This window comes from Pararhizobium polonicum, from assembly GCF_001687365.1.
GTDB classification, from domain to species: Bacteria; Pseudomonadota; Alphaproteobacteria; order Rhizobiales; family Rhizobiaceae; genus Pararhizobium; species Pararhizobium polonicum.
This window is the reverse complement of sequence record NZ_LGLV01000009.1, coordinates 56,581-114,251: the sequence shown is the minus strand read 5'-3', so window position 1 is coordinate 114,251 and position 57,671 is coordinate 56,581. Positions and strand designations below refer to the sequence as shown.

Genomic DNA, 57,671 nt, shown 5'->3' with positions numbered 1-57,671 from the left:
CGGGGTGAAATCCTGGAAACGCGGCGCATGACGACCGACCGCTTCTGAAAAGGGACCGATGAGACGCCGGCGCCCGTGCGCCGTCAGCCTCCACCATAACAAACCAGTTCTGAACTCCAGGGCGCGCAGGTTTTCATTCAAGCGCGCGATAGGATCGTCAGTTGCTCCTCAATGCCCTTCATAACCGCTCCCGCATCGAGCCGCTGCTTCAGTCTGAAGCGGCCGAGTGCGGACTGGCGTGCCTGGCCATGGTGGCAAGCCACCATGGCCACCGGGTGACGCTGTCGGAACTCCGGCGCCGCCATGTCGTGTCGTTGAAGGGCGCGACGCTGAAGACCCTTATCTCCGTCGCCGATGGCCTGGGTTTTGCCAGCCGGCCGGTCAGGCTGGAGATGGAGGACATCGGACGGCTGCGAATGCCGTGCGTCCTGCACTGGGACATGTCGCATTATGTCGTGCTGAGCAGGGTCACGCCGACCCGCATCGAGGTGCACGATCCGGCCAGCGGACTGAGGCGGCTGTCCCATGCGGAGGCCTCCAGGCATTTTACCGGTGTGGCACTCGAACTGATGCCCGCCGCCAGCTTTCAAAAGCGCAAGCTTGTCGAGCGGGTGCGGCTGGGGGATCTGTGGTCGAAGACCGCCGGCTTCATTCCCAGCCTGCTGCAGATTCTGGCCCTCTCGTCCCTGCTGCAGCTGTTCAGCCTGCTGTCTCCCCTCGTCAATCAGATGATCGTCGACGAGGCAATCTCCAAGGGCGATCTCGACCTCCTGAACGTCATTGTCATCGGCGCCGGTTTGCTGCTGTTGATACAGACCGGCACGACCCTGCTGCGCGGTTACGTGCAGATGCATTTCAGCACGCTTCTGACGTTTCAGATGCGCGGCAATCTGTTGCGCCACGCACTGCGCCTGCCTGTGCCGTGGTTCGAGAAAAGACGCCTCGGCGATATCCTCTCCCGTTTCAACTCGCTGCAGCCGGTGCAGGACCTGCTCACCGGCGGCCTCGTCTCCGCTGTCATGGACGGAGCCATGGCGATCATCACCCTGGTGGTGATGCTGATCTACGCGCCGTCTCTGACGGCCATGGTGCTGGCCTCGCTGGCGCTTGTCGTCGCTGTCCGGCTCGGCACCTTCCCCTGGCTGAAGAGCCTCACCAATGAGGGTATCCAGTATCAGGCCAAGGTGGACAGCGTCTTTCTGGAAACCATCCGCGGCGCCCGCGCCTTCAAGCTGTTCGGCCGGGAACTGGAGCGCCACGGCGTCTGGCAGAACGCCTATGCCGACAGCATGAACAACAATGTCCGCGTTCAGAAAGTCAATCTCAACGGCACGGCCGGCCTGTCCTTGCTGATGGGAGCGGCGGCTGTTTTCATCCTGTATCTCGGTGCTGCGGCGATCATCCGGGGCGAGATGACGCTGGGCATGCTGCTGGCTTTCCTGTCCTACCAGAGCCAGTTCAGCACGGCGGCCCTGTCGCTTGTCGAACAATATTTCAAATTCCGCATGACCGGCCTGCATCTGGAACGGCTGGCGGACGCGGTGCATCAGGATCTCGAGCCGGGGCTGGAAGCCGAGGCGCGGATCAACCGCCCGTTCGCGGGCGCGCTGGAAGCGCGCAACCTCTGCTTCCGCTATGCCGAACGCGAACCCTGGGTGTTCAAGGATGTCTCGCTGGGCATCGAGCCGGGGCAGTCCGTGGTGTTTGTCGGGCCGTCCGGCGGCGGCAAGTCGACGCTTTTGAAGCTGCTCATCGGACTTTATCCTGCCGGAGAAGGCGAAGTGCTCGCCGACGGCCTGCCTCTGAACGCATGGGGTACACGAGCCTACCGCGAACGCATCGGCGTGGTGATGCAGGACGACCAGCTGTTTGCCGGCACGATCGCCGACAACATCGCCTTCTTCGATCCCGACATGGACATGGAGCGCGTCGAGGAAGTGGCCGGGCTGGTCGGCATCCGTGACGAGATCCTGCGCATGCCGATGGGCTACATGACCCTGGTCGGCGACCTCGGATCCACCCTGTCGGGCGGCCAGCAACAGCGCGTTCTGCTCGCCCGCGCCCTTTACCGCCGCCCGTCCATCCTGTTCCTCGACGAGGGGACGGCCAATCTGGACGTGCTTGCCGAGCGCCGGGTCATGCAGGCGCTGCGCACCATCGGCATTACCCAGGTCATGGTCGCCCATCGCCCCGGCGCCATCGAGGGTGCTCACCGGGTTTTTGCCGTCGAAAACAGCAAGGTCCGTGAACTGGTGCGCGACGTGCAGGCCCAGCCATTGCAGGTGGTGCCATGAGCACCGGATTGTTCCGCCCGCAGGCCATTGAGCACCGCCGCCGGCTTCGCGGCGAGGTGATGATCGTGCAGCCGGTGCGCCACAAGGTGATGACGGCGGTTCTGGGCCTCTTCGTGCTGGCCGGCGGCACCTATCTGGTGACCGGCACCTATGCCCGCAAGGAGACCGTGCAAGGCTATATCGCGCCGATCGGAGGCCTCGCCCAGATATATGCCACCAAGGGCGGCACTGTCTCGAAGGTGCTGGTGCACGAAGGCGATATCGTCGCTCAGGGCCAGCCCCTGGTGGAGCTGTCACTTGAAACGGCCGGCATCGACGGCCCGGTGGGCGAAAAGCTGCGGCTGGAGACGGAAGCCCGCATCCAGGCGATCGACACCCAGATGGCGGCGGCAACGGCCCGTTTTGAAGAAGAGAGCCGGCGCCTGTCCGCCCGGGTAGCAGGTCTCGGCGAAGAATTGTCGAGCCAGGAAAGCCGTCTGTCGTCGGAGCGCAAGCTGCAAGCCCTGCAGGCGGAGGATGCGAGCCGCTACGGTCAACTTCAGGCCAAGGGAAGCGGCACGCGGTTTGAGCTGTCGCGCCTGCAGCAGCAGGCCCTGACCCAGGACGGCGTCATTCACGAACTGGAGCGGCAGAAAGAATCGCGTGGCGGCGACCTCAGCGATGCCCGCTCGCAGCTGGCAAGCCTGCCGGCGGAGCGCGAGGACAAACTGGCGCAATTGCGCGGCCTGCGCAGCGAACTCGAGCAATCCCTGGCGCAGCTGCAGGTCAACCGCTCCTACGTCATGGTTGCGCCCGTGGCCGGCCGGGTTGCCGTGCTGCAGGCTCAGCTGGGACAGACGGCGGCGGCGCAATCGCCCCTCTTGGCTCTGGTGCCAACCGCCAGCAGCCTGGAAGCCAACCTGCTGGTGCCACCGCGCGCCGCCGGACTGATCCAGCCGGGACAGGACGTGCGGCTGAGAATCGACGCCTTCCCCTACCAGCGTTTCGGCGCGATTTCGGGCCATGTCGTGCAGGTTTCGCGCGCCACCTACCGCGAGGGCGAGCTGCTTGCCCCGATCGCATTCAAAGACACCGTTTACCGCGTCACCGTCAGTCTGGAGCGTACCAGCGTCACCGCCTATGGCGAAGACCGGCCGCTGGCTCCCGGCATGACCCTTCTCGGCGATGTCATCACCGACCGCCGCCACTTCACCGACTGGGTATTGGATCCCTTGAGGGCAATAGGCAGCCGGCGACAATAAGAAGGGGAGGCCATTCCGGTACATCCTCCGAAACCAGACTTGAAATCCAAGATCAACAGGAGACTAAAATGAACACGATCACTGAAATCAACACCGACATGCTTGATCTCGTCAGCGGCGGCGCTTCGTCCTTCGCCTCCACGATCGACATCGCTGCCGATGGCACCGTCAGCGGCACCTACACGCTTGGCGACCGTTCCGGCAGCTTCTCCTCCAAGCTGTCGATCCCGGTCTACAAGGCCGGTACGGTCTCCATCACCGCATCGGCGGGCTCGGTGAGCCTCGACAGCTCGTTCGCCGCTTAATCCGGTCTGACGATATTATCCCGGCAGCTGGAAACAGCTGCCGGTTCCATCAAACACGCATGAACATTCAATGGCGCCTTCAAGCCTCGCCGATCGTGTAGGGCAGCACCGTTCTCCTGTCGTGGTCGACCTGGATTTTCCGCATGAGCGGCGGCACCGCTCTTTGCGGGCAGGCTACCCGCTCGCAGATCCGGCATGAGATCCCGATCGGCGCAAAGTTTGCCTTGGCCGACAGATCGAGATCGTCGGCATAGACGAAGGCATGGGCGTATGAGATCTCGCAGCCGAAAGCGATGGCGTAGCGGGGTTGCGGGCTATGATAGCCGGCGCCGGACTTGGTGATCTGCGTGGCAAGACAGAGGTAGCGCGCGCCGTCGGGCGTCTCCGCCAGTTGCCGGATGATGCGCCCCTGCGCCTCGAATGCCTCGTGCACGTTCCACAACGGACAGGCCGCGCCAAACCGGGCGAATTGAAGCTTCGTCGAGCTGTGCCTCTTCGTGATATTGCCGGCGCGGTCGATCCGCGCGAAGAACACCGGCACGCCCTTGTTGCCCGGACGCTGCAATGTACTCAGCCTGTGGCAGACCTGCTCGAGGCTGGCGCCGAAACGGGCAGCCAGCAGATCGAGATCGTGCCGCAGGCTGTTGGTCGCCACGAGGAAGTCGCCATAGGGCAACAGCAGCGCCCCGGCGAAGTAATTCTGCAGGCCGATCTTGCAGATTTCCACGGCTTCGACAGTGCGGAAATTGGCCTCGCGCGCAATCGACTGGATGAGGTCCGGCACGTGCAGCTGGGCGACCTGCAGGGCGAGCTGGAAATCCCGCGTCGCCGCCGGCGCGTAACGGTTGATCAGCAGCGTCCCGGAGGGGCGGTCGAATTGCCTGAGCGCATCATTGTCCAGTTCCGAGCGCTTCACGTCGATCTGATGCCGCGACTTCAGAAAACCGGAGAGGGCCGCGTAGCTGTCTGCGTCTCCCAGACCGAGCTCGCCCGCCAGCGCCTCGGCTTCGACATCCAGCGCATGGATATAGTTGTCGACGAAATGGAAGAAGTCGCGCACTTCCTCGTAAGGGGTCGTTTCCGCCAGCGAGGCCGAACGGCCAAGACTGTCGCTCAGGCTGACGAGCTGCTCGCCGTTGCGCTTATATCCCTGATGCGCCCGGATGAATGCCCGCGCCAGATTGGGCGCGCTCTGGGTGACGAGCTTCAGCTCCTGAAAATTGGGGGCGAGGTTCTCGAACAACGGGTCTGTCAGCGCTTCCGTCAGGGCGGATAAAAGCCGGTCGCCTTCGCCGGACGACAGCTCGCTCATGTTGATCTGGAATTTTTCGGCGAGAGCCACCAGAACCGCGGCGGAAACCGGCCGCTGATTGTTTTCGATCTGGTTCAGATAGCTCGTGGAAATGCCGATGCGCTCGGCAAACTGCGCCTGGGTCGCCCTGTTGGCGTCCCGCAATTCCCTGACTTTTCTGCCGATGAACAGCTTGCCGATCGCCATGTTCGCAACTTTGCAATAATTGATTTGCATTTTTATAGTTTACTCATGCGCGCACGATCAAGTGTTTTGTCAACCGCCCGGCTCGGCTACAAACCGCTCATCGTCACAGCCGTCGAAGTGGAAATGACATGCGATCCGTCCTTGAGCAGCTTGAGCAGCGACGCGCCGAAGCCCGGCTTGGCGGCGGGCAGAAGCGCATCGATGCCCAACATGCCAAGGGCAAGCTGACGGCCCGCGAACGGATCGAGGTGCTGCTCGACGAGGGCTCGTTCGAAGAATACGATATGTACGTCACCCACCGTGCCGTTGATTTCGGCATGGCTGAACAGAAGGTCGCCGGCGACGGCGTCGTCACCGGCTGGGGCACGATCAACGGTCGCCAGGTCTATGTTTTCTCCCAGGATTTCACCGTGCTCGGCGGTTCTCTATCGGAAACACACGCGCAGAAAATCTGCAAGATCATGGACATGGCGCTGAGAAACGGAGCGCCCATCATCGGCCTCAACGATTCGGGCGGCGCCCGCATACAGGAAGGCGTGGCCTCGCTCGCCGGCTATGCCGAGGTTTTCCGCCGCAATGCCGAGGCCTCCGGCGTCATCCCGCAGATTTCGGTGATCATGGGCCCTTGCGCCGGCGGCGCTGTCTATTCGCCGGCGATGACCGATTTCATCTTCATGGTCCGCGACACCTCCTACATGTTCGTGACTGGTCCGGACGTGGTCAAGACCGTCACCAACGAGATCGTCACGGCGGAAGAGCTGGGCGGTGCGCGCACGCACACCACCAGGTCGTCGGTGGCGGACGGCGCCTTCGAAAACGATGTCGAAGCGCTCGAGCAGATCCGCCTGCTGTTTGATTTCCTACCCGCCAACAACCGCGAACAGGCACCCGTGCGCCCGTTCTTCGACGATCCTGCCCGCATCGAGCACCGTCTCGATACCCTGATTCCGGATTCCTCGAACAAACCCTATGACATGAAGGAGCTGATCCTCGCGATCGCCGACGAGGGCGATTTCTTCGAGATCCAGCAAGCCTTCGCCAGAAACATCCTCACCGGCTTCATCCGCATCGAAGGCCAGTCCGTCGGCGTCGTCGCCAACCAGCCGATGGTGCTGGCCGGTTGCCTCGATATCGACTCATCGCGCAAGGCCGCCCGCTTCGTCCGGTTTTGCGACGCCTTCAACATCCCGCTTCTCACGCTCGTCGACGTCCCGGGCTTCCTGCCCGGCACGTCCCAGGAGTATGACGGCGTCATCAAGCACGGCGCCAAGCTGCTGTTCGCCTATAGCCAGGCAACCGTGCCGATGGTGACGCTGATCACGCGAAAAGCCTATGGCGGCGCCTATGACGTCATGGCGTCGAAGCATATCGGCGCCGACGTCAACTATGCCTGGCCGACCGCCGAGATCGCCGTCATGGGTGCAAAAGGCGCCACCGAAATCCTCTACCGTTCCGAACTGGGCGACCCGGAGAAGATCGCGGCGCGCACCAAGGAATATGAGGAACGTTTCGCCAACCCCTTCGTCGCGGCCGAACGCGGCTTCATCGACGAGGTGATCATGCCCCATTCGTCGCGCCGCCGCATCGCGCGGGCATTCGCCTCGCTGCGAAACAAGCGCAGCGACGTGCGCTGGCGCAAGCATGACACGATACCGTTATGAGCGGCATGCCCAACGCCCTGGAATTGAGAGAAGCCGTTGCCGGGGATGAGCATCCGGTTTCTTTACAGCGGCCGGTTTTCACGTCTCGTGCGAAAACGCGAAGTCCATTACGATGGAATGGCCGGCCCGTCATCCAGAACCCATCACTTACGGAATAACACATGTTTAAAAAGCTTCTGATTGCCAATCGCGGCGAGATTGCCTGCCGGGTCATCAAGACCGCGCGGAAGATGGGGATTGCGACGGTTGCGGTCTATTCGGATGCGGACGCCGACGCGCTGCATGTGAAACTAGCGGATGAGGCGGTGCATATCGGGCCGGCACCATCGAACCAGTCCTATATCGTCATCGACAGGATCTTGGAGGCGATCCGCAAGACCGGCGCCGATGCCGTACATCCGGGGTATGGCTTCCTGTCGGAGAATGCGGCCTTTGCTGAGGCGCTGGAGAAGGAAGGCGTCGCCTTCGTCGGCCCGCCGGTGGGCGCAATTTCAGCGATGGGCGACAAGATCACCTCGAAGAAGCTGGCGGCGGAAGCCGGCGTGTCCACCGTGCCCGGCCATATGGGGCTGATTGCCGATGCGGACGAGGCGGTGAAAATCTCCGCTTCGATCGGCTATCCGGTGATGATCAAGGCATCGGCCGGCGGTGGCGGCAAGGGCATGCGCATCGCCTGGAACGACGCGGAAGCACGCGAAGGCTTCCAGGCCTCGAAGAACGAGGCGAAGGCATCGTTCGGCGACGACCGCATCTTCATCGAGAAATTCGTCACCCAGCCGCGCCATATCGAGATCCAGGTGCTGGGCGACAAACACGGCACGGTGCTCTATCTCGGCGAGCGCGAATGCTCGATCCAGCGGCGCAACCAGAAGGTCATCGAGGAGGCCCCCTCGCCCTTTCTCGATGAGAAGACCCGCCGCGCCATGGGCGAACAGGCCGTCGCCCTGTCGAAGGTGGTCGGCTATCATTCGGCAGGCACCGTCGAATTCATCGTCGATGGCAACAGAAACTTCTACTTCCTCGAGATGAACACCCGCCTGCAGGTCGAGCATCCCGTCACCGAGCTGATCACCGGCATCGATCTGGTCGAACAGATGATCCGGGTGGCATCGGGCGAAAAGCTGTCGTTTGCTCAGGACGACGTCAAACTCAATGGCTGGGCGATCGAAAGCCGGCTCTATGCCGAGGACCCCTATCGCAACTTCCTGCCCTCGATCGGCCGTCTCTCCCGCTACCGGCCGCCGGTCGAAGGCACGAAGCCCGACGGCACCATCGTGCGCAACGATACCGGCGTCTTTGAGGGCGGCGAGATCTCGATGTATTACGATCCGATGGTGGCCAAACTCTGCACCTGGGCTCCCGATCGGCTAACCGCGATCGACGCGATGTCGGCGGCCCTCGACGATTTCGAGGTCGAAGGCATCGGCCATAACCTGCCGTTCCTGTCGGCTGTCATGCAGCATGAGCGGTTTCGCTCGGGAAGGATCACCACGGCCTTCATCGCCGAGGAGTTTGCCGATGGTTTCCACGGGGTCGAGCCGGATCCGGCATCTGCGCAGACACTGGCGGCGGTCGCCACGCTCGTCCATCAGGCGCTGCAGAACCGCGCCGTGCAGATCTCCGGCACTATCGGCAATCACCGCCGGGTGATCGGCAAGGATTGGGTCGTCAGTTTCAACGGAACAGACCATGCCGTGACGCTCGGCACATCCGCCGATGGCGCCTTCGCCGTGTTTGCAGATGGCAGCGTGCTGACGGTGGCCGGCGACTGGACGCCCGGCCGCAGCCATGCCGCCTTCACGATCGGCGGCACGGCAATGGGCGTGAAGATCGACCTTGCGGGCACCGGCATCCGCCTGCGCTGGCGCGGCATCGATATCACCACACATGTGCGCAGCCCGCGCGTTGCCGAGCTTGCCCGGCTGATGCCGAAGAAATTGCCGCCGGACACCTCGAAAATGCTGCTCTGCCCGATGCCCGGCGTCATCACCGTGGTTGCGGTTTCCGAGGGCGAGACGGTGGAAGCCGGCCAGCCGCTGGCCACCGTCGAGGCGATGAAGATGGAAAACACTTTGCGCGCCGAACGGCGCGGCGTGGTGAAAAGGATCGCGGTCACGGCCGGCGCGAGCCTTGCCGTGGACGAGCTGATCCTGGAGTTCGAGTAGCCCTAAAAATTCCCCTCACCTGCAATTTCTAACACTTAGCTAAAGCTAAGATGTTGAAATTGCTTCCTCTCCCACAGGGGGAGAGGTACGATGCGGAGAGTGCGGCACTTTCCCTCTCCCCTTGTGGGAGCGGTTACAAAATCAAGACCTTAGCTTCAGCTAAGTCTTAGATTTTGTTGGTGAGGGGATCGGGGATGCAAATCCCGGTCTCCCTGTGAAAAAACAACGGCTTCAGAGAAACCGAATGACCTTTCATCCCCGCCCAAAGCACCCATGCCATACTCTTTCCATCCCGCCGTCGGATACGCTGCCAGGCGTGGCAGTGAGGCGGGACCGGCGCCGGGTGCAAGGGGATGACGTAAACCCTGGCATCGGGGGTCTGCGGAAAATGGTCTCCCTCCGGCGACACGGGGAGAAGCGGACGGGCAACGGATCAGCCTTGCCGCTTCGGATGCCCGAAAGAGCGCGCCGGGTTTGCCTGTGCGGCATGCAGGGTGGCAGACGGAATGGTTTCGCCGGACGTGCCAAACGTCCGTCCAATGCCTCGGATATTCCCCGGATTCAATTGGGGGATGAGGCGCTGGCAGGCACCGGCGGCGGCCGGGTGGAGTGTTGCCGATCAATCGGTTCGGCCGCGCTCCATCGGGTCAAACGAACACCATTCCGGCGAGCCACCTCAGAGGGACCCAAGTCGCAGGCAAAAACCGCTGAACGGGGTGCTGAAGGGTGCCATCTATTCTACTCTATCGAGGCAGCTTTCAGCGCCCCGTCCGAGTTTATTGAAAGCAAACCCACGGCGCGGATCGCGCGCGTGGTTGAAAGCGGTTGATTCGTGATGGAAAGACAGATGATGCCTACATCCTCTCCGTCATCCTCGCCCTTGTGGCGGGGATCCAGCCGCGCCGCGTCTGCGGCGCGAAAGACCTCTTTCACGCGATGGACATCGCGTGGCTGGATTCCTGTGACAAGCACAGGAATGACGGATTTCACATCTCCCGCACATCAATCATTTTACCCGCTGCCCGGCGAATTGGAGGAACCCCATGTCCGATAACAAAACCCTCGCCGACTGGTCAGCCCTTGCCGAACGCGAGCTCAAATCCCCGCCGGAAACGCTGACCTGGCAGACGCCGGAAGGCATCGCCGTCAAGCCGCTCTATACGCAGGCTGATCTTGAGACCGTGGACCATCTCGGCTCGCTGCCGGGGCTTGCGCCGTTCACCCGCGGTCCGCGCGCCACCATGTATGCCGGACGGCCCTGGACGATCCGCCAATATGCCGGCTTCTCCACTGCCGAGGCCTCAAACGCCTTCTACCGCAAGGCCCTGGCGGCCGGCCAGCAGGGCGTCTCCGTCGCCTTCGATCTGGCCACCCATCGCGGCTATGACTCAGACCATCCGCGCGTCGAGGGCGATGTCGGCAAGGCGGGCGTGGCGATCGATTCGGTCGAGGACATGAAGATCCTGTTCGACGGCATTCCGCTCGAAAAAATCTCGGTGTCGATGACCATGAACGGCGCCGTCATTCCGATCCTGGCCTCGTTCATCGTTGCCGGCGAGGAACAGGGCGTCCCGCGGTCGCAGCTATCCGGCACCATCCAGAACGACATCCTCAAGGAGTTCATGGTCCGCAACACCTATATCTATCCGCCCGAACCCTCGATGCGGATCGTTGCCGATATCATCGACTATACCGCCCGCGAGATGCCGAAGTTCAACTCCATCTCGATCTCCGGCTATCACATGCAGGAGGCCGGTGCGACGCTTACGCAGGAACTGGCCTTCACGCTGGCCGATGGCCGCGAATATGTCCGCGCCGCCATCGCCAAGGGATTGAGCGTCGACGAATTCGCCGGCCGCCTGTCGTTCTTCTTCGCCATCGGCATGAACTTCTTCATGGAAGCCGCCAAGCTACGCGCCGCCCGCCTGCTCTGGACCCGGATCATGCAGGGCTTCGAGCCGAAGAAACAATCCTCGCTGATGCTGCGCACCCATTGCCAGACATCCGGCGTCTCGCTGCAGGAGCAGGATCCCTACAACAACATCATCCGCACGGCGTTTGAGGCAATGTCGGCGGTGCTCGGCGGCACCCAGTCGCTGCACACCAATTCCTTCGACGAGGCGATCGCGCTGCCGACCGAGTTTTCCTCACGCATTGCCCGCAACACCCAGCTCATCCTCCAGCACGAGACCGGCGTCACCCGCGTCGTCGATCCGCTGGCCGGCTCCTACTATGTCGAAAGCCTGACGGCGGAACTGGCGGAACAGGCCTGGGCGCTGATGGAGGAGGTCGAAGCGCTCGGCGGCATGACCCAAGCGGTGGCCGAGGGCCTGCCCAAGCGGCTGATCGAGGAAGCCGCCACCCGAAGGCAGGCCGCCGTCGACAAGGGCGAGGAAGTCATCGTCGGCGTCAACAAATACCGGCTCGAAACCGAGGACGATCTCGACATTCTCGATATCGACAATGCCGCCGTGCGCACCGCCCAGATCAGACGCATCGAGGAAACCCGCCGCCGCCGCGACACGGCCGAGGTCACCTTAGCACTCGAAGCCCTGACCGAAGTCGCCCGCAGCGGCAACGGCAATATTCTCGAAGCCGCCGTCACCGCCGCCCGCGCCCGCGCTACCGTTGGCGAGATCTCCGATGCCCTGCGCGTGGTGTTCGGCGATCACACCGCCGTTCCCGAAGTGGTCAGCGATATCTACGGCGACGCCTACAGGGACGAGCCGGAACTGGCGACGCTGGCCGCCCGGCTTGCCGATGTCACCCGCTCGATCGGCCGCAAGCCGAAGATCATGGTCGCCAAGCTCGGTCAGGACGGCCACGATCGCGGCGCCAAGATCATCGCGTCGGCCTTTGGTGATATCGGCTTCGACGTGCTGGCCGGCCCGCTGTTCCAGACGCCCGGCGAGGCCGCCGATCTGGCGCTTGCCGCACACGTCCATGTCGTCGGCGTCTCGTCGCTGGCTGCCGGCCACAAGACGCTGCTGCCGCAGCTGGTCGAGGCGCTCAAGGCCAAGGGCGGCGGCGATGTCATCGTCGTCTGCGGTGGCGTCGTGCCCCGCCAGGACTACCAGTTCCTCATCGATCACGGCGTCGCCGCCGTCTTCGGACCCGGGACAAACGTCATGGAAGCCGCCCAGGCCGTCATCGACCTCATCGAAGGAAAAATCCGCAACGTATGAGGCAGGCAGCGCCATTGTATTCAAGAGACTTGATTGCGATGAAAGATGAATGGTAATCGTGATGTCCGGCACTCTCGCATTCAACAACAGAAGACAAAAATCGGATGAAAAAAGGGCTTGAATTGACGGCGGCCATTCCCGGCGAGGACGATGTCCAGACCGCCAACCCGGCCCGTCTGGGCGTGCGTCTGCGGCTTGCGCGCCAGACACGCGGCATGACGCTGAAAGCGCTGTCGGACGCGGCCAATTGCTCGGAAAGCCTGCTGTCGAAAATCGAAAACGGCAAGGCATCTCCGTCCTTGCCCATGCTGCACCGTCTGGTGGGCGCACTGGAGACGAATATCGGCTGGATGTTCGAGGAATCCGACGGGGAAGAGGGCATCATCTTCCGTGCGGGAACCCGGCCGTTGATTGCGCTCGACCCCTTGCGGCGTGGCGAAGGGATTTCGCTGGAGCGGATCATCCCCTATTCGGCCGGCCATCTGCTCCAGTGCAATATCCATCATATCGAGGAAAGCGGCGAAAGCGCCGGCCCGATCCAGCATGCCGGAGAAGAGGTCGGCTATCTGCTGGCCGGAGAGATCGAACTGATTGTCGACGGCAAGAGCTTCATGCTTGCGGCCGGCGATGCCTTCGTCTTCAATTCCGAACTGCCGCATCACTATCGCAATGTCGGCCGTGAGCGGGCGAGCATCTTCTGGGTCAACACCCCGGCCACGTTCTGATCCATCCGGCTGATCCAGCCGGAACCCCCTTGGAAAGATAAATTCAAGAGACTTGATAAAAATTCAAGTCTCTTGAATTATGCCCTGGCGCTCAAGCGCGAGATGAGCCCGGCTACGGGCCTTTCCGACAACAAGGGGAACCCGAATGCGCCTTTCCAGATTTCTGATCCGCAGCACCGCAGCCGTCGTCATGACACTGGCTTTCGGCGCCGCATCCGCCAGCGCCGATACGTTTGCGCTCGTCACCATCAACCAGCAGGCCCTGTTCTTCAACCAGATCAATGACGGCGCGCAGAAGGCTGCGGATGCCGCCGGTGCCAAGCTGGTGATCTTCAACGCCAACAACGTGCCATCAGCCCAGAACGACGCGATCGAGAACTACATTACCCAGAAGGTCGACGGCATCATTCTGGTGGCCATCGATGTCAACGGCGTGAAACCTGCGATCACGGCCGCCAAGACAGCCGGCATCCCGGTCATCGCCATCGACGCGCAGATCCCGGAAGGCGACAACATCTCCTTCATCGGCGTCGACAATGCCAAGGCCGGCGAAGACATCGGCAAGTTCTTTTCCGACCATGTGAAATCCGACATGTCCGGCACCGCCAAGACCGGTATCGTCGGCGCGCTCAATTCCTTCATTCAGAACCAGCGTCTCGACGGCTTCAAGAAGGCCGTGACCGACGGCGGCCAGGCCGTCACCTTCCTTGACACGGTCGATGGCCAGAACCAGCAGGACATCGCGCTGGGTGCTGCCGAGAACCTGATGACCGCCAACCCCGACATGACGACGATCTACGCCACCGGCGAACCGCAGCTGATCGGCGCCGTTTCGGCCGTCGAAAGCCAGGGCCGCCAGAAGGACGTCAAGATCTTCGGCTGGGACCTGACGGCACAGGCCGTCAAGGGCATCGAAGAAGGCTGGGTCACAGCCGTCGTCCAGCAGGATCCGGCCGGCGAAGGCAAGGCTGCCGTCGAAGCGCTGGTCAAGCTGAAGAAGGGCGAAACCATCGAGCCGGTCATCAACGTTCCCGTGACCATCGTCACCAAGGACAACGTTGCCCAGTTCAAGGACATGTTCAAATAAGGGTTTTTCCCGCATCATCGCGGCATGGCCGGTTTGAGGAAACCGGCCACGCCCGTTCAGGCAATAGGGGAGACCCCACCATGACCGATGGCATACCCTACCGCGTCCGGATGACCGGTATTTCGAAACGCTACAATCCCATTCAGACGCTGGACACTGTCTCGCTGACGCTGAAGCCCGGCGAAGTGCTGGGGCTGGTCGGAGACAACGGCGCCGGCAAGTCGACGCTGAGCAAGGTGCTTTCCGGCGCCGTCATTCCCGACAGCGGCACCATCGAGATCGACGGCAAGGCCGTTTCCTTTGCATCGCCGGCCGATGCGCGCGCCGCCCATGTCGAAATGGTCTACCAGGACCTGTCGCTCTGCGACACGGTGGATGTGGCCGGCAATCTTTTCCTCGGCCGCGAACCGCGCCGCCGGATCCTCGGCGTACCCTTCCTCGACAACAGGAAGATGCATGGCCTGACGCGCGACATGCTCGACCGTCTCGGCATCGTCATTGCCGATACCCGGCTGAAGGTCGAAAACCTGTCCGGCGGCCAGCGCCAGTCGATCGCTATCGGCCGCGCTGCCTCCTTCGAGCCCAAGGTCCTCATCATGGACGAGCCGACGGCAGCGCTGGCCGTGGCCGAGGTCGAAGCCGTGCTGGAACTGATCCGCACGGTCAGCGCCCGCGGCGTCAGCGTCATTCTGATCACCCACCGCCTGCAGGACCTGTTCCTCGTCTGCGACCGCATCCAGGTGATGTATGAAGGCCGCAATGTTGCCGAACGGCTGATCGGCGAAACCAGCATCGAGGAAGTCGTCAACCTGATCGTCGGGCGCAAATTTTCCGCCCGTTCCGCCCGGCACGGCAATGAAACCGGAGTTTCCGCATGAGCATGCCCTCAACCCAAACCGGGCATGCCGGTTCTCACGTCTCGCCCTCGCGTCTGCGCAAGGCGACGCTCTGGGACAAGCTGCTGGCCAACGGCAGCGTCGTGTCGATCGCCCTGTTCTTCCTCGTCGTCTGCGTCGTCTTTTCGGTCATCACCGATGCCTTCCTGACAGCACCCAACCTGCTCAACATCATCCGCCAGTCGGCGCCGCTCTTGATCGTTGCCGCCGCCATGACCTTCGTCATCACCACCGGCGGTATCGATCTGTCTGTTGGTTCGGTGCTGGCGCTGGTCGCCACGCTGTCGGCGACGGCGCTGCAGGCGGGGCTCGCCTGGCCGCTGGTCATTCTGTTGATGCTGCTGCTCGGGGTCATCATCGGGGCGATCCACGGTTTCTTCATCGCCTATGAGCGCATCCCGGCCTTCATCGTCACGCTGGCGGGCCTGTCCGTCATCCGTGGCCTGGCGCTGCTGATCACCGGTGGCTACTCGATCCCGGTCGATCCGGCGAGCTTCTTCAATGTCATCGGCAGATCCTGGTTCCTCGGCGTCCCCGTGCCGGCGCTGATCGCCTTTACCGTGCTGCTGATCGCCTATGTCGTCTTCAACAAAACCCCGTTCGGCCGCTACGTCACCGGTATCGGCGCCAATGCCGAAGCCGTGCGCCGTGCCGGTATCGACACGCGCTTCACGACGCTGTTCGTCTATATTCTCTCCAGCGCTGCGGCCGCACTCGCCGGCATCATCGTCACCGCCCGTCTCGGTTCCGGTTCGTCCAATGCCGGTCAGGGCTTCGAACTCGAAGTCATCGCCGCCGTGGTATTGGGCGGCACCAGCCTGTTCGGCGGCCGGGGAACGGTTGTCGGAACGGTGCTTGGCGCATTGACCGTCGCTGTCATCGCCAACGGCCTGATCCTCGCCCATATGTCGCCGTTTCTCACCCCCATCGTCACGGGCACGATCATCCTGATTGCCGTCTGGCTCAACTTCCGCCTGTTCCGCGGCGCGGCCAGAGGCAAGTGATATGGATCACCTATTCGAAACGCCCCCGAAAGAACGGGCGGAAATCGGTGTCGCAACGGGAGCGGTGATGACCGTTCTCGGCCCCGTGCCGGTCGCCGACATGGGCATCACCCTGATGCACGAGCACATCCTGCTCGATGGCGCCAAATCCTGGCGCTGCCCCTGCCATCCGGAGGCTCAGGCCATCGGCGAGCAGAAGGTCAGCATGGAGATCATCGGTGAATTGCGGATGAACCCCTATATGAACCGCGACAATGTTTCGCTCGATGACAGCGATCTGGCGCTGTCAGAACTGAAGCGGTTTCAGGCGCTTGGCGGCCACACGGTCGTCGACACCACCAATATCGGCATTGGCCGCGAACCGGCCAAACTCGCCCGCATTGCAAAAATGTCCGGTCTGAAAATCGTCATGGGCACCGGCTTCTATCTCGAATTCAGCCATCCCGACTGGCTGAAGGCCATGGATGTGGACGAGGTAACCAACTTCATCGTCAACGATGTCGGCGGCGGCGAGACCCAGCCCGATGTCATGGCCGGCATCATCGGTGAAATCGGCGTTAGCAAGGATTTCACATCCGAAGAGCGCAAATCCCTGCGTGCGGCTGCCCGGGCCTCGAAGATCACCGGCGTGCCGCTCTCTATCCATCTGCCCGGGTGGGAGCGGCTGGCCCATGAGGTTCTCGATATCGTCGAGGAGGAAGGGGCCGACCTGCGTCACACCGTTCTCTGCCACATGAACCCGAGCCATGACGATCTGCCCTATCAGAAGGCGCTGGCCGAGCGCGGCGCCTTTCTGGAATATGACATGATCGGCATGGATTTCTATTATGCTGATCAGGACGCCCAGTCGCCATCGGACGAGCAGAACGCCCGCGCGATCCGCTCGCTGATCGATATGGGCTATAGCAACCGCATTCTGCTCTCGCAGGACGTGTTCCTGAAAATCATGCTCACCCGCTACGGCGGCTTCGGCTATGGCTTCATTCTGAAGCATTTCCTGCCGCGCCTGAAACGTCACGGGGTCGATCAGGCCGCCATCGACCGGATGCTGATCGACAACCCGAAATCCGTTTTCTCCAGCGCGCTCTGAGCGCTGTTCATAAAGTCCAAGGAGTTTCCATGTCCAAGTCCAAAGTTCTTCTCGCAGGCGAGTCCTGGGTTTCCACTGCCACCCATATCAAGGGTTTCGACCAGTTCCCGACCGTGACCTATCACACCGGCGCCGATGAGCTTCTGGCTGCGCTGAAGGACAGCCCCTTCGATGTCCAGTTCATGCCGGCGCATGAGGCCCAGCGCGACTTCCCGCAGTCGCTGGAAGCGCTGTCTGCCTATGACGCGATCATCCTGTCGGATATCGGCGCCAATACGCTGCTGCTGCATCCCGACACCTGGATCCACTCCAAGACCACGCCGAACCGTCTTCGCCTGCTGCGCGATTATGTCCGCAACGGTGGCGCGCTCCTGATGTTCGGTGGCTATTACAGCTTCCAGGGCATCAATGGCGGCGCCCGTTATCACAAGACACCGGTCGAAGAGGTGCTGCCGGTCTCCTGCCTGTCGGTCGATGACCGGATGGAAGTGCCGGAAGGCTTTGCCCCGGTCGTCACCGGCAAGGAGAGCCACCCGATCCTCAAGGGCCTCGGCACCGACTGGCCGGTGCTGCTCGGCTACAATGAAGTGACGGTCAAGGATGGCGCTGAGGTTCTGGCAACGGTCTCGACCGATTACGGTTCGCAGCCATTGCTGGTCACCGGAACCTATGGCAAGGGCCGCACCGTCGCCTGGACCTCCGATGTCGGCCCTCATTGGCTGCCGTCGAGCTTCATTGCCTGGCCGGGCTACAAGACCCTGTTCGAACAGATGCTTGCCTGGGCAACGGCGAAGGCCTGATCCATGCGCGTCCATGTCGCCGGCAATGTCTGCATCGACACCACCTTCCGTCTCGACCGCTTTCCGCAAGCGGGCGAGACGCGAAACGCGATGAGCCATGCCGACGGCCTCGGCGGCAAGGGTGCCAATCAGGCGGTCGCCGCCGCACGCACCGGGGCACCGGTCACGCTCTGGGCGGCGACCGGCCGGGATGCCGAGGCTGCACGAATCCGGGCAGGACTGGCGGGCGAAGTCGATATGTTGCGCCTCACTAACTTCGACCTGCCGACCGACCGCTCGACCATCGCCGTCGATGCCGGGGGCGAGAACCTCATCATCAGCGGCGTTTCCTGCGCGGCGGCGTTCAAGCCGCTGTACCATTCGGATATCGGGGACGAGGTCGGCAGGGGCGATATTGTCGTCATGCAAGGCAATCTGGACGAGGAAGCAACAGCGGATTGCCTTCGCGAAGCAAACAGGAAGGGCGCCCGGACGATCCTCAATGCCAGCCCCTTGCCGAAGGACACCTATCCAGACTTCTCCTCCGTCGATTTCCTCATCGTGAATGAGGGCGAGGCGCAAGCCATCAGCAGCTTCTCAAATCTGAAGGATGCTGCCGCCGAACTGACCCATCTCGGCGCAATGAATGTCATCGTTACGCTCGGCGCACGCGGTTGCCTGCTTCTGAGACGCGGCAGCAAACCCGTCTCCATACCGGCGCCGCCTGTGACTGCGGTGGATACCAGCGGTGCGGGCGATGTGCTCTGCGGCACCTTTGCCGGATGTCTGGCAAAGGGCGCATCGGTTGCTTCCGCCCTGGAAATCGCAATGCGCACGGCTGCGATCGCCGTCACACGCAACGGCACGCTCGCGTCCTGTCCCAGCAGGCAGGAACTCATCGATCTCATGAAAAACATGGAAACGGAACACGCATGACACAATCCTCAAAACCGGTCGGTTCGGCCTCAAAACCGGTCGGTCCGGGCACCGGCGATGCGATCACCTCCCTCTTCGGCCGCAGCAAGGCCGTCATCGGCGTCGTGCATCTGGCCCCTCTGCCCGGCGCGCCGCGCTATAAGGGCGAGGCTGTGGAGGATATCTACAGCCAGGGACTGGATGATGCCCGCGCCTATCTCGAAGGCGGCTGCGATGGCGTCATCGTTGAAAACCACGGCGACATTCCGTTTTCCAAGCCGGATGATATCGGGCCGGAAACTGCCGCCTACATGTCGGTGATTTCCGATCGCATCCGCCGCGCGCTCGGCCGCCCGATCGGCATCAACGTGCTGGCCAATGCCGCCATTCCGGCACTGTCCATTGCCAGCGCCAGCGGTGCCGGCTTCGTGCGCGTCAACCAGTGGGCCAATGCCTATGTCGCCAATGAAGGGCTCATCGAGGGCGAGGCTGCCCGTGCCATGCGCTACCGCGCGAAACTGCGCGCCAACGGCATCAAGATCTTTGCCGATGCCCATGTGAAGCACGGCGCCCATGCGATCGTCGCCGACCGGCCGGTCGAGGAACAGGTCAAGGATCTGGTCTTCTTCGATGCCGACGCGGTCATCGCCACCGGCCAGCGCACGGGCCACGCCGCCGATCTCGGTTACATCCGCCTGATCAAGGAAGCCGCCGGCCTGCCGACGCTGGTCGGTAGCGGCGTCACGCCGGACAATGCCCGCGACATCCTCGACATTGTCGACGGCGTCATCGTTGCGAGCTCGCTGAAATATGACGGCGTCTGGTGGAACAAGGTGGAGAAGGCACGCGTCACGGCCTTCATTGCCGGATTGAAGAAATGACCCCCCCAGCGCAGATCAACGGCGCGCGCCTGCTCAAGAGACTTGACGACTTCGCCGCCATCGGCGCAACGCCAGCCGGCGGCGTCAACCGGCAGGCGCTTGATCCGCACGATCGGGCCGCCCGCGCGCTTCTCACTAGTCTGGCGCTGGAGCGCGGCTTCCGCGTCTTTCAGGATCCCCTGGCCAACCTGTTCATTCGCCGCGACGGCAAAAATAACCACCTTCCACCCTTTCTCATCGGCAGCCACCTCGACAGCCAGCCGACAGGCGGACGCTATGACGGCGCGCTCGGAACGCTTGCCGCCTTCGAGGTTCTGGAAACCCTGGAAGACGCGCAGATAGAAACAGACGTGCCGGTCGAAATGGTCGCCTGGACAAACGAGGAGGGCAGCCGGTTTGCGCCGGGAGCCATGGGCTCGATGGCATTTTCGCTCGGGCACATTCCGCAGGATTGGCACGACATCCGGGGAACAGACGGGGCATTGTGGCGCGATGCCCTGGCCGCAACGCTTGCGGCTCTGCCCATAGCCGAGCCCAGACCGCTCGGGTTTCCGATCTCGGGTTATCTCGAACTTCACATCGAGCAGGGCCCTTCCCTGGAAAAGGAGAATATCCCGATCGGCATCGTCACCGGCGTGCAGGGGACCCGCTGGCTTGAGGTCACCGTTACGGGCCAGGCGGCGCATGCCGGGACAACCCAGCTGGCCTTTCGCCGCGACCCCATGGCGGCCGTTACCTCAGCCCTGCACACGCTGTATGAAACCGTCATGCCTGCGGACGAAAACGCACGCCTGACGATTGGCCGGATCGCCGCCCTCCCCGGCTCCGTCAATGCCATTCCGGGGTCCGTCAGCCTCAGTGTCGACCTGCGCCATCCGCAAGCCGATCGCCTCGACAGCATCGAAACGCAAGTGCTGGCGGCCTTTCAGGATTCGGCAGCCCTGCATGGCTGCAAAGTCGATATTCGCAAGACATTCGACATGAGCCCCGCCCCATTTTCCACGGCTGTTATCGAAAGCGTGGAACAGGCAGCCCGCCATCTCGGGCTCCCGTTCAAGCACATGGTCTCCGGTGCCTTTCACGACGCGCTCTATGTGGCGCGGGTTGCGCCCGCCGCCATGATTTTCGTGCCTTGCAGGGACGGTCTGAGCCACAACGAGGCTGAATACGTCGAACCGGAGCACAGCATCGCCGGAGCCCGCATGCTGCTTCAATCGACTCTGGATGTTCCGGGGCGGTGAACGACGATAACTGGATCGATACCAATTATCTCGATGCGGCCGACAAGGACGTCGATTCCAATCAGCAACACGTTTATACTGCGTCATATGTCCGCCGGGTTTGTGGGTGACCACGACCCGGCGAATGCATGATGAATCCCAACTCCTCAAGACCTTATGACAGCCATTCCATCCGATCAGCGGCTGATGCCCGAGCCGAAGAGCCGCAACTTCATCCTGTTTTCCATCGCCCAATGCGTCAGTTTCTCAGGTGACTGGATGCAGAAGGCGGCGATTGGCTGGCTGGTCTGGGAGCTGACCCATTCGCCCGCCTGGGTCGGCGCCGTGGCCTTGTCCGATCTCATCGCGGCCTTCTGGGTTGCCCCGCTTGCCGGTACGGTGACCGATCGCAGCAATCCCTACAGGCTGATCTGGCTGACGCAGGTTCTTGCCATGGCGAACTCCTGCCTCATCTGGCTGCTGGTTGTGCTGGGTCTTGTTTCGCCCTGGCTCCTGCTGGCCTGGGCCGTGATGGATTCGACGCTGCAGGGCTTCAATCAGCCGGCCCGGATGATGGTAACCGGTGCGCTGGCGCCGCACGGGCGGGTCTCGCAGGCGATCGCGGCCAACTCGATCGCCGCCAATCTTGCCAGAAGCATCGGCCCGATGGTCGGCGGTTTCATCATGGTGCATTCCGGCGTCAGCGACGTGTTTCTCATCAACGCCGTCTCCTTCGTCGCCATCATGGCCGTTCTCGTCCATGTCCGCCCGTGGATCGACCGCCCGGGGCTGGCGGTACGCTCAGTGCACTTTACCGGCGATATCGTCTCCGGCTTCCGCTATATTCTTCGTGCTCCGCAGGTGGCGATGTTGTTTGCGCTCACGCTTTCGTTCTCCCTGCTGGCACGCCCCTTCACCGAACTCTTCCCGGCTCTGGCGGGCGGCACGTTCAAGGGCGGCCCCGATACGCTGGGCCTGCTCATGGCGGCGCAAGGCATCGGTGCCCTGTTCGGGGCCGGCTGGATGCTCCGGAAGCGAGCGGTGGGTACGCTGGTGCGGATCACCTTTGCCGCTGCCCTGGGCATCGCCGTTTCGCTCATTCTCTTTTCAACGACGGGCACGCTGGCTTTGGCGCTACCGCTCATTGCCTTTGCGGGGCTCTTCCACGTCGTCTGCAACATCGGCATGCAAACCATGGCGCAGACGATGAGCGAACCGGCCATGCGTGGCCGTGTGCTGGCACTCTATACGCTAGTTTTCCGGGCAGGTCCGGCGCTCGGCGCTTTCCTGATCGGCTTTGCCGCCCACCGGTTCGACCTGCAGATTCTGATCGGGCTTGCCGCCGGAGCTTTCCTCATCGGCATTATCCTCGCCATCCCTGCAGTTCGCAGCGTCTATTTCGCCGAACGCAGCCCCACCAGCCCGCAAGGATAAGCAATGACCGTGGTCAACACAGCAGAAAGCGGCGAGACACCGTCGTCATCCAGCAATTCGCGGCTGGTGGCCCTTGTCGTTGCCGTCTCTTTCTTCATGCAGATGCTGGATTCCACCATCGTCGTCACCTCGCTGCCGCAGATGGCCAGCTCCTTCGGTGTGCAGCCGGTGGCCATGAGCATCGGGCTGACGGTCTATATGCTGACCATGGCAGCCTTCATTCCGCTGTCCGGCTGGCTCGGTAACCGTTACGGCGCCCGCAATGTCTTCCTGGCGGCAATCGCGATCTTCGTCGTCGCGTCGCTGTTCTGCGGCCTGTCCACGACGCTTGCCGAGTTCATCGCCGCCCGCGCGGTGCAGGGCTTCGGCAGCGCGCTGATGAACCCGATCGGACGCATTATCGTCCTGCGGAATGCGCCGAAACACGAGCTGATCAATGCCGTGGCGCTGATCACCTGGCCGGCACTGATCGCCCCCGTCATCGGACCGGTGCTCGGCAGCTTCATTACCACCTATTTCAGCTGGCACTGGAACTTCTTCATCAACATCCCCATCGGCCTCATCGGTCTGGCACTCGTCTGGCATTTTGTGCCGCAGCAGAAAGAGGAGGATACGGGCAGGCTGGATATCATCGGCTTCGTGCTTTCGGCACTCGGCCTCACTCTGCTGCTGGCGGGACTGGAAAGCTTCGTTCACGGAGCCATAACGGCAGGTCCGGTCATTCTCCTGCTCGTCGCAGGCCTCGTCTTCTCCGCATGGGCCATCCGCCATTTTCGCAGATCCGCCAATCCGCTTCTGGATCTCTCGCCGTTTGCCATCCCGACATTCGCCTTTTCAACGCTGTCTGCCGGCACGGCGTCGAGGCTGGCGATCAACGCCATGCCGTTTCTGATCCCGCTTCTTTTCCAGGTCGGCTTCGGTCTCGATGCGATCGCGACGGGAACCTATATTCTGGTCTATTTCGCCGGCAACCTGGCGATGAAATCGGTGACGACGCCGCTTCTGCGCCGGTTCGGCTTTAGAACGGTTCTGGTGATCAACGGCATGATCGCCGCAGCCTCTATCGCCGCCTGCGCCATTCTGTCGCCGGCAACGCCGGACGCGGCAATCTACGCGCTCCTGTTCATTGCCGGGCTCTCCCGGTCCATGCAGTTCACGGCGTTGAACACGGTGGGCTTTGCCGACATTACACCGGCACAACGCAGTTCCGCATCGACGCTGTCGAGCATGCTGCAGCAGCTCTCCATGGTGCTTGGCGTCGCTGTCGCCGCGGCGGTTTTGAGCCTGTCTCAACATCTGCGTGGCGGAGCATCGCTGTCGCTCGCCGATTTTCGATGGTCATTCGTTGCAATCGGCGCAATCGGCATCATTGCGTCGCTCCGTTTTTTAGGGTTGCAACATAATGCCGGCGTCGAGGTCTCCGGGCATTCGCCGAAGTAAAGGCTGTACTTTCCTAGCTTCTCAAAGGTATGGGCCCATTCGTCTTGACGTTTTCCATGGACACGCAGGTGCGGAAACTCTTCACATTGCCACCCTCGAAAAACAGCTCCCGTGTCAGCTCGGTATATTCGGCCATGTCCCGGGCGTTCAGGATCAGGATGAAATCCATCTCACCGGTGACGTAGTAGCACTGCCGCACCTGCGGGCAGGCGAGGAAGCGCGCCTTCATCGCATCGATGAGATCCAGCCGTTCGTTTTCGGTGGTCACCTCGACGACGATGGTCAACGGCCGCCCGACGGCAACCTCGTCGATGATCGACACATCCCGCTGGATGACCCCTTGTTCGCGCAGCTGCTGCAACCGCCGCGTAACAGCAGGAGGTGACAGGCCGATGGTCTCGGCGATGACGCGCTGCGGCGTCTGGTTGTCGACCTGCACGAACTGAAGAATTTTCAGATCGAAATCATCGATGGTCATCGTCCGCTTCTTCTTCATTGGTATCCCCGACGTTCAAACAGGCTCGCCACGCAAGTGGCGCTTTCTGACGTTTATTCCGCCAACTGCAACAACTGCGGAATTTTGATGCAAATCATGGGGCGAATAAGATCACAAATAAAGTGTGCAACGCAATAATCTACCGGCCAGTGGAACGCTTGGGGAGAGCGATGCAGATAGAATTGAACACGATGAACGCCTTTGGAGCACAATTGACGGATGCGGAACGGACGGCCACCGGCAAGGATGCCCCGGCCGCCGTTCGCCCCTATCTGTCCTTGTGGGGAGCCTTGGAAACGACCGCCCTGGTTTCGCTTCCGGCATTGGCGACAGAAACGGGGACGGCGCATGTCTTTCTGAAGAACGAAGCCGAACGTCTCGGTCGCGGCAGCTTCAAAGCGCTTGGCGGCGCCTATGCCGTCATGGTGCTGTTCAAGACCCTCTGGGAGGAGCAGCTGGGCACGCGCGCCGAGATATCGCACCTCACCTCTGCCGAAGCGCGCGCTTTCGCCAAAACCGTCACCGTCTGCTGCGCGACGGACGGCAATCATGGAAAATCCGTCGCTGCCGGTGCCCGCCTTCTCGGCTGCACCTCCGTCATCTTCGTCCATGCCGGCGTTTCGGCCTCCAGAATCGAGGCGATCGGCGCCGACGAGATCATCCAGATCCAGGGTTCCTATGATGAATCGGTCGAGGCGGCCGAGCGGGTCGCCGGGGAGAGAGGCTGGCTGCTGGTGTCGGATACGTCGTGGCCCGGCTACGAAACCATCCCCGCCCTTGTCGCCCAAGGCTACACGATTCTTGCGGAAGAAGCGTTGCAGCAGGTCGAAGACCTTGGTTTCGGCCCTCCGACCCATGTCTTTCTGCAAGCTGGTGTCGGCGGGTTTGCAAGCAGCATCGCCGGGTATCTGAAGGACGCGCTGGGTGCCTCTGATCTTGCCGCGGTCATCGTCGAGCCGGATCTTGCCGCCTGCCTGTTCGCCAGCGCCCGTGCCCGGTGCCTGACGAGCGTTACGCCCACCGCGCCGACGGTGATGGCCATGCTGGAATGCTACACGCCGTCGCTGATCGCCTGGCGCATTCTGGAGAAAACCGCCGATGCCTTCATGACCGTCTCGGAGGAACAGGCGAAGGATGCCATGCGGCGTCTGGCCTTTCCGCAAGACGGCACACCGGCCATCATCGCCGGAGAAAGCGGCGCTGCGGGACTGGCCGGATTCCTGGCCCTCGCCAACGATCCCGTTGCCCGCGCAAAGCTCAATCTTGGAAAAGACAGCCGCGTTCTTGTCATCAACACCGAAACGGCGACCGACCCTCGCTCCTACGAGGATATCGTCGGTGTCGCCCCGGACATGATCGCGCGCGGCGGCAAGACATGACCGGCGCATCGTCAGCAGCATTCACAGTGATCAGATAATCAGGGCCTGAAAGGATTTACCCATGTCGACAGGATTAATATTGCCAAAGCGCGGCTTCACACCACAGGAATTCGAGCAGCGCGTGGCGCGGGCGCAAACCATCATGCACCGCCATGGCTTCGACGCACTGCTGCTGACCGCGCCGCCGAACATCCGGTATTTCACGGGCTTCGATTCCCAGTTCTGGGAAAGCCCCACCCGTCCCTGGTTCGTCGTCGTTCCGCTCGAGGGAGCGCCGATCGCAGTTATTCCGGAAATCGGCGCGCCGGAAATGGCGCTCACCTGGATGACGGACATCCGGACATGGCCGGCACCCGTTCCGCATGATGACGGCCTGTCGCTTCTGCGGTCCACCATCGGCGCCCTCCCCCGGCGCTTCGGCAGGATCGGCGCCGAAATGGGCCGGGAGATGTCACTGCGCATGCCGGTCTCCGAGTTCCTTTCCCTGCGCGACACGCTCGGATCATCCATCGAAGACGGATCGCCATGCATCTGGGAGATCCGCATGGTCAAGACGGCAGCCGAGATCGACCACATTCACTACATCTGCCAGATCGCCAGCGATGCCTATGAGGCTCTGCCGTCGCAGATTTCGATCGGCGAAAATGAGCGGGAAGCCGTGCGCAAGCTGCGGATCGACATTGCCCGCAGAGGCGCCGATTCCACCCCCTTCATGCCGGCGATTTCGGGACCGGGCGGTGTTCCGCAAATCGTCTGCGGCCCGCATGACCGCACGCTTGAGCAGGGCGACATTCTCTTCATCGACACGGGCTCCACCTTCGACGGCTATTTCTGCGACTTCGACCGGAACTACGCGATCGGAACGGTGGCCGACGAAGCCCGCCGGGTGCACGAGGCTCTGTGGCTGGCAACGGAAGCCGGCATCGCCGCCGCCGTGCCGGGCGCCACCACGGATGATGTCTGGCGGGCCATGTCGGCGATCATCGAGGAGGCCGGCGCCATCGGCAACAATGTCGGCCGCCTCGGTCATGGTCTCGGCCTTCAGCTGACGGAACCGCCGTCCCACCGTTTGGGCGACGGCACGGTGATCGTCGAAAACATGGTGCTGACCATCGAGCCGGGCATGGAATATGCGCCGGGCAAGATGATCGTCCACGAGGAAAACATCGCTGTCACCGCGGACGGCGCCCGCCTCCTGACCAAGCGGGCACCGCGCGAACTGCCGGTCATTCGCTGACGACCTCGACCGCTCCATATCGGTCAACTGCTTCATAACCGAGACGGCCAAGCCGCTCTTCTTAAAAAAGGGGAAATACGATGACGCATGCAAAATTCAGGACGACGAACCATAGGAACCGCCTTGCCGGGGGACTTTGCGCCCTCGCTCTGACCATTATCACAGGCAGCGCGGCGACTGCGTCCGATCTGGCCACGGTCGAAAGCGGCACCCTCCTTGTCGGATCGGATCAGGTCTATCCGCCCTATGACTATGTCGAGGATGGCGTCACCAAGGGGCTCGATGCCGACGTGATGGCGCTGATCGGTCCGAAACTCGGACTGGAGGTGAAGTTCGTCGATACGCGCTTTGCCAATCTCATTGCCGGCCTTCAGGCCAACCGTTTCGACATGATCGCTTCGGCGCTCTATGTGACCGCCGCCCGTGCGAAAGTCGTCGACTATATCCCCTACGCCAAGACCGGCGGATCGCTGACGGTGCGCAGCGCGGATACGTTTGCGCCGAAAACGCCGGAAGACCTGTGCGGCAAACGTGTCGGCAACCTGAAGGGCGCTGCCTGGGTTCCGGAGCTGATGAAAGTATCCGAGGCAAGCTGCACATCGGCGCCGATCACGGTTCAGGAATATGCGACCTCGGCCGAGGCCGCCCAGGCGCTGCTATCGCAAGGCGTCGATGTCGTGTTCGATGACGCAGGCGTCTCGCAGGCTGCCGTCGCTGCCTCCGGCAACCGCCTGAAAATAACCTCCGATACGATCCTGTTTCCGGTCGTCATGGGCATCGCGGTAAAGAAGGGCAACACGGCGCTCGGTGAAAAAGTCGAAAAAGAGCTGCAGGCGCTGATCGCGTCCGGCGAGTACGCCAAGCTTCTTGAGAAATACAATCTGGCGATGCCCTCCCCGGGCGAAATCGAACAGTCCCTTCAAGGAACGAACTGATCGAACAGCCGGATCCGGCCGCGGGAAAGCGGCAGGATCCGGACATTTGCCACGGAGTGTGCGCTTTTCATGGATTTTGACTGGACCTATACCTTCAAGCTGTTCTGGAGCCGCGACTTCTGGACCGCGACGCTGCTCGTCGTCGAGTTGAGCCTTGCCAGCTGGACGATCAGCGTCGTGCTGGGCTTCCTTCTCGCGCTGGCGCGGCAATCGCCCGTGCTGGTCATCCGGAAAGCCGCATCCGCCTATATCTGGTTCTTCCGCAGCCTGCCGCTGCTCGTGCTGCTCATCTTCGTCTACAACCTGCCGCAGGCCTTCCCCTCGACGAGTGCATTCCTGTCGATCCCCTTCGTCTCGGGGCTGATCGCCCTGGTTCTCAGCGAGACCGCCTATATCGCCGAGATACACCGGGGTGCCTTGCTCGCGATCAACCGGGGTCAGTATGAGGCCGGACATGTGCTCGGCCTGCGCAAGTTCGGCATCCAGCGGCTGATCGTCATCCCCCAGGCGCTGCGCGTTGCCTTGCCTGCGCTGGGCAATGAATACATTTCCATCGTCAAACTCACCTCGCTGGTCTCGGTCATCTCGCTGGCCGAAATCCTGCTGGTGGGACAGCGCTATTACACACAGAACTTCAAGGTCATGGAGACCATGCTGGCGGTGGCGTTCTACTACGTTCTGATCGTCACCGTGTTCGATACACTACTGAAAATGCTGGAAAAGCATCTCGACTTTTCCAGAAAGGCAACGGCACTGTCCGGTTCCGTGCCAATGGCCACTACGGCCGAAACCCCGATCACGGCAACATCCCTCGAAAAGCCCTCCCATCCCGCCATCCATCTCGATGCCGGCGGAAAACGCTTCGGCGACAGCGTCGTCTTCGCCAATCTCGACCTCACCGTCGCGCAAGGCGAGGTTGTCTCCATCATCGGCCCCTCGGGCTCCGGCAAAACCACGCTGATCCGGTCCCTCAACGGGCTGGAGACGCTCGAACAGGGTGTGGTCTACCTCAATGGCCGTGCGTTCCTTGCCGGCAGTGAAGAGCGCCTGAGTGCGACCCTGCCCCGGCACGGGTGCGAGATGCTGGAAATCGGCATGGTGTTCCAGAGTTTCAATCTCTTCCCCCACCGCACCGTGCTCGAAAACATCACGCTTGCCCCGCGCTATCATCACAGGGGTAGCAAGGCCGAGATCCAGGCGGCGGCGCGCGCCACGCTGCATCAGGTCGGCATGCTCGCCCACGAGCTGAAATATCCGCATCAGCTGTCCGGCGGCCAACAGCAGCGCGTGGCGATCGCCCGGGCACTGGCCATGGAGCCCTCGGTCCTGCTCTTTGACGAGCCGACATCGGCGCTTGATCCCGAAACCGTCGGCGAGGTCCTGCGCATTATCGCCGATCTGGCCAGATCCGGACGGACCATGGTGATCGTCACGCATGAGATGAAGTTCGCGCTCGATGTCTCGGACCGCGTCATTTTCATGGAAAAAGGACAGATCGCCTTCAACGGCTCACCGGAGGCGCTGCGCCAGCAGTTGCAGCAGGGCGATCGCCTGTCCGAATTCGTACGGCTCTGACCGGGAGAACCCGATGCATGCTCTTTCGATAAACACCGGCCGGCTGATGGGCCGTATCCAGCAGCTCGGAACCATCGGCCGTGATGCCGAGGGTAGGCTGGCGCGGACAGCCTGCTCCGATGCCGACAAGGCCGGGCGGGATATGCTCGCCGGATGGATCACCGATGCCGGACTGGAGCTGGCGGTTGACCGGATCGGCAATATCTTCGGGCTATGGAAGACGGCCGGGAACGCGCGCCACGCGCCCGTTCTCGTCGGCTCCCACATCGATACGGTCATCGATGCGGGGATCTTCGACGGCTGCTACGGTGTGCTGGCCGGGCTGGAGGTTATCCAGACACTGCGCGAGGCCGGTTTCGTGCCGCCCCGGCCGATCGCCGTTGCCGCCTTCACCAATGAAGAAGGCGTGCGCTATGCGCCCGACATGATGGGGTCTCTGGTCCATGCCGGAGGATTGCCCCTGGAACAGGCGCTTGCCACGGTCGGCACGGACGGAAGCATTCTCGGCGCCGAACTGGAGCGCATCGGCTACGCCGGCACTGAAGAGCCTGGTTTTCTGCAACCGCACGCCTATATCGAGTTGCACATCGAGCAGGGCCCCATTCTCGAACGCGAAGAAATATCCGTTGGTGCGGTCGAAAACCTGCAAGGCATCTCCTGGCACCGCATCACCATCGATGGCGAGGCAAACCACGCGGGCACGACGCCCATGTCGATGCGCCGCGATGCCGGCCATGCGGCGGCAGCAATCAGCGTCTTCGTGCACGATCGCGCCGCCGCTTCAACCGGCGGGACGGTCGCGACCGTTGGCTGTATCCGTTTCGAGCCCAACGCGATCAACGTCATCCCGTCACGCGCCACAATGACCGTCGATCTGCGCGATCCGGATGCAACGAACCTTGCCGCAGAAGAAGGAAAACTTGCCGGGTATCTGGAAACGCTCTCCGCGCAAACGGGTGTGACGATCGCCACGGAACAGCTCGCCCGGTTCGACCCGGTGATATTCGATGCGGGAATCGTTGCCTGCGTCGAGGCGGCTGCGGCCAAACGCGGTCTTTCAACGCGGCGCATGACCTCCGGCGCGGGGCACGATGCGCAAATGATGGCGCGCATCACGGCAGCCGGAATGATCTTCGTCCCCAGCCGTGCCGGCGTCAGCCACAACCCCGGGGAATTTACCGAAGACGCCGAGCTTGCCGCAGGGGCAAACGTGCTTCTGGATGTGGTGATGGATCGGGTCAACACCTGACCGGTGAGAGCTCTGCGCTTATGCTGGCTCCTGGTATTCATTTGCAGTTCAGACGAGATATCCACGCGCTGAACAGCGCCACGCGCGGGGAGCAGCTTCGAACACGCGCTCGAAATCAGCCCCGGGCTTGCAGGCCCCTGCCGATGTCTGTAGTCGGGTGGCATCTGATATCTGTCGTTCAGTGGAGTGAGTACGTTGAACCTGAAGTCTGCCATTTTTGCCGTTGGCCTCGCTTTTTCCCTGTCCACCTATGCCCATGCCGATGATGGCAAAACTGCCTTTGACAAGGGGGACTACCAAGCCGCATTGCAATACTGGCAGCCTTTGGCAGACAAGGGGGATGCGGCCGCGCAATTCGGCCTCGGGCTTCTGTATGAAGGCGGAACCGGCGTTGAGGAGGATACTGCCAAGGCCTTTGCGCACTATCAAAAATCCGCGGATCAGGGATATGCCCTGGGGCAAAATGCGGTGGGACACATGTATCAGCTGGGTCTCGGGGTTGACGAAAATCCGGAGGAGGCCGTTGCCTGGTTCCGCAAGGCTGCCGATCAGGGGCTCGCAAAGGGCCAGCGCAACCTCGGCTTCATGTATTCGAACGGCAGCGGAGTCGAGGAGGACGATGCTCAAGCCCTTGCGTGGTTGCTGAAGGCGGCGGCTCAAGAGGATGACTTCGCGCAATATTATCTCGGCAACATCTATTCGAACGGATATGGCGTCGAAAAGGATGATGCACAGGCAGCAGGCTGGTATCGCAAGGCCGCCGAGCAGGACAACGTCGACGCACAGAACGCTCTCGGACTGGCCTATGAATATGGCACCGGAGTATCCCAAAGCGATGCGGACGCGGTCATCTGGTACCGCAAAGCGGCTGATCAGGGCGATGCGCGCGCGCAGATGAGCATCGGCAACATGTATCTCGAAGGGCTTGGCGGACTGACGCAGGATGCAAGCCAGGCCGTCGAATGGTACCGGAAATCGGCCGACCAGGGCTACGACGTCGCGCAGGACAACCTCGGGCTCCAATATGCCGCCGGGAATGGCGTTGCCAAGGATGAAGCACAAGCCCTCGCCCTGTTTGAAATGGCGGCGGAGCAGGGATACGCGAAATCGCAATACAATCTCGGTGTGATGTACAATCTGGGACTTGGCGTTCCCAAAGACAAGGACAAGGCAATCTACTGGTGGCGCCTGGCCGCTGAGCAGGACCTGGAAAGCGCGAAAGAGGCGCTGACGGCCGCCGGCGAATAAGGTCGCGGCAGACACGTCCGTCCCATGGCCTTTGGCGGGTCTTGCCGCGTTTTACGGCGACTTCGACGATTTCCCCTTGATCTAGTTGCGTGCGCCGATTTTGATCGAGATCTCCCTTGAAGGTTATTGCGGGTTCAACAGCGGTCGAACCCGCCTGCATTCCATCACACCATTGCCATAACCCGGCGGCCTCAACAGCCGCCGCGAGACGCGGCCTCCATGCCTGAACGCAAAACCGTTCATCTCTGGCAGAAGACTGCCCTACCGGTCTCTGCCAACGATCACGGAAAGGACCGTTGGCCGCACGCGTTACGCTATTTCCGCCGTCGCCACATCACCTGAAGCGATGGAGATCGCCTCCCTCACCGCCAATTCGGCCATGGCAAGTGCAGCCTCGCGGGTTTTGGCGGCGGCAACGAAGCGGCCGTTGTGGCAGAAGCTTGCACCTTCCACGCCGCAAGCGGCCTCCAGATCGCCATTGGTCAAACCGGCCCAGGCGGCCGGCAGATCGGCGCGGACCTCAAAACCTTCGTCGGCGCGGCGGATGGTGGTCAGGCACCAATCCTTGTCACGCGGGTGAACGACGAACAGCAGGTGATCGGCGCCTGCCTTGACGATGGCAGGGCGGAACGGCATGCCCATCGGCAGCTCCAGAATGCGCCCCTCGCCGGCGTCCACGATCGCCCGGTGCACCAACGCCTCGGCCCGTAATTTCGCAGCGCTTTTGCCGATCCTTGCCTCGACAAAACTGCGGGCAATGGCCAGAGCCGCGTGGAAAGCGCGATCGTCGGCGTCCGGATCGGTCTCGTCGAAAACGGGCTTCAAGGTTTCCAGCAGAGCCGGCAAGGTCAGGCCGCCCAGCAACCCGGCAACCGACGGGCTGAGCGCGCCATTGTCGACCAGATCGACCGGCAGCACGAAGCTGGCATCGAACGAGGCATGAACGGTCTCGACATGCCCTTCCGGAACACCGGACGCCAGGAGATAATCATGGCCGTAATGCTTCCAGATCAATCCGAACGAACTGTATGGCTGGCCATCCTCCCGCAACGGCGCGCCGCGCTGGTGGTGATCAAAGATCTGCGCCGCAGCGTCATAGACGCCGCCGACATCATAGATGATGCGGTCTGCGCCGGGTGTGATCCATTCCGGCGCCCGGCTGCGGATCAGACGCGCCTGCGGGAAAAGCCGGGTCAGGATGACGCTGGACAGCAGTTCATCGGCATGGAAGCCACCGGAATGGGTGACGAGGAAATCTGGAGTCATGCCGAATGCACCTTGTTGTTTAATGAGGGCCGTTTGCGGTTCGCACCAGATAGCCATTGCTGGGTGTCATCTCAACCCGCTATCTGCTGTTTCCTCTGTGTTAGGACGGCCAACACTGCCGCCGCACATGGCAAAGACCCTGACACCACCACATGGGCACCGGTTAGCCCCTCTCGGCCCATGTCCCGATCAGCATGGTCATGAAGCGCTCCGCCGCCGGCGAAAGCGTTGCACCGCGGCGGCGCACGATGCCTATCGTTCGCGAGATTTCGGGGTTGCGGATCGGTCTCGTGACGAGGAACGGGTGCTCCTCCGGAGGCGTGGCGAGCTTCGGCAGAACCGAAATCCCAAGCCCGGCCTCCACCAGACCAAGCGATGTCGATAGATGCGTCACCTCGTAGGACCAGCGCAATGTCAGGTTCGACTTCGCAAGTGCCGCGTCGAGAAGCGTGCGATTGCCGCTGGAGCGATGGACCGTGATCAGTTGATACGGCGCCAGATCACCCCATTCGAGCTCGCTCTTTGCTGCCAGCGGATGATCCTTGCGTGCCGCCAGAACGAAGGGATCCTCGATCAGTCGGTCGAAGATCAAGTCGGGATCCGAGAAGCCCATGATATTGATGCCGAACTCCACCTCGCCGCGGGCGACAGCCTGCAGACCGTCGGTCGCCGGCAGGTCGAGGATGCGAAACCGGATATGGGGATATTCGGCGCTGAACTGCTTGATGACCGTCGGCAGGAAATAGAAGGCCGCCGTCGGCAGGCATGCGATTGTCACCAGACCGCTGCGCTGTGAGCCAACGTCGCGCACCGCAAACAGCGACGTATCGAATTCCTCCAGCATGCGCCGCACCAGGGGGATCAGCTCCGCACCAAGGGCCGTTGTCGAGACATGCCGCGTCGTGCGTTCGAGCAAAGGCGCCCCGATTGCCAATTCCAGCTTTTGAATTCGCCGGCTCAGTGCCGGCTGGGACAGGTTGAGGGCTTCGGCGGAGCGGTGGAAATTTTCAAGCTCGACGACCGAGAGAAACGCACGCAGATCCAATATCTCGCAATTAATGCTCACAACGCATCACTCCCTCTGATATTCGCATTTCACATATCAATCATTTTGCCGCTTACTGCAACAAAGAAGCTGATTGATCTTTAAATCACATCAGTAAGCGGACACAAGCATGAATGATCTGATTTCCATTCCCTGCGTTCTGATGCGAGGCGGCACATCCAAAGGGCCGTTCTTTCTCGCATCCGACCTCCCGTCGGATCCGCGCCAGCGCGATCAGATCCTGCTTTCGGTGATGGGATCCGGACACCCGCTGCAGATCGACGGTATCGGCGGCGGCAACCCGGTCACCAGCAAGGTCGCCATTGTCGGCCCGGCAACCGTAGCGGAGGCGGATGTGGATTATTTGTTCGCCCAGGTCCGCATCGATCAGCAATTCGTCGATACGTCGCCCAATTGCGGGAACATGCTGGCCGCCGTCGGTCCGTTCGCGATCGAGGCAGGACTTGTCCAATCGGCAACCGGCGTAACCCGTGTGCGCATACACAACGTCAATACCGGCAAACTGATCGAAGCCGAGGTCCCGACCCCCGATGGCCGTGTCGCCTATATGGGAGACGCCTCGATCGATGGCGTGCCAGGCAATGCAGCCCCGATCGCGCTGACCTTCATGGATGCTGCCGGCGCACGCACAGGCAAGCTTTTCCCCACCGGTAACCCGCGCGACAGGATCGATGGCATCGATGTGACCTGCATCGATTGCGCGATGCCGATGATGCTGCTTGAGGCCGCTGCCCTCGGTGTAACGGGCAATGAATCCGCAGCCGAACTCAATGCCAACAGCACATTGCTGCAGCGGCTGGAAACATTGCGGCTCGAGGCCGGCCGGCGCATGGGCATGGGCGATGTCAGCAACCAGGTCACGCCCAAGCCGGTTTTGATCTCAAGACCCGGCGGGGGGGGCGATCTGCGCGTGCGCTATTTCATGCCCCATCAGTGCCACCCGTCTCTTGCAACGACCGGTGCGGTCGGCATCGCTACGGCGTGCATCAGCGACGGAACCGTCGCCTCGCGGCTGATCGGCGACCGCAAACCACCGATCGTTCTCGTTCTGGAACATCCAAGCGGCCGCCTGGACGTCAAGCTGGATACCCGCGACGGCAAGACAACTGCAGGAATTCTGCGGACGGCCCGGCGCCTCTTCGAGGGGCACGTCTTTGCAAAACCTATCGCGCAAATGGTTTGCGCGGCATAATCAAAAGTGGTTGCCGGGAGGGCGCCACACATCAGGGAGGAATATACATGCGTAAACTCATACTCGCTCTTGCCGCAACCGTCGCTTTCGCCGGTTCGGCTTTTGCGGAACCCGTCCGTATCAGCGTCGGATCCTACAACCTCAACAACCTCCCCTTCCCGGTTGCCGCAGGCCTCGGTCTTTACGAGAAGGAAGGTCTCGACGTGACGGTCGAAAACTTTGCGTCCGGCGGCTCCAAGACGCTGCAGGCGCTTGTTGCCGGCTCGACGGATATCGCCGTCGGCTTCTACGATCACACGATCCAGATGCAATCGCAGAACAAGTCCGTCGTCGGATTCGTGCAGCTGGCGCGCAATTCAGGCCTGGTTCTGGCCGGAGGCAAGAGCACGACTTTCGATCCGGCCAAACCGGAGACGATCAAGGGCGCGAAAATCGGCATCACCGCACCCGGCTCATCCTCCGACTTCTTCGTCCGCTACTATCTGCAGCGCCATAATCTTTCGGCCGATGAGGTCTCGCTGATCGGCGTTGGCTCGGGCGCGGCCGCAGTCGCGGCTCTCGAGCAAGGGAAAGTCGATCTCCTGGTCAACTACGATCCTGCGGCGACCTTTATCGAGGCCAAGGGTGTCGGCAAGATTCTGATCGACGCCCGCAGCGACGAAGGTGCCAAGGAAATCTACGGCGGAATCTACCCGACCTCCGTCCTCTATGCGACGCAGTCCTATATCGACAAGAACCCGGACACCATCCAGAAGGTCACGAATGCGACCGTCAAAGCCCTGGCATGGATGAACACGCACAGCGCCGAAGAAATCGTCGAAACACTGCCGAAGGAATTCATTTCCGGCGATCGGGACACCTACGTGAAGGCCGTCCAGAATGCCAAGCCGATCTTCTCGGTGGACGGCCGCTTCAGCGAGACCGACACGCAGACGCCATTGGCGGTTCTCAAGAGCTTTAACGAAAAGGTTGCTGCCGCAACCATCGATCTTTCCAAAACCTACACGAACGCATTCGTGGACAAGGTCACGGACAAGACTACCAACTGATCCGAGGAGGAGGCCATGTCTTTGGCTGTCGTAAAACCCACGCCTATCCCGACGGGAGAGCAAAGCGCAAAGTCGATGGTATCGATCGATGCTGTGACAATGTCGTTCGGTTCCTACGTTGCGGTGCAGGACGTCAATCTGACGGTTGCCGATGGCGAATTTCTCGCCATCGTCGGCCCGACCGGTTGCGGAAAGAGCACCATTTTGAATGCGATCGCGGGCCTTCTGAAGCCCGCAAGCGGAACGGTCTCGATTGACGGCTGTCCGGTCAAGGGCGTCCAGAACGATATCGGCTATCTCTTCCAGCAGGACGCGCTGCTTCCGTGGAAGACATCCATCGAGAATGTCGAACTCGGACTGATGTTCCGGGGCGTTGGAGCCACTGAGCGCCGCGAACGCTCGATGAGCTGGCTTGCCAAGGTCGGCCTCAAGGGCTTCGAGCACCGCTATCCGCACCAATTGTCCGGTGGGCAGCGCAAGCGTGTCCAGATGGCGCAGGCCCTCATTGCCGGCCCGAAGGTCATCCTGATGGACGAACCCTTCTCCGCGCTCGACATCCACACGCGGCATCTCATGCAGAATGAATTGCTGCGCCTCTGGCAGGAGGAGCGCCGCGCCGTGGTCATGATCACACATGACCTCGAAGAGGCAATCGCGCTCGGAGACCGCGTCGCCATTCTGGCCGCCGGGCCCCGTTCACGGGTCATCGAAAGTTTCCCAGTCGATCTCGAACGGCCACGGGATGTGGCCGAGATCAAACTCGATCCACGCTTCATGGATCTGTATCGCAACATCTGGGCTTCCCTGCGCGGCGAAGTGGAGAAAAGCTATGAACGTCGTGACTGAACGCATGATCCAGATCGGTATGCTGGTTTTTATCCTCGGCGGCTGGCAGCTCGGCGTGACCGCCGGCTTCATCGACGTCTTCTTCTTTCCGGCTCCACTCGACATCTTCAACCAGATTGTCAGCTGGATTGCCGATCCCGGCTTCTATCGCCATGTCTCGATCACACTGACGGAGACCGTGCTGGGTTATGTCATCGGTACTGGGTTGGGCGTTGCGGCCGGCGTATGGCTTGGCCTGAGCCGTAGCGCGGCACGGATTCTGGATCCCTTCATCAAGGGCCTGAACGCCATTCCCCGCGTCGTGCTTGCACCGATTTTCGTGCTTTGGCTGGGGCTCGGGCTCTGGTCGAAGGTGGCGCTGGCCGTAACGCTGGTGTTCTTCATCACCTTCTTCAACGCCATGCAGGGCGTGCGCGAAGTCAATCCGGTCGTCCTTGCCAACGCGAAGATCCTCGGCGCCAAGCGGTCTGATCTGCTGCGGCACGTCTATTTTCCCGCTGCGGCAAGCTGGATCCTGTCCTCGCTTCGCACCTCCGTCGGTTTCGCGGTGGTCGGCGCCATCATCGGCGAATATCTCGGCTCCTCGGCCGGCCTCGGCTATCTGATCGCCCAGGCGGAAGGCAATTTCGATGCGGTTGGCGTGTTCGCAGGCATCATTATCCTGGCCATGTTCGTGCTCATCATCGACCGCATTCTCGACGTGCTGGAAGGCCGGCTCATCAAGTGGAGACCGAACGCCACGGAAGAGAGAACGGCATAGGCTGACGGGGGACTGCTTGCGTTCAGGATTTCTGCAACGCGGCAGTCCCCCTTTCCTTTGACGAGCAGCTTTGCAGATGCTGCCTGCGCCAGGCCTTCGGGCTCTGGCGCTCCGGTTCAAGGTCTTCCAACCCGGTTGTATTTTGCTTCACGCGTGGCAGGAGGACTGTCAACAGCGAGTGCGCGCGGGGTTGATATTCCCGTGTATTCCGTCACCGGCACCATCAAGTCCCTCGATGACGGCCGTTTCGCTGCGGACGTGGACGAAGAGCCCAACGCTGCCCAATACAGCCCCTTGGCTGGAAACGAGGATGGCCGGACATTACGGCCCGGCCATCCACTCTTGATTCACGGAGTTACGTCGCGGCGTGATGCGTCAGGCCGCCTTTACAAGGTCGCCGTGCGGATCAAGGACGTATTTGGTCGCGGCCCCCTGGTCGAAGCTCTCGTAGCCCTGAACCGCATCATCGAGCGGGATCACCTTCGCATTGACGATATCGGCGATCGGCAGCCGGTCATGCAGGATCGCCTGCATCAGTTGGCGATTGTACTTGAGCACCGGCGTCTGGCCGGTATGGAACGACTGTGCCTTGGCCCAGCCGAGACCGAAACGGAGCGACAGGTTGCCCTGCTTGGCGGCATTGTCGACGGCGCCCGGATCCTCGGTCACATAGAGGCCCGGAATACCGATCGACCCCGCCGCGCGCGTGATTTCCATCATCTGGTTGAGCACGATGGCCGGCTGCTCGCCCCCCGCATGACCGCGAGCCTCGAAACCGACGGCATCGATTGCACTGTCCACCTCGTTGGTGCCGACGACCTGCGCAATCATGTCTCCAAGGCGATCACTCTTCGACAGGTCGATCGGTTCGAAGCCAACTCTCGCCGCGTGGGCAAGACGATCCTTGTTGAAGTCGCCGATCATGACGACGGCCGCACCGAGAATGCGGGCAGAGGCGGCAGCCGCGAGACCGACCGGACCGGCGCCCGCGACATAGACGGTGGACCCCACCCCGACACCGGCGCGCACCGCACCATGGAAACCGGTGGGCAGGATATCGGAAAGCATGGTGAGATCACGGATCTTCGCCATCGCCTTGTCGCGATCCGGGAATTTCAGCAGATTGAAATCGGCATAGGGAATGGTGACGTAGCGCGCCTGTCCACCGATCCAGCCGCCCATATCGACATAACCATAGGCGCCGCCGGCACGCGACGGATTCACGGTCAGGCAGACACCGGTATCCTGAGACTTGCAGCAGCGGCAGCGGCCGCAGGCAACGTTGAACGGCACCGAAACAATATCGCCGACCTCCAGCATCTCCACATCGATGCCCTTCTCGATCACCTCACCGGTAATCTCGTGTCCGAGAACAAGGCCCGGCATGGCCGTGGTCCGGCCGCGCACCATATGCTGGTCCGAACCGCAGATATTGGTTGAGATCACCTTCAGGATGACCCCGTGTTCGATCCGGCGGCCGTCCGGTGCCTCGAGTTTTGGGTCGTCGATGTCCCTGACCTCGACCTTGCCGGGCCGCAAATAGACGACGCCTCTGTTTCTGCTCATGTAAACTCCTCCTATGGTCGCAATATCTCGATCCGCCGCCCAAAAGAGGCGGCAAACCATTCCAGACAACCTGCCTCCTCTGCAGGCCGGATAACCACAACGCCTCCGGATGAGGCCGAGGCGGCCGAACCCAAAGGTGTCTACACACGGAAGACGGGGATGAGAGAATGAACGGTGCAGATGCAAACCTGCCACGTCCCGCCTCCTGATCGCCCACCGCAATCCGCCGGGTTATTCCGTTCAAGGCTGGTTTCCGGACTTCGGAACCATCCTTTCGGACCTTCCCGGGGTATTCTCCCCCGATGATGTCCGTCGAGATTTGCAGTTCCGCTACCGTTGCGGGGGCAGCGCCGGCATCGCACCGGCTTCCCAATTATCCATATCCTTCACTGTCGACATGGCACCCTGAACATCACGAACAGACCACGGGCGGAAGCAAACAGCGGCGGTGAAAACGACATCGGCGCGGTGCAAAGACGACAGCCTGCCGATTAAGGCCGCACACACGCTTCACCCGGCGTGGGCTCCCGATACCGTCAGAACGTCATGGTTCCACGGCGAGTGCTTGAGCAAAATCCACGAGAGAATCCGGTGCGAGACCGGTGCTACCGCACGACGGTCAATGGTTCCTCATCGCCGCGACATCACTGGCAAGAACGCCACGAAAATGGCGACGGCACGACAAGGACCGGATCATCCCGGCCCATGGAACTTCGCGCGGATTGACGCGTTTGACCACCGAGTGATCAGCTATGATAGCGCCTTCGTGAAAAATTCAACTTCAAGTGCAGACGCAGACCCGATGGGTGCCGACACCTTTCCCCAATGGATTGCGCGCGCTCCCTTCGGCTGTTCGAAAGAGCGCCGGGGTCAACACCTGCCCCGGGAAAAATGGCCCGCCCAACCGAAGCCAATCTTCAAGTCAGTGAACCCAGTTCAACAAGGAGAGAGAGAAAATGGCGAGGAAGACACAAGGCGATGACCACGGTATCCCTCAAGGGTCCGGCGGCGAGACCCAGCAGCGCGGAGGCCCGGTGCAGACCACCAATCACGGCGTGCCGATCTCCGACAACCAGAATTCACTGAAGGCCGGGCATCGGGGGCCAGCGCTGCTTGAAGATTTCGTCCTGCGCGAAAAGATCTTCCACTTCGATCACGAACGGATCCCCGAGCGGATCGTCCATGCAAGGGCCACCGGCGCGCACGGTTATTTCGAATGCACGAAGGCTATCCCGGAACTGACACGCGCCTCGCTGTTTCAGAAGAAAGGTGCGAAGATTCCGGTTTTCGCTCGTATTTCCACCGTGGCCGGCTCCAAAGGATCAAAGGATACACCGCGCGACGTGCGCGGCTTTGCGGTCAAGTTCTACACCAAAGAAGGCAATTGGGATCTGGTCGGCAATAATATCCCGGTTTTCTTCATCCAGGATGCGATGAAATTCCCCGACCTGATACATGCGGTAAAACCCGAGGCCGACCGGGGCTTCCCGCAGGCGGCGTCGGCGCATGACACGTTTTGGGACTTCGTCTCGCTGATGCCCGAAAGCATGCACATGGTCATGTGGGCAATGTCGGACCGCGGCATTCCGCGCAGCCTGCGGATGATGGAGGGTTTCGGCATCCACACCTTCCGTCTTGTCAATGCCAAGGGCGAGGCGACGATGGTCAAGTTCCACTGGAAGCCGAAGCTCGGCGTTCAGTCGACGACCTGGGACGAGGCAGTCAAGATCTCGGGCGCCGATCCCGACTATCATCGTCGCGACCTGTACGACGCGATCCAGGCGGGAAACTTTCCGGAATGGGACCTTGGCATTCAGGTCTTCGATGAAGCCTGGGCCGACAAACAGCCCTATGACGTGCTGGACCCGACCAAGCTCATCCCCGAGGAGGATGTGCCGGTACAAATCATCGGTCGCATGGTGCTGGATCGTTACCCCGATAATTTCTTCGCCGAGACCGAGCAGGTGGCGTTTCTGCCTTCGAACATCGTGCCGGGGATCGATTTCTCCAACGACCCGCTTTTGCAGGGGCGACTGTTCTCCTATCTCGACACCCAGAAATCACGGCTCGGAACAGCGAATTTCCACCAGATCCCGATTAACGCACCCAAATGCCCGATGCACAATTTCCAGCGTGACGGAATGATGCAGACGCAGGTGCCCAGGGGCCGGGCGAATTACGAGCCGAACAGCCTGGATGAGGCGGGCGAAGACGCCGGTCCCCGCCCCTCCGAGCAGGGTTTCGTCTCTATTGCGGCCTTTGCCGAACCGGCAACGGAAAAGCGGCGCATCCGGCCGGAGACCTTTGCCGACCATTTCAGCCAGGCACGGCAATTCTTCGCCTCGCAGACCGCCGTCGAGCAGAACCACATCATCGCCGCCATCGTGTTCGAACTGTCGAAGGTTCAACTGAAGCATGTCAGAAAGCGGGTGCTGGCGCAGCTGCGCAATATCGACGAGAGCATGGCCAGCCGCATTGCGGATGGGCTGGGGATGGATCTGCCGCCGGCCCTGCCTCCGGCAAAGGCGCCGGTCGACATGGCTCCTTCGGATGCGCTTTCCATCCTGAAACATCAGGCGCCGACACAGGGGCGCTGTCTCGGGATCCTCGTCTCCGACGGGGCCGACGGTTCCGTCGTGGAAGCCCTGAAATCGGCGGCCAAAGCCGCCGGAGCTGCGGTCAAGATCATCGCGCCGAAGGTCGCAGGTGTGCAACTGAAAGGCGGCGGCAAGCTCGAAGCCGACGAAAAGATCGACGGCGCCCCTTCGGTTCTGTTCGATGCGATCGCGCTTGTTCTATCAACCGAGGGAGCAGAATTGCTTGCCGGAGAAAAGGCAGCACTCGACTTCGTCTCCGATGCCTATGCCCATTGCAAGGCCATCGGCCATACGGATGGGGCAAAAGCCCTGCTCGACAAGGCCGGCGTCATCCATGACGGGTTCTTCTTCAACCTGGCAGGTGGCGGCGCCAAAGCCCTGACCGACAAGCTCTCGAGCCGCGATTGGTCGCGGGAAAAGAAGGTGAAGCTACCGCTCTGACGCCAGGCCACGACCGCAAGAACGGCCAGACCGCCATCGAAAATCATCGGCGGTCTGGCTGCTCATAAGCCATATGCAGGCTGATGCCGGCCGTTTCCTTGCGCACTCAGCGTCCCTACTTCCTGATGTCCTCGAACTTCAGATCAAAGCGGGCAAGGTATTTGACCAGCCGATCGGCGTCGTTGCTGCTTTTTTTCTCCAGCCGCGAGTGTGCGAACAGGGCCCTGCCGGCGGAGCTGGCGCTGATGTGCTCCCGGCAGGTATGGAGCACGGTGGCAAGCTGTGCGGCATCGAAGCGGTCGAGACGAGCGGCAGCGTCCTGGCCCAGGAGTTCGTTGAGGATTGCATCGGCTGCAACATCGTTATTCGAGAGACGCCAGAAGGCATTCAGCCTCCGGACCTCGTCATCGACGACATCGATCGTAATGCGTCCATGCGGCGCCAGCGTCGCCATGCGCGTGACGGAGGCCGACAGGTCGCGGAAGTTGGCGGTCCAGATTGCCTGCGGGCCGGTCGCGAAGGCGAGGTAACGATCGCGCGCTTCCTTGTTGAATGTCACGTTCTCTCCCTCACGTTCCAGAAAGCGCTTGAGTTCGAAGTCGAGATTGGGCTCGATGTCCTCCTTGCGCTCGCACAATGCCGGCAGCTGGAAGGTCCAGAGGTTGAGGCGTGCATAAAGATCCTCGCGGAACTTGCCCTTGCGCACATCCTCGCCGAGATCACGGTTGGTGCCGGCAAGAAGCTGGAAGTCCGCAGAAACCTCCCTGTCTGCACCGACGGGCAGGAAGCGTTTTTCTTCGATCGCGCGCAGGCACATGGCCTGTTCGTCGATACCGAGCTCGCCGATCTCGTCGAGAAACAGCACGCCCTTGTCAGCCGATTTGAGCAAACCCGAGCGCTCGCCAAGTGCTCCGGTAAATGCGCCTTTCACATGCCCGAAAAGGGTGGACATGGCCTGGTCGCCGCGCAACGTCGCACAGTTGACCTCGACGAAGGGACCGCTGACCTTGCGCTGGCTTTTCTTGAGTTCATAGATCTTGCGGGCAAGCTGGGATTTGCCCGCTCCTGTCGGGCCGGTGAGCAGAACGGGGGCTGTCGAGCGGATGACCACCCGTTCGATCTCGTCGATCATCTGGTTGAAGGCGACGTTGCGGGTCGAAATCCCCGATTTCAGGAAGGACGCCGCGTCTTCGCGCTCGGAGGCGAAGCGTTTGGCGATTTCGTCGTAGCGCGAGAGATCAAGGTCGATAATCCGGTGCGTGCCGGCAAAGTCCTGATCCGGCTCGCGGTCGCGCGGTGGCGAAAGCTGTAGCAAACGGCCCGGGATGATACGCGCCTCGGTCAGCAGGAACCAGCAGATCTGGGCCACATGCGTACCGGTGGTGATATTGATCAGATAGTCTTCCGTGTCGGGATCGAATGCGTAGCTGCGGGCGAAGTCGCGCAGATGCGTATAGACCTCGGAAAAATCCCAGGGGTCGCGAAAATTGATGACATTGCTGCGCACCTCCGTCGCAGGCGAAACGGTTCCAATATCGGCAATGATCCGGCTGGCCAGCGCGCTCGCATGGTTGTCGTGGATCAGCTCCAGCCGGTCGATGAACAGACCGGCTTGCTGGCAAAGCCCGACATTGGGCCGCCAGCGGCTCCAGCGGTTGTCCCATTTCCCCATATCCAGGGTGGTTCCCAAAATACTGATGGCAACGCGCCGCCTCATGATTTATCCAATTTTATAAAATACGATAATTTTCGATATAATATTTGACATTCCGGGACAAGACAATTCTCGGCAACCTCTTTTGATCAATAATTTTTCTCGTTGTAAAACAGATAGATACAAGAATATTTTCGGGATCAGGCGTCGTTTCGTCAAACTGGCACGCGTCTTGAAATGTATCTGGCATGAACCCAACCAAAGAGGTGCTGTCATGGTCAACAAGGCGATCTTCAAAACCTACCTCGGAAAATTGCTTCCGGGCACGGACACGAAAAACCACGCAGAAGCGCCGGCTTATATCCTGACGCCGCGCGAAGCCCTGGCGCAGTATGCCGTGACCGGCACGTTCAACGGAACCTTCTATGCGGATGGTGCCGATCAGCTGGAAGCGGTCAAGGCGCTTGCGCTTCAGGTCGAGCCAGAGTTCCTGGCCAAGGTGGCCGTCCATGCCGCCGAGAAGGGCCATATGAAGGACATGCCGGTGACGCTGCTAGCGGTGCTTTCCGGCCTTCAGAGCGAGGCGTTCGCCCGTGCGTTTCCGCGTGTGGTCAAGAGCGGCAAGATGCTGCGCGGCTTCGTCCAGGTGATGCGGTCGGGTGCGACAGGGCGCAAGTCGCTCGGCACACGGCCGAAGAAGCTGGTACAGGCGTGGTTCGAACGGGCAAGCACCGAGCAGATCCTGCGTGCAATGGTCGGCAACGACCCGTCGCTCGCCGACGTGATCCGCATGGTGCATCCGAAGCCAGCGTCGGAAGAACGCAAGGCGCTCTACGCCTGGGCGATCGGCAAGCCGCACGCCTATGCGGCGCTGCCGGACCTCGTCAAGGCGCTGGAAGCCTTCCGGCGCGACCAGACGCTGCCCGTGCCCGACGTGCCGTTCCAGATGCTGACCTCGCTGCCGCTGACGCGGGAGCACTGGGTCGAGATCGCCGAAAAGGGCAGCTGGCAGATGGTGCGGCAGAACCTCAACACCTTCGCACGCAACGGCGTGTTCGAGGTCGAGGGATTCGCCGAAACGCTGGCTGCGCGGCTGGCCGATCCGGACGAAGTCCGCAAGGCCAAGGTCTTCCCCTATCAGCTGATGATGGCGTGGAAGATGGTCGACGGCCAGGTTCCGGATGTCGTGCGCGATGCGTTGCAGGACGCGATGGATGTCGCCATTGCCAATGTGCCGTCGCTTGCCGGCAATGTGGTGCTCTGCCCCGATGTTTCCGGCTCCATGGGTTCGCCCGTGACCGGATACCGCAAGGGGGCAACGTCCTCGGTTCGTTGCATCGATGTCGCCGGTCTTATGACCGCGGCGTTCCTGCAGCGCAACCCGAAGGCGCGGGTACTGCCGTTCGAGAATGACGTGGTGAACGTCAAGCTCAACCGGCGGGATTCGGTGATGACCAATGCCGCCAAGCTGGCTGCGGTCGGCGGCGGTGGAACCAACTGCTCTGCGCCGCTGCGCAAGCTCGCAAACGAGAAGGCCAAGGTCGATCTCGTCGTGTTCATCTCGGACAACCAGTCCTGGATGGATGCGGGCAAGAGTGGCCAGCCGACGGCTGTGATGACGGAATGGGCACGGATCAAGCGGGGCAACCCGGCTGCAAAGCTGGTTTGCCTCGACATCCAGCCCTATGGCACCACGCAGGCGCCGACGCGGGATGATGTGCTCAACATCGGCGGCTTCTCGGATGCCGTCTATGGCGTGATCACAGCGTTTGCGGCCAACACGAGCGGAGCGAACGGCTGGGTGAAAACCATCGAGACGATCGAACTCTGAGACAGAAAGCAATACCCGCACCGCCGTGAACGGCGCGGGGACCGTGACGAATGCTTTGGAAACTACAGTTCACACTTCCGTGTCGCGGGTTCGAATCCCGCCGGGTCCGCCATACTATGGACCCGTAGCTCAGTCGGTAGAGCAGGAATGTTTCCAAAAACCCTCGTCGTCGCGGACGAATGACATGGCGAATGCAAAGGAAACTACATCGGCCGCGGTGGGTTCGAATCCCACAGGGGAAGTCACGTTCCCATTCTGGTAGCGGGTGTTTCCTTGAAACTGGTCGCCATGCCCGAAAGAAGCAAACGGTCGGAAACGATACTGGTGCTCCGCGAATGGAGTTGCAGGTTCGAAGCCTGCTCCGTCGTCACCTCCCACTGTGGAGAACCGGCGGGAAATTTCCGGTTGATTGCCTATTGCAGACTTGCAGCGGCGAATGCCGGGCGGAACTACAGCACCAACCGTTGGATGGTCTGGCAGGTTCGACTCCTCCTTCGCATACGCTCTCTGGCACGAGCGGGGCCATCCTGGTTTCATCCATCCTCGTCGCCGCTGCAAAGAACGACCCCGGCGAATGCCGGCAGGACTACAGGGATAGAGCGGCTCTCCGGACTTCCGGCGGGCAGGTCGGATGTTCGATCCATCCCGTGTTTTCGAAAGGAAACGCGTAGCTCAGAAAACCGTCCTGCCAAAGCTCGTCGCCGGGATCATGAAAGAACCCTGGGCGAATGCCGCCGGAGACTACAGGGGCCGCATCGCGCCATGATCATGGAATGCGTGCGGCAAGCGAGATCTCCGGCACATGCTTGTCGCCCAGGCGGTGTGACGAAACGAAACGGAACCAGAAGGACTGCAGACGCAGAAAAGACAATGACAGAGGTAATGAGCGGACAGGATTTGATCGATGCCGGCATGAGCCAGGGCAAGTGGTTTCGCGATGCGCTGGAAGCGGCCAACCGGGTGCTGAGCGACGGCGGTTCGACGACCGATGCGCTGGCGGTCGCTCGCGGCTATCAGCCGGGCCCGACCCTGCCGCTGAAGGCGCCGAACGACGTGCTGATCCACATGAACATCCGCGCCGAAGACGCTTTCGAACAGGACAATATCGAAAAGGTGAGCGCCACGATGCGCGAGCTTGCCCGCACGCCGGTCGTTCGCGCAGCCGCGATCATGCCCGACGCCTGCCCGTCCGGGCCGGTCGGCACGATCCCGGTCGGCGGCGTGGTGGCATCGGAGGCGATCCATCCCGGCATGCATTCGGCCGATATCTGCTGCTCGATGGCGATCTCGATCTTCCCGGGCGTAGAGCCGAAGGCATTGCTCGATGCCGTGCATGCGGTGACGCATTTCGGCCCGGGCGGACGTCCGCGCGGCGCGCAGATCAAGCCTTCCGAAGCGACCTTGGCGGCGTTCCGGGAAAACCCGCTGCTGAAGGAGATTATCAGCGTCGGCATCGATCATTTCGCCACGCAGGGCGACGGCAATCATTTCGCCTATGTCGGGCAGATGAAATCGACCGGCGAGACGGCGCTCGTCACCCATCACGGATCGCGTGCCCCCGGTGCGCGGCTCTACGATCGGGGCATGAAGATCGCCAACAGGTTCCGCGAGGAGCTTTCGCCAGAAACACACCGCGAGAATGCCTGGATTCCGGCCGACAGCGAAGAAGGAGACATGTACTGGTCGGCGCTGCAGACGATCCGCCAGTGGACGAAGGAAAACCACTACGCCATTCATGACATGACGGCGGAGAAACTGGCGGCGAAGGTGAGCGACCGTTTCTGGAACGAGCACAACTTCGTTTTCCGCAAGTCCGACGGCCTGTTCTACCATGGCAAGGGTGCAACGCCGGCCTTCGACGACTGGGCTGAAGACGCGACCGATCTGACGATCATTCCGCTCAACATGGCGGAACCGATCCTGATCGTGCGCGGCTCGAACGCGGCCCACGGTCTCGGCTTCTCGCCGCATGGCGCGGGGCGCAATTTCTCGCGAACGGCACATATGCGCCGCCTCGGCGAGGAATTCGGAGCCGATAGCCGAGGTCTGAGCCCGAACAACATCGCGGCTGTCATGGAGAGGGAGACGTCGGGTCTCGACGCCCGTTTCTTCTCCGGCATCCCCGATATTTCGGAGCTGCCGAGCGCCTACAAGAACGCCGCCAACGTCCGGTCCCAGATCGAACATTACGGCCTTGCCGAAATCATTGACGAGGTGATCCCCTACGGGAGCATCATGGCCGGTGACTGGCAGAAGAACGCTCCCTGGCGTCGCAAACGGGAGCAGCGCTGACTGTATGCGCAATCAGCCCTGCGGCTGCCGGACACAGGCCGGCAGCCGCAGAGATACACTGTCAACACGGCTGATCGGCCTCATGCCCGTTCGTGGCGGATCGCGATGACGCAACAGGCAATGGTCATCAGGGCCAAGGCGAACCAGGTGATCGCGTAGACGAGGTGGTTGTTGGGAAACACGATCTTCGTCAATCCGCCAACCGGCAACTGGCTGGAAACGGGGCTCGCTTCCGCGTCAATGAAGTAGGGGGCCACATCCTTCATGCCCAGGCTCTCAGCCATGGCCGCGACGTCGCGGGAATACCAGCGGCCGGCAGACGGATCGTTCGATTGCAGAAGAGAGCCCTTGGGCTCGGTCATGCGCATCAGCCCGGTGACGCTTACGGTCCCGTCCGTCTGACTGCCGGGCCGCTTCTGCGGATCGCGTTTGTCGCTGGGAACGAAGCCGCGATTGACGAAGACCGTGGCACCATCCGCAACAACCAGAGGTGTCATCACCCAGAACCCTGCGCCAAGCTCCGTCGAGGCACCGACCAGGGTTTCCCCATCATTGCGGAACGAACCGCTGACGGTGATCCGCCGGTACTCGTCAGCCGCAGCGTTGATATCTTGCCATTCGGAACGCGCGGGCGCCGGCACCGGCGCCGCATGCACGCGCGCATCGACGCGGGCGATCAGATCGCGCTTCCACGACAAGCGCTCAAGCTGCCAGATCCCCAACGCGGTAAAGCCCGCAACCACAAGCAGTAGCAGCCCGCCGAAAACCGCAAGGGTAAACGGCGAGCGCCGATGCCGGGATTGTACCTGATCCTGCCTGCTCATTCGCTGAACCCGTCGCGGCCGGCAGGCCGGACACCTGCCCTGCCCGTCACGGCATGTTCTTCATCATTTCCGGGCTCATCGTCATCATGTTGGTGTTCAGATGATGCATGACCCAGAAGGAACCGGACAGAGCGATGGCAACAATGACAATGGTGAAGATCAAGGCCATCATCGTCCAGCCGCCCTCCGATTTGGTGTTCATATGAAGGAAGTAGATCATATGAACCACCATCTGGATGGCGCCGAACGCAATCACGACCACGGCCGTTATCGCGCGGCTGTCAAACACCCCGGCCATTACCAGCCAGAAGGGAATGGCGGTCAGGATGATCGAAAGCACAAAGCCGGTCATATAGCTTTTCAGGCTTCCGTGGCCGGCCTCATGGCCATGGCTGTGCCCGTGATGCGCCTCGTGGGCATCCTCATGTGCGGGTGCGTGCGAACTCATCCGAGAACTCCCAACAGATAGACAATCGAAAAGACGCCGATCCAGATGACGTCGAGAAAGTGCCAGAACATCGACAGACACATCAGCCGCCGCCGGTTTGCCGGGATCAGCCCATGCCTGTTCACCTGCACCATCAGCGTCACCAGCCAGATGATCCCGAAGGTAACGTGCAGGCCGTGCGTGCCGACCAGCGTGAAGAAGGCCGACAGGAAGGCGCTGCGCGACGGTCCGGCTCCCTCATGGATCAGGTGAGCGAATTCATAGAGCTCGAGCGCAATGAACACGGCCCCGAAGAGGCCGGTGATCCCCAGCCAGAACAGCGTCTCCGCCTTGGCGTTGCGTTCCATCTGCAGCATGGCAAAGCCATAGGTTATCGACGACAGAAGCAGCATGGCGGTGTTGACCGCCACCAGCTTCAGGTCGAACAAATCCGCAGGCGAAGGGCCGGCGGCATAGTTGCGGCCAAGCACGCCATAGGTAGCAAAAAGCACGGCGAAGATCAGGCAGTCGCTCATCAGGTAGAGCCAGAAGCCGAGCATCGTGCTGCCTTCCGGATGATGGTCTTCCGTCAGGTGGAATTGCGGTTTTTCGGCCGCGTCGATCATGGTGTCGCTCATGTCTTATACCTGCCCGGCAAGCAGCTCGGTGCGCTTGTCTTCCGTTTCGACGACTTCGTTCGCGGGAATGTAGAAGTCTCTATTGTAGTTGAACGTATGGGCGATCGCCACGACGAGGATAGCAACGAGCGACAGGGCGGCCAGCCACCAGATGTACCAGATCATCGCGAAGGCAAAGGCGACGCTCAGGCCCGACAGGATGACGCCGGTGCCCGTGCCCTTCGGCATATGGATCGCCTTGAAGCCCGACAGCGGACGGACATAGCCGCGGCTCTTCATGTCCCAGTAGGAATCATGGTCATGAACGACGGGCGTGAAGGCAAAGTTGTATTCCGGCGGCGGTGACGATGTCGACCATTCCAGCGTCCGGCCATCCCACGGGTCGCCGGTAAAGTCCGCCAGCTGCGCACGCCGCTTGAAGCTGACGACGAGCTGGATGAGGAAGGACAGGATACCGAGCGCGATCAGGAAGGCACCGAAGGCCGCGATGACGAACCAGATCTGCAGTGACGGATCCTCGAATTGGGAAACACGGCGGGTGACGCCCATCAGGCCGAGGACATAAAGCGGCATGAAGGCAAAGAAGAAGCCGCTGAACCAGAACCAGAAAGACATCTTGCCCCAGAACGGATCGAGCTTGAAGCCGAAGGCTTTCGGGAACCAGTAGGTGACGCCGGCCATCAGACCGAAGACCACGCCGCCGATGATGACGTTGTGGAAATGGGCGATCAGGAACAGCGAGTTGTGCAGCACGAAGTCTGCCGGAGGCACGGCGAGCAGAACGCCGGTCATGCCGCCGATGACGAAGGTGATCATAAAGCCGATCGTCCACAGCATCGGCACTTCATAGCGGATACGGCCGCGATACATGGTGAAGAGCCAGTTGAACATCTTCGCCCCGGTCGGGATCGAAATGATCATCGTGGTGATGCCGAAGAACGCATTGACGCTGGCCCCCGACCCCATGGTGAAGAAGTGATGCAGCCAGACGATATAGGACAGGATGGTGATGACGACCGTCGCATAGACCATCGAGGCATAACCGAAGAGACGCTTGCCGCTGAAGGTCGCCACCACTTCGGAGAAGATGCCGAAGGCCGGAAGCACGAGGATGTAGACTTCCGGGTGGCCCCAGATCCAGATCAGGTTCACATACATCATCGGGTTGCCGCCGAGATCGTTGGTGAAGAAGTTGGTGCCGGCATAGCGGTCGAGCGACAGCAGCGCGAGCGTCGCGGTCAGAACCGGAAAGCTCGCAACGATCAGAACGTTGGTGCACAGCGAAGTCCAGGTGAAGACGGGCATCTTCATCATGGTCATGCCCGGCGCGCGCATCTTGACGATGGTGGCGATCAGGTTGATGCCCGAGAGCGTGGTGCCGATGCCGGCCACCTGCAGACCCCAGATGTAATAATCCACCCCGACGCCCGGACTGTAATCGGCGCCCGACAGCGGCGGATAGGCAAGCCAGCCGGTGCGGGCGAACTCGCCCACGAACAGCGACATCATGATGATCACGGCGCCGGCCGCCGTCATCCAGAACGAGAAATTGTTGAGGAACGGAAAGGAGACGTCGCGCGCGCCGATCTGCAGCGGCACCACGAAATTCATCAGACCGGTGACGAAGGGCATCGCCATGAAGAAGATCATGATCACGCCATGGGCTGTGAACACCTGATCGTAATGGTGCGGCGGCAGATAGCCTTCGGAGCCGTTGAAAGCCATTGCCTGCTGGATGCGCATCATGATCGCGTCTGAAAAGCCGCGCAGCAGCATGACGAGCGCCAGGATGACATACATGATGCCGATCTTCTTGTGATCGACACTGGTGAACCACTCGCTCCAGAGATAGCCCCAGAGCCTGTAATAGGTCAACGCAATGACAAGTGCCAGGCCGCCAAGGGCCACGGCCGCGAAGGTCGCGACCAGGATCGGCTCGTGATAGGGGATGGCCTCGAGGGTCAACCGACCGAAGACGAACTTCTGCAGGTCAAGATTGGAAAACATGGAAGTACCCGTTCATCGATGTCTTAGCGACGCAAAGCGCCAGGTTCAGTTGTTGAGTTGGGCCGGCGCCGGATCGCCGTTGCCGTGGTCCATACCGGGCATGGAATGGCCGTCGTGCATATTCATGCCCTTCATGTCGCCTTCCGCCGGTGCTGCCCCGCTCTTTTCCGTTCCGGCAGGCTCATCGGCACTGTGGGCGGATGTTCCGGTTGCCGGGAAGGTCGCGCCGGGCGCTGCCTCGTTGTTACCGGTGCGGCGATTGTCGTATTCCAGCTTCTGGCGATTTTCAGCGCTCTCCTTGCCGCCGCCACCCATCATGTCGATGTGCATCATCTCGCTCATGCACATCTTGCCGGGTGTCGCGCACAGATTGAGGATCGCCTCGTAAAGCCCTTTCTCAGCCGACGCGTAATAACGGACCGGCTCCTTCTCGCTCGGTTTTTCGAGCTTCAGGTAGGCATCACGGTTGAGCGCCGTACCCTGCGTTTTCACCCGGCCGACCCATTCGTCGAAACCCTGCTGGGTCAGGCCGTGGAACTTGAAACGCATATGGGAAAAGCCGTCGCCGCTGTAATTGGCGGAAAACCCGTCGAAGGTGCCTTCCTTGTTGATCACCGCATGCAGCTTGGTCTGCATGCCGGGCATGGCGTAGATCTGGCCGGCGAGTGCCGGGATGTAGAAGGAATTCATCATCGACGACGACGTGATCTTGAAATTGATCGGCACGTCGACCGGAGCCGCCAGCTCGTTGACGGTGGCGATGCCGAGATCAGGATAGAAAAACAGCCATTTCCAATCGAGCGCGACCACTTCCACCGTCAGCGGTTTGGTTTCCGCCGGAATGGCGCGCGCCGCATCGAGCCTGTCGAGAGGCCGATAGGGGTCGAGCTTGTGGGTGCTGATCCAGGTGACGGCCCCCAGCGCCATGACAATGGCAAGCGGTGCCGACCAGATGACGATTTCAAGCCGTGTCGAATGGTGCCAGTCCGGAGCGTAAGTCGCCTTCGTGTTCGAATGGCGGTACCGCCAGGCAAAGAACAGCGTCAGGAACAGCACCGGAATGATGATCAAAAGCATCAGCACCGTCGACACGAGAATCAGATCACGTTGCTGGTTGGCGATATCGCCCGAGGGCGACATGACCACCATGTTACAGCCTGCCAGCGAAAACACCGGTAGCAGGAGGGGGAAAAGGCGGGAAAACCTTGCCAGCTTTTGCACGACTCTACGCTCTTGTTTGTTTCATCGACCTTGGCACTAAGACACTCGACGTCACTGCGATATGAGGTGTTTGGTCGCAGCGCAGCAAATTGGTTGCGGCGCAGCATAATGTCGCACGGTATCCTTCTGAAATCATGAGTAGTTTTAGAAGGATTTAGTTTCAGCGATACCGTCGGAAAAACCAACTAATGCCCGAAAAACGATCTTCCAGAGGCGCCTAGCATTTAATGGCCGTCCCGCTGACGATTTCAAGCACCGATTTGGGGCCGGATGACGATTAATTCCGCGATCGGGTCTTGATAAGACGGTGAACTTGATCAACATCATTCAAAGAGGCTTTATCCGAAATGGTCTCAGCGAGGGAGGCATCATGAGCACCGCAACCGAATATGGTCCGTCGTCGTCCTCGCTGGAGCGCGATGCCCGGCAGATCCACGATGACAAGCCGGCATCCGCCGGAGACATCGCCATCGGCGTGATCATCGGCCGGATGTCGGAATTCTTCGACTTTTTCGTCTACGGCCTCGCCTCGGTGCTGGTTTTCCCGCAGCTGGTCTTTCCGTTCGCGCCCGACCGCCTGACGGGAACAATCTATTCCTTCGCGATCTTTTCGCTCGCCTTCATCGCCCGGCCGGTAGGCTCGGTGGTGTTCATGACCATCGACCGCTGGTACGGACGCGGCACGAAGCTCACCATCGCCCTCTTCCTGCTTGGCGGCTCGACGGCCTCGATCGCGTTTCTTCCGGGATACGAGCAGATCGGTTACTGGTCAATCGCGCTTCTGGCGCTGTTCCGTCTGGGTCAGGGCTTTGCCCTCGGCGGCGCCTGGGATGGCCTTGCCTCGCTGCTGGCGTTGAACGCGCCGCATAACAAGCGTGGCTGGTATGCCATGATCCCGCAGCTGGGTGCGCCGATCGGCTTTGCACTGGCGAGCGTTCTCTTCGGTTTCTTCGTCGCCAACCTGTCGAACGAGGACTTCCTCAGCTGGGGCTGGCGCTATCCGTTCTTCGTCGCCTTTGCCATCAATGTCGTCGCGCTGTTCGCTCGCCTCCGCCTCGTCATGACGAAGGAATTCGGCACGCTTCTCGAACAGCATGAGCTCCAGGCGACCCCGATCAGCGAAGTGGTCCGGTTTCACGGCCGTGACATCATCATCGGCGCCTTCGTGCCGCTGGCAAGCTTTGCGATGTTCCATCTGGTAACGATCTTCCCGCTCGGCTGGATGAACCTGTTCGGAAACCAGGCGATCGGCGCATTTCTCCTGATCCAGGTTGCCGGCGCTGCGGTCGGTATCGTCACCATCATTCTTTCCGGCCTGATCTCGGACCGTATCGGCCGGCGCAAGCAGTTGATGATCTGTGCGATTGTCATCGCCGCCTTCAGTTTCGCCGCACCGCTATTGCTTGGCGCCGGCTCGTTCGGACAGGATGCTTTCGTCATCATCGGCTTTGGCGTGCTCGGCCTGTCCTTCGGCCAGGCGTCCGGCGTGGTCTCGTCGCGCTTCGGCCAGACCTACCGATATACCGGCGCGGCCCTCACCTCCGACCTCTCCTGGCTGGTCGGCGCCGGTTTCGCCCCGCTGGTGGCCCTGATTCTCTCCAGCAAGTTCGGCTTGCCTTTCGTCGGTTACTACCTGCTGTCCGGCGCCGTCTGTACCATCATCGCGCTCAGCTTCAGCAAGGCACTCGAGGTCCAGGACAACTCGCGGCGCGGCCGATAGCTCTCACGGAGCGCGCCGAGCGAAGAACCGCCAAAGCACGCCGATCCCGGCCTGGAGATATCTTCGGCCTGCCCGTCACGCCATATGGACGAATGTTCCTTAGAACGTCGCCGAATCCTCAGGCCATAATAGCAGCGGCGCTTTGTTTTCCTCGGAAATCGTCCGCAGCTCATGCCAGGTACGGTTGGCATAGACCAGCGTATCATCCCCCCGCGCGTCTTGCGCGAAGGGCGATGCCGATAGAAGCTCGGCGGTCACCAGGCAGGCACCGGGCACGGCGAGCCGGCCCCGAAGTGCTGCCCGGAACCAAAAGCCAACCTGGGGATAATAAGGCTCTCCCGAAGCGAGCCGCTCCCAGCGCACATCGGCTCCGAAACGGTCGACCCCGCTGGTGGCGCACAACCTCGCAAGCTTCATGTCGCCGCGCCGCACGAAATGCACGACCACGGTTTCCGCCTGCTCGACCGCCTTCGCCGTCGACGATGATGCCGAAAGCGAGAAGGCCACCATTGGCGGCGATGCGCTCACGGAAATCAGCGAACTGACCGTGAGCGCGACCGGTCCATCACCCGCATCGGCCGTGATGATCGCCACTCCTGAGGGATGATGACGGAAGGCTGAGAAAAAGGCTTCCATCACCGGGTCCCTGGCGCCGCTGTCCGTGGCCCTGGCCGTGCCCGATACGGGCTGATCCTGCCGTTTAACCACGCCGCTCATTTCCTTTCAATCAAATCGTAGAACTGCCAGACGCGATCGCTCCACAGCCCGGCAATTTCGCGGCCGGCCGCGCCAACAATATTGGGATTGATCGTGAAATGATTGGCCGCGGTCAGCATCTCGCGATAGGTCCGCTGCATCACGCCATACCGCAGGGCGGCCCCGCCGGCTGCCCGGTAGACGAATTGGCAGGCATCGACGCCGGCTTCGTGCACCTCGGACTTGGCAAGATGTATGAGACTGATCTGACGGGTCGAGACGCGATTGCCAGCCTCGATCGAGGCTTCGACATCACGCCAGACTTCGAAGAGGAAGGCACGCGCCGCACGCACGCGAGCATCCGCCCGGCCAAAGTCAAACCAGAACTTGTCGCTCTCGCCAAGCAGGCCGGCGCGGCCGGTCTTGGTGAGGGCATACTTCGCGACCTCGTCAAGGATGCGCCGGGATGCGCCGATGGCCCAGCCCGAATGGCCGATCGAGGCAAGTCCAACGACGCCAAGGCTGAAGAATTCCTTCATGCGCTGCGGTTCCGCGGTCAGGATCGGGAACACCATGTCTTCGGGAATGAGTACGTCCTTGGCAGCGTAGTCGATGCTGCCGGTCGCCTGCAGGCCCAGCGAGTGCCAGTTTCCGAGCAGGTCGTGATCCTCGACCGGAGCGTGGGCGCAGAGCACGATCACGTTGCCGTTTTCATCCTTTGTCGGCTGACCGGTACCATCGTCGAGAAGTGCTGCTGTGTGGGTGAAGGTGGCATGATAGATGCCGCTCGCATAGGACCACTTGCCATTCAGCAGGTAGCCGCCATCGACCTTCCTGAGCATGCCCGTCGGTGTACCCTGTCCGGAAAATCGGTTATCAACGTCGCCGCCGAACAGGCGGTTGATGGCGGTGTCCGGCAGGAAAGCCGCCGACATCGCGCCGATGCAGGCATGGACCATCGATATCCAGCCGGCTGCCCCGCTGTAATAGGTGATCGCTTCTATGAGCTGCAGCCCCCTGGTCGGGGAAAGCTGCGCGCCGCCGATGTCCTCGCCGGCGAAGATGTGCGACATCCGCAGCGACTTCAGGGCTTCAAACGTCGCCTCGTTCAGGCGACCGAGCTTTTCATTGTCCTGCGAATTCTCTTCGAGAACAGGGCCAATCTTGCGCACCTGCTCCATCAGGGACGAAAAATCCGTTTTCGTTCCCCAGTATGCGTTCTCATGCTTCAGTGGTGCATTCATGACTATTCCTCCTTGGCATTTCCGATTGTGCCGCAAGGCCGGTCTCGGCAGGCCTTGCGGCGTTTCCTATCAAGTTCCCGCGACGCTTCAGCCCGCGAGAAAATCTCCGATGGCAGCCGTCGCCTGCGGCTCCTCCTGCATGGCGAAATGGCCGGCGTCGGCGATGATCAATGTGCGGGCAGCCGGGATGCGCGCGGCCCAGACCGGCGCCTGCGATGCCGGCAGCATGCGGTCCTTGTCGCCCCAGACAATGAGCGTTTCATTCGGAATGCGGCCTAGCCAGCGCCCGAGATTGGGATGCCCCATGCCGTGAACCTTGAGAATATTGCCGAGCGCCCGGCCCTCTTTCTCGCGGAGAGCCAGAAAGTCCTCCAGCGGCGGGCATTCCGATCCGC

47 protein-coding genes and 1 riboswitch (2 of these 48 only partly in view) are annotated in these 57,671 nt (G+C 61.5%); of the genes, 32 read left to right on the top strand and 15 right to left on the bottom strand.

Translation table 11 applies throughout. The annotated features are described in order from the left end of the window. The 4 genes from ADU59_RS31385 to ADU59_RS15365 form a co-directional block, all read left to right on the top strand. Nucleotides 1-48, top strand: the end of a protein-coding gene (locus tag ADU59_RS31385) for a hypothetical protein (protein ID WP_068955019.1). The gene continues 315 nt to the left of window position 1, outside the view; 48 of the gene's 363 nt are visible here — the last part of the coding sequence; its start codon lies off the left edge, out of view; the stop codon is at nucleotides 46-48. A 113-nt stretch (nucleotides 49-161) separates the two neighbouring features. After that, a complete protein-coding gene (locus tag ADU59_RS15375; RefSeq protein ID WP_244506442.1) occupies nucleotides 162-2,294 on the top strand; it encodes a peptidase domain-containing ABC transporter in 2,133 nt (710 codons plus the stop codon). Beyond that, on the top strand, nucleotides 2,291-3,535 hold the full coding sequence (locus ADU59_RS15370) for an HlyD family secretion protein (protein ID WP_068955018.1): 1,245 nt from the start codon (nucleotides 2,291-2,293) through the stop codon (nucleotides 3,533-3,535). Before ADU59_RS15375 ends, ADU59_RS15370 begins: the two co-directional genes overlap by 4 nt. 68 nt (nucleotides 3,536-3,603) lie before the next feature. Continuing rightward, nucleotides 3,604-3,840, top strand: coding sequence for a flagellar hook protein (locus ADU59_RS15365; protein WP_068955017.1), 237 nt, complete (start codon nucleotides 3,604-3,606; stop codon nucleotides 3,838-3,840). Between the two features lie 79 nt (nucleotides 3,841-3,919). Here ADU59_RS15365 and ADU59_RS15360 read toward each other — a convergent pair whose 3' ends face one another. Next, on the bottom strand, nucleotides 3,920-5,338 hold the full coding sequence (locus ADU59_RS15360) for a helix-turn-helix domain-containing protein (RefSeq protein WP_068955167.1): 1,419 nt from the start codon (nucleotides 5,336-5,338) through the stop codon (nucleotides 3,920-3,922). Nucleotides 5,339-5,466: 128 nt separating this feature from the next. Between ADU59_RS15360 and ADU59_RS15355 the strand changes: the two genes are divergently transcribed. Together ADU59_RS15355 and ADU59_RS15350 are read left to right on the top strand one after the other, a co-directional pair. Next, nucleotides 5,467-6,999: an acyl-CoA carboxylase subunit beta gene (locus ADU59_RS15355; RefSeq protein ID WP_068955016.1), complete on the top strand. Its 1,533-nt coding sequence runs from the start codon at nucleotides 5,467-5,469 to the stop codon at nucleotides 6,997-6,999. A 161-nt stretch (nucleotides 7,000-7,160) separates the two neighbouring features. After that, nucleotides 7,161-9,164 carry an acetyl-CoA carboxylase biotin carboxylase subunit gene (locus ADU59_RS15350; protein ID WP_068955015.1) on the top strand — a complete coding sequence of 668 codons (2,004 nt, stop codon included), beginning with the start codon at nucleotides 7,161-7,163 and terminating at the stop codon, nucleotides 9,162-9,164. Nucleotides 9,165-9,902: 738 nt separating this feature from the next. Here ADU59_RS15350 and ADU59_RS30650 read toward each other — a convergent pair. Then, nucleotides 9,903-10,154 carry a hypothetical protein gene (locus tag ADU59_RS30650; RefSeq protein ID WP_158515727.1) on the bottom strand — a complete coding sequence of 84 codons (252 nt, stop codon included), beginning with the start codon at nucleotides 10,152-10,154 and terminating at the stop codon, nucleotides 9,903-9,905. A gap of 53 nt (nucleotides 10,155-10,207) precedes the next feature. Between ADU59_RS30650 and scpA the strand changes: the two genes are divergently transcribed. From scpA to ADU59_RS15285, 12 genes are all read left to right on the top strand, one after another. After that, nucleotides 10,208-12,349, top strand: a complete 2,142-nt coding sequence (gene scpA, locus ADU59_RS15340; protein ID WP_068955013.1) for a methylmalonyl-CoA mutase — start codon at nucleotides 10,208-10,210, stop codon at nucleotides 12,347-12,349. A 104-nt stretch (nucleotides 12,350-12,453) separates the two neighbouring features. Continuing rightward, nucleotides 12,454-13,074 (top strand): cupin domain-containing protein, encoded by a 621-nt coding sequence (locus tag ADU59_RS15335; RefSeq protein WP_068955012.1) that lies wholly within the window; start codon nucleotides 12,454-12,456, stop codon nucleotides 13,072-13,074. A gap of 145 nt (nucleotides 13,075-13,219) precedes the next feature. Next, entirely contained in the window at nucleotides 13,220-14,161 is a 942-nt protein-coding gene (locus ADU59_RS15330) for an ABC transporter substrate-binding protein (RefSeq protein WP_068955011.1), read from the top strand. 80 nt (nucleotides 14,162-14,241) lie between these two features. After that, nucleotides 14,242-15,039 (top strand): ATP-binding cassette domain-containing protein, encoded by a 798-nt coding sequence (locus ADU59_RS15325; protein ID WP_068955010.1) that lies wholly within the window; start codon nucleotides 14,242-14,244, stop codon nucleotides 15,037-15,039. A gap of 2 nt (nucleotides 15,040-15,041) precedes the next feature. Then, the gene (locus tag ADU59_RS15320; protein WP_425332023.1) at nucleotides 15,042-16,061 is read left to right on the top strand and encodes an ABC transporter permease; all 1,020 of its coding nucleotides are present in this window, start codon (nucleotides 15,042-15,044) and stop codon (nucleotides 16,059-16,061) included. A 1-nt stretch (nucleotide 16,062) separates the two neighbouring features. Further along, complete coding sequence (locus tag ADU59_RS15315; protein WP_068955008.1) at nucleotides 16,063-17,151, top strand: phosphotriesterase family protein; 1,089 nt, start codon at nucleotides 16,063-16,065, stop codon at nucleotides 17,149-17,151. 29 nt (nucleotides 17,152-17,180) lie between these two features. After that, a complete protein-coding gene (locus tag ADU59_RS15310; RefSeq protein WP_068955007.1) occupies nucleotides 17,181-17,951 on the top strand; it encodes a glutamine amidotransferase in 771 nt (256 codons plus the stop codon). 3 nt (nucleotides 17,952-17,954) lie between these two features. Next, nucleotides 17,955-18,866, top strand: a complete 912-nt coding sequence (locus ADU59_RS15305) for a ribokinase (protein ID WP_068955006.1) — start codon at nucleotides 17,955-17,957, stop codon at nucleotides 18,864-18,866. After that, nucleotides 18,863-19,726: a BtpA/SgcQ family protein gene (locus ADU59_RS15300; RefSeq protein ID WP_068955005.1), complete on the top strand. Its 864-nt coding sequence runs from the start codon at nucleotides 18,863-18,865 to the stop codon at nucleotides 19,724-19,726. Before ADU59_RS15305 ends, ADU59_RS15300 begins: the two co-directional genes overlap by 4 nt. Next, nucleotides 19,723-20,967, top strand: a complete 1,245-nt coding sequence (locus ADU59_RS15295; protein WP_068955004.1) for a Zn-dependent hydrolase — start codon at nucleotides 19,723-19,725, stop codon at nucleotides 20,965-20,967. Before ADU59_RS15300 ends, ADU59_RS15295 begins: the two co-directional genes overlap by 4 nt. A gap of 156 nt (nucleotides 20,968-21,123) precedes the next feature. Then, the gene (locus tag ADU59_RS15290) at nucleotides 21,124-22,380 is read left to right on the top strand and encodes an MFS transporter (RefSeq protein ID WP_068955003.1); all 1,257 of its coding nucleotides are present in this window, start codon (nucleotides 21,124-21,126) and stop codon (nucleotides 22,378-22,380) included. A 3-nt stretch (nucleotides 22,381-22,383) separates the two neighbouring features. Further along, a complete protein-coding gene (locus ADU59_RS15285; protein WP_068955002.1) occupies nucleotides 22,384-23,820 on the top strand; it encodes a DHA2 family efflux MFS transporter permease subunit in 1,437 nt (478 codons plus the stop codon). Nucleotides 23,821-23,833: 13 nt separating this feature from the next. Here ADU59_RS15285 and ADU59_RS15280 read toward each other — a convergent pair whose 3' ends face one another. Beyond that, nucleotides 23,834-24,316 (bottom strand): Lrp/AsnC family transcriptional regulator, encoded by a 483-nt coding sequence (locus tag ADU59_RS15280; protein ID WP_202970075.1) that lies wholly within the window; start codon nucleotides 24,314-24,316, stop codon nucleotides 23,834-23,836. A 170-nt stretch (nucleotides 24,317-24,486) separates the two neighbouring features. Here ADU59_RS15280 and ADU59_RS15275 point away from each other — a divergent pair, with 170 nt between their 5' ends. The 6 genes from ADU59_RS15275 (at nucleotide 24,487) to ADU59_RS15250 (ending at nucleotide 31,939) form a co-directional block, all read left to right on the top strand. Next, nucleotides 24,487-25,695 (top strand): diaminopropionate ammonia-lyase, encoded by a 1,209-nt coding sequence (locus ADU59_RS15275; RefSeq protein WP_244506441.1) that lies wholly within the window; start codon nucleotides 24,487-24,489, stop codon nucleotides 25,693-25,695. Nucleotides 25,696-25,756: 61 nt separating this feature from the next. Next, a complete protein-coding gene (locus ADU59_RS15270; RefSeq protein ID WP_068955001.1) occupies nucleotides 25,757-26,932 on the top strand; it encodes a M24 family metallopeptidase in 1,176 nt (391 codons plus the stop codon). Nucleotides 26,933-27,012: 80 nt separating this feature from the next. Continuing rightward, entirely contained in the window at nucleotides 27,013-27,867 is an 855-nt protein-coding gene (locus tag ADU59_RS15265; protein ID WP_068955000.1) for an ABC transporter substrate-binding protein, read from the top strand. A gap of 69 nt (nucleotides 27,868-27,936) precedes the next feature. Continuing rightward, nucleotides 27,937-29,442 (top strand): amino acid ABC transporter permease/ATP-binding protein, encoded by a 1,506-nt coding sequence (locus ADU59_RS15260; RefSeq protein ID WP_068954999.1) that lies wholly within the window; start codon nucleotides 27,937-27,939, stop codon nucleotides 29,440-29,442. Between the two features lie 13 nt (nucleotides 29,443-29,455). Continuing rightward, the gene (locus ADU59_RS15255; RefSeq protein ID WP_068954998.1) at nucleotides 29,456-30,691 is read left to right on the top strand and encodes a Zn-dependent hydrolase; all 1,236 of its coding nucleotides are present in this window, start codon (nucleotides 29,456-29,458) and stop codon (nucleotides 30,689-30,691) included. 195 nt (nucleotides 30,692-30,886) lie between these two features. Beyond that, nucleotides 30,887-31,939, top strand: a complete 1,053-nt coding sequence (locus ADU59_RS15250) for an SEL1-like repeat protein (protein ID WP_068954997.1) — start codon at nucleotides 30,887-30,889, stop codon at nucleotides 31,937-31,939. A gap of 309 nt (nucleotides 31,940-32,248) precedes the next feature. Here the strand turns inward: ADU59_RS15250 and ADU59_RS15245 are convergent, their stop codons facing one another. Then, on the bottom strand, nucleotides 32,249-33,205 hold the full coding sequence (locus ADU59_RS15245) for an MYG1 family protein (RefSeq protein ID WP_068955164.1): 957 nt from the start codon (nucleotides 33,203-33,205) through the stop codon (nucleotides 32,249-32,251). A gap of 163 nt (nucleotides 33,206-33,368) precedes the next feature. Further along, on the bottom strand, nucleotides 33,369-34,271 hold the full coding sequence (locus ADU59_RS15240) for a LysR family transcriptional regulator (protein WP_068954996.1): 903 nt from the start codon (nucleotides 34,269-34,271) through the stop codon (nucleotides 33,369-33,371). A 109-nt stretch (nucleotides 34,272-34,380) separates the two neighbouring features. Here ADU59_RS15240 and ADU59_RS15235 point away from each other — a divergent pair, with 109 nt between their 5' ends. From ADU59_RS15235 to ADU59_RS15220, 4 genes are read left to right on the top strand one after another with little or no spacing between them, the layout of a single operon-like run. Next, nucleotides 34,381-35,463, top strand: a complete 1,083-nt coding sequence (locus tag ADU59_RS15235; RefSeq protein ID WP_068954995.1) for a 4-oxalomesaconate tautomerase — start codon at nucleotides 34,381-34,383, stop codon at nucleotides 35,461-35,463. Nucleotides 35,464-35,510: 47 nt separating this feature from the next. Further along, complete coding sequence (locus ADU59_RS15230) at nucleotides 35,511-36,512, top strand: ABC transporter substrate-binding protein (RefSeq protein WP_068954994.1); 1,002 nt, start codon at nucleotides 35,511-35,513, stop codon at nucleotides 36,510-36,512. Nucleotides 36,513-36,527: 15 nt separating this feature from the next. Continuing rightward, nucleotides 36,528-37,358, top strand: a complete 831-nt coding sequence (locus ADU59_RS15225; RefSeq protein ID WP_068954993.1) for an ABC transporter ATP-binding protein — start codon at nucleotides 36,528-36,530, stop codon at nucleotides 37,356-37,358. Next, entirely contained in the window at nucleotides 37,342-38,118 is a 777-nt protein-coding gene (locus tag ADU59_RS15220) for an ABC transporter permease (protein WP_068954992.1), read from the top strand. Before ADU59_RS15225 ends, ADU59_RS15220 begins: the two co-directional genes overlap by 17 nt. Nucleotides 38,119-38,493: 375 nt before the next feature. Here ADU59_RS15220 and fdhA read toward each other — a convergent pair whose 3' ends face one another. After that, a complete protein-coding gene (gene fdhA, locus ADU59_RS15215) occupies nucleotides 38,494-39,684 on the bottom strand; it encodes a formaldehyde dehydrogenase, glutathione-independent (protein ID WP_068954991.1) in 1,191 nt (396 codons plus the stop codon). 227 nt (nucleotides 39,685-39,911) lie between these two features. After that, nucleotides 39,912-40,107: riboswitch (cobalamin riboswitch) on the bottom strand. 533 nt (nucleotides 40,108-40,640) lie between these two features. Here fdhA and ADU59_RS15210 point away from each other — a divergent pair. Further along, nucleotides 40,641-42,722: a catalase gene (locus tag ADU59_RS15210; protein WP_068954990.1), complete on the top strand. Its 2,082-nt coding sequence runs from the start codon at nucleotides 40,641-40,643 to the stop codon at nucleotides 42,720-42,722. A 115-nt stretch (nucleotides 42,723-42,837) separates the two neighbouring features. Here the strand turns inward: ADU59_RS15210 and rtcR are convergent, their stop codons facing one another. Then, the gene (rtcR, locus tag ADU59_RS15205; RefSeq protein ID WP_068954989.1) at nucleotides 42,838-44,439 is read right to left on the bottom strand and encodes an RNA repair transcriptional activator RtcR; all 1,602 of its coding nucleotides are present in this window, start codon (nucleotides 44,437-44,439) and stop codon (nucleotides 42,838-42,840) included. Nucleotides 44,440-44,650: 211 nt separating this feature from the next. On the opposite strand from rtcR, the gene ADU59_RS15200 reads away from it, so the two are divergent. Then, nucleotides 44,651-46,207, top strand: coding sequence for a TROVE domain-containing protein (locus ADU59_RS15200; RefSeq protein WP_068954988.1), 1,557 nt, complete (start codon nucleotides 44,651-44,653; stop codon nucleotides 46,205-46,207). A gap of 882 nt (nucleotides 46,208-47,089) precedes the next feature. Next, nucleotides 47,090-48,499, top strand: a complete 1,410-nt coding sequence (locus ADU59_RS15190; protein ID WP_068954987.1) for an RtcB family protein — start codon at nucleotides 47,090-47,092, stop codon at nucleotides 48,497-48,499. Between the two features lie 80 nt (nucleotides 48,500-48,579). Here ADU59_RS15190 and ADU59_RS15185 read toward each other — a convergent pair whose 3' ends face one another. The 5 genes from ADU59_RS15185 to cyoA are packed head-to-tail and all read right to left on the bottom strand — an operon-like array spanning nucleotide 48,580 to nucleotide 53,616. Beyond that, entirely contained in the window at nucleotides 48,580-49,323 is a 744-nt protein-coding gene (locus tag ADU59_RS15185; RefSeq protein WP_068954986.1) for an SURF1 family protein, read from the bottom strand. Nucleotides 49,324-49,369: 46 nt separating this feature from the next. Then, nucleotides 49,370-49,771, bottom strand: a complete 402-nt coding sequence (gene cyoD, locus ADU59_RS15180) for a cytochrome o ubiquinol oxidase subunit IV (RefSeq protein ID WP_068954985.1) — start codon at nucleotides 49,769-49,771, stop codon at nucleotides 49,370-49,372. Next, a complete protein-coding gene (cyoC, locus tag ADU59_RS15175) occupies nucleotides 49,768-50,388 on the bottom strand; it encodes a cytochrome o ubiquinol oxidase subunit III (protein WP_068954984.1) in 621 nt (206 codons plus the stop codon). The genes cyoD and cyoC overlap by 4 nt, the downstream gene beginning before the upstream one ends. A 3-nt stretch (nucleotides 50,389-50,391) precedes the next feature. After that, nucleotides 50,392-52,395, bottom strand: a complete 2,004-nt coding sequence (cyoB, locus tag ADU59_RS15170) for a cytochrome o ubiquinol oxidase subunit I (RefSeq protein ID WP_068954983.1) — start codon at nucleotides 52,393-52,395, stop codon at nucleotides 50,392-50,394. 45 nt (nucleotides 52,396-52,440) lie between these two features. Continuing rightward, complete coding sequence (gene cyoA / locus ADU59_RS15165) at nucleotides 52,441-53,616, bottom strand: ubiquinol oxidase subunit II (RefSeq protein WP_068954982.1); 1,176 nt, start codon at nucleotides 53,614-53,616, stop codon at nucleotides 52,441-52,443. A 370-nt stretch (nucleotides 53,617-53,986) separates the two neighbouring features. Between cyoA and ADU59_RS15160 the strand changes: the two genes are divergently transcribed. Next, nucleotides 53,987-55,336 carry an MFS transporter gene (locus ADU59_RS15160; RefSeq protein WP_068954981.1) on the top strand — a complete coding sequence of 450 codons (1,350 nt, stop codon included), beginning with the start codon at nucleotides 53,987-53,989 and terminating at the stop codon, nucleotides 55,334-55,336. A gap of 99 nt (nucleotides 55,337-55,435) precedes the next feature. Here the strand turns inward: ADU59_RS15160 and ADU59_RS15155 are convergent, their stop codons facing one another. The 3 genes from ADU59_RS15155 to ADU59_RS15145 all read right to left on the bottom strand — a co-directional run. Then, nucleotides 55,436-55,972 (bottom strand): flavin reductase family protein, encoded by a 537-nt coding sequence (locus ADU59_RS15155; protein ID WP_068955163.1) that lies wholly within the window; start codon nucleotides 55,970-55,972, stop codon nucleotides 55,436-55,438. A 77-nt stretch (nucleotides 55,973-56,049) separates the two neighbouring features. Then, a complete protein-coding gene (locus tag ADU59_RS15150; RefSeq protein ID WP_068954980.1) occupies nucleotides 56,050-57,276 on the bottom strand; it encodes an acyl-CoA dehydrogenase family protein in 1,227 nt (408 codons plus the stop codon). An 87-nt stretch (nucleotides 57,277-57,363) separates the two neighbouring features. Next, nucleotides 57,364-57,671 carry the final stretch of an alpha/beta fold hydrolase gene (locus tag ADU59_RS15145; RefSeq protein ID WP_068954979.1) on the bottom strand. Its footprint extends 472 nt past the window's final position, so the window shows 308 of its 780 coding nt (coding positions 473-780); its start codon lies off the right edge, out of view; it ends in the stop codon at nucleotides 57,364-57,366.

Coding starts and splice junctions, on each gene's coding strand:
- ADU59_RS15370 (WP_068955018.1), top strand. CDS start 2,291: ATGAGCACCGGATTGTTCCGCCCGCAGGCCATTGAGCACCGCCGCCGG.
- ADU59_RS15365 (WP_068955017.1), top strand. CDS start 3,604: ATGAACACGATCACTGAAATCAACACCGACATGCTTGATCTCGTCAGC.
- ADU59_RS15360 (WP_068955167.1), bottom strand. CDS start 5,338: ATGGCGATCGGCAAGCTGTTCATCGGCAGAAAAGTCAGGGAATTGCGG.
- ADU59_RS15355 (WP_068955016.1), top strand. CDS start 5,467: ATGCGATCCGTCCTTGAGCAGCTTGAGCAGCGACGCGCCGAAGCCCGG.
- ADU59_RS15350 (WP_068955015.1), top strand. CDS start 7,161: ATGTTTAAAAAGCTTCTGATTGCCAATCGCGGCGAGATTGCCTGCCGG.
- scpA (WP_068955013.1), top strand. CDS start 10,208: ATGTCCGATAACAAAACCCTCGCCGACTGGTCAGCCCTTGCCGAACGC.
- ADU59_RS15335 (WP_068955012.1), top strand. CDS start 12,454: ATGAAAAAAGGGCTTGAATTGACGGCGGCCATTCCCGGCGAGGACGAT.
- ADU59_RS15330 (WP_068955011.1), top strand. CDS start 13,220: ATGCGCCTTTCCAGATTTCTGATCCGCAGCACCGCAGCCGTCGTCATG.
- ADU59_RS15325 (WP_068955010.1), top strand. CDS start 14,242: ATGACCGATGGCATACCCTACCGCGTCCGGATGACCGGTATTTCGAAA.
- ADU59_RS15320 (WP_425332023.1), top strand. CDS start 15,042: ATGCCCTCAACCCAAACCGGGCATGCCGGTTCTCACGTCTCGCCCTCG.
- ADU59_RS15315 (WP_068955008.1), top strand. CDS start 16,063: ATGGATCACCTATTCGAAACGCCCCCGAAAGAACGGGCGGAAATCGGT.
- ADU59_RS15310 (WP_068955007.1), top strand. CDS start 17,181: ATGTCCAAGTCCAAAGTTCTTCTCGCAGGCGAGTCCTGGGTTTCCACT.
- ADU59_RS15305 (WP_068955006.1), top strand. CDS start 17,955: ATGCGCGTCCATGTCGCCGGCAATGTCTGCATCGACACCACCTTCCGT.
- ADU59_RS15300 (WP_068955005.1), top strand. CDS start 18,863: ATGACACAATCCTCAAAACCGGTCGGTTCGGCCTCAAAACCGGTCGGT.
- ADU59_RS15295 (WP_068955004.1), top strand. CDS start 19,723: ATGACCCCCCCAGCGCAGATCAACGGCGCGCGCCTGCTCAAGAGACTT.
- ADU59_RS15290 (WP_068955003.1), top strand. CDS start 21,124: ATGACAGCCATTCCATCCGATCAGCGGCTGATGCCCGAGCCGAAGAGC.
- ADU59_RS15285 (WP_068955002.1), top strand. CDS start 22,384: ATGACCGTGGTCAACACAGCAGAAAGCGGCGAGACACCGTCGTCATCC.
- ADU59_RS15280 (WP_202970075.1), bottom strand. CDS start 24,316: ATGAAGAAGAAGCGGACGATGACCATCGATGATTTCGATCTGAAAATT.
- ADU59_RS15275 (WP_244506441.1), top strand. CDS start 24,487: ATGCAGATAGAATTGAACACGATGAACGCCTTTGGAGCACAATTGACG.
- ADU59_RS15270 (WP_068955001.1), top strand. CDS start 25,757: ATGTCGACAGGATTAATATTGCCAAAGCGCGGCTTCACACCACAGGAA.
- ADU59_RS15265 (WP_068955000.1), top strand. CDS start 27,013: ATGACGCATGCAAAATTCAGGACGACGAACCATAGGAACCGCCTTGCC.
- ADU59_RS15260 (WP_068954999.1), top strand. CDS start 27,937: ATGGATTTTGACTGGACCTATACCTTCAAGCTGTTCTGGAGCCGCGAC.
- ADU59_RS15255 (WP_068954998.1), top strand. CDS start 29,456: ATGCATGCTCTTTCGATAAACACCGGCCGGCTGATGGGCCGTATCCAG.
- ADU59_RS15245 (WP_068955164.1), bottom strand. CDS start 33,205: ATGACTCCAGATTTCCTCGTCACCCATTCCGGTGGCTTCCATGCCGAT.
- ADU59_RS15235 (WP_068954995.1), top strand. CDS start 34,381: ATGAATGATCTGATTTCCATTCCCTGCGTTCTGATGCGAGGCGGCACA.
- ADU59_RS15230 (WP_068954994.1), top strand. CDS start 35,511: ATGCGTAAACTCATACTCGCTCTTGCCGCAACCGTCGCTTTCGCCGGT.
- ADU59_RS15225 (WP_068954993.1), top strand. CDS start 36,528: ATGTCTTTGGCTGTCGTAAAACCCACGCCTATCCCGACGGGAGAGCAA.
- ADU59_RS15220 (WP_068954992.1), top strand. CDS start 37,342: ATGAACGTCGTGACTGAACGCATGATCCAGATCGGTATGCTGGTTTTT.
- fdhA (WP_068954991.1), bottom strand. CDS start 39,684: ATGAGCAGAAACAGAGGCGTCGTCTATTTGCGGCCCGGCAAGGTCGAG.
- ADU59_RS15210 (WP_068954990.1), top strand. CDS start 40,641: ATGGCGAGGAAGACACAAGGCGATGACCACGGTATCCCTCAAGGGTCC.
- rtcR (WP_068954989.1), bottom strand. CDS start 44,439: ATGAGGCGGCGCGTTGCCATCAGTATTTTGGGAACCACCCTGGATATG.
- ADU59_RS15200 (WP_068954988.1), top strand. CDS start 44,651: ATGGTCAACAAGGCGATCTTCAAAACCTACCTCGGAAAATTGCTTCCG.
- ADU59_RS15190 (WP_068954987.1), top strand. CDS start 47,090: ATGAGCGGACAGGATTTGATCGATGCCGGCATGAGCCAGGGCAAGTGG.
- ADU59_RS15185 (WP_068954986.1), bottom strand. CDS start 49,323: ATGAGCAGGCAGGATCAGGTACAATCCCGGCATCGGCGCTCGCCGTTT.
- cyoD (WP_068954985.1), bottom strand. CDS start 49,771: ATGAGTTCGCACGCACCCGCACATGAGGATGCCCACGAGGCGCATCAC.
- cyoC (WP_068954984.1), bottom strand. CDS start 50,388: ATGAGCGACACCATGATCGACGCGGCCGAAAAACCGCAATTCCACCTG.
- cyoB (WP_068954983.1), bottom strand. CDS start 52,395: ATGTTTTCCAATCTTGACCTGCAGAAGTTCGTCTTCGGTCGGTTGACC.
- ADU59_RS15160 (WP_068954981.1), top strand. CDS start 53,987: ATGAGCACCGCAACCGAATATGGTCCGTCGTCGTCCTCGCTGGAGCGC.
- ADU59_RS15155 (WP_068955163.1), bottom strand. CDS start 55,972: ATGGAAGCCTTTTTCTCAGCCTTCCGTCATCATCCCTCAGGAGTGGCG.
- ADU59_RS15150 (WP_068954980.1), bottom strand. CDS start 57,276: ATGAATGCACCACTGAAGCATGAGAACGCATACTGGGGAACGAAAACG.